The organism is Haladaptatus sp. AB618 (assembly GCF_024136965.1).
Taxonomy (GTDB): Archaea; Halobacteriota; Halobacteria; order Halobacteriales; family Haladaptataceae; genus Haladaptatus.
In genome coordinates this window covers 112,192-167,711 of sequence record NZ_JAMYJX010000003.1, presented here as the reverse complement: position 1 = coordinate 167,711, position 55,520 = coordinate 112,192, and the positions used below count along the sequence as shown (strand labels likewise).

The window sequence follows — 55,520 nt, the reverse complement described above, 5'->3', positions numbered from 1 at the left end:
TCGAACGGTACCCCGAGGCGTCCGTCATGCTCGACCGCCAGTACCGGATGGCACAGCGGATTCAGGCGTTCTCCTCGCGGGAGTTCTACGACGGCGCGCTCCGTCCGGCCAACGGCGAGGTTGCGGCCCAACGGATCGAGAACCTCCCGACGGTCGATCCGGACGCCCTTTCACCGAAACTCCGGACGGGGGTCAGCTTCTTCGACCCGGACGGAACCACGGCGGGGAACACGAACCCCGTCGAGGCCGAGCGCGTGACCGAACTCGTCTCGGAGTTCGTGGAGGCGGGCGTCGCCCGCGAGGACATCGGCGTCATCGCGCCGTTCCGGGCGCAGGTCGCCGAGATTTCTCGAAGGGTTCCGGATTCGGTCGCGGTCGATACGGTGGATCGGTTCCAGGGGTCGAGCAAGGAGGTCATCATCGTTTCGTTCGTCGCCACGGGCGACTTGGACAGTCCCATCTTCGACGATTATCGCCGGGTGAACGTCGCGCTGACCCGGGCCAAGAAATCCCTCGTCCTCGTCGGCGACGAGCGCGCCCTGCGCTCGTCGCCCCTCTACGACCGAATGGTCGAGTGGGCGACCTGAGGACTTTCCCCCCCGGCGTTCGTACCGCAACCCATGGACGACTCGCTTCCGGACTACTCCCTGCCCGACTGCGACGTGACCGTTCTTTCTCCGCCGGGTGGTACCGCGGTTTCCCCTCGGACCGCCGCCGAGCGAGCGGTCGCGGACCCGCACGGCCCGAATCTCCACGACCTCGTGTCCCCCGACGAGACGGTCGCGGTCGTCGTGACGGACGTGACGCGGGCCACGCCGGACGACGTGCTGTTGGACGTGTTGCTCGCGGAATTGGCGGAGGCGGACGTGCCGCGCGGAAACGTCTCGGTCGTCCTCGGCCTCGGTCTCCACCGCCCGATGACCGACGAGGAGATCGAAAATGCCCTCGGCGAGCACGCGGACCTCGCGGAGAACCACGACGCGGAGGCGGTGATGGAGGTCGGAACGGTCGAGGCACCTGACGGGGTAGCGGTCCCCATCGAGCTCAATCCGACCGTCGCGGACGCGGACCGTGTCCTTGCGACCGGGATGGTCGAACCGCACCAGTACGCGGGCTTTTCCGGCGGGGCGAAAACCGTCGCCATCGGCGCGGGCGGCGAGTCGCTCATCCGGTACACGCACGGGCCGGACATGCTCTCCCGGTCCGGCGTCAGACTCGGCCGAGTCGAGGACAACCCGTTCCGGGAACTGCTGAACGACGCGGGCGACGTGATCGGTCTCGATTTCTGTCTGAACGTCACGCACGGGCCGCAGGGGATTCTCGGGGCCAGTGCCGGATACCACCGCGACGTGGTCGCCGACCTCGCCGAAGTCGCAAAAGAGGCGCTGTCGGTTCCGGTCGCGGACGACTACGACGCCGTCATCGCGGGCGTTCCCGAAGCGAAGGCCGCGAACCTCTATCAGGCGACCCGCGCCGCCACCTACGTCGTCCTCGGCGACCGAAACCCGCTCCGTGCGGGCGGACGGGTCGTCGTCCCCGCCGACATGCCCGAAGGCGCTGGCGAGGGAAAAGGCGAACAGCGATTTTACGACCGACTCGACGGCGCGAGCGACCCTGAGAGCCTCTACGACGAGATGCGAACCGGCTACGAACCGGGCGCACAACGAGCCTTCATCGTGGCCCACGTCTTGCGGGATCACGACGTGTACGTGACCGGGAGCGAGCATCCCGAAATCGTCGAGGACTGTCTGATGCACGCCCGGGACTCCGTCGAGGACGCCGTCGAACCCGGCAGCGAGGTGCTCGTCGTCCCGAACGCGCTCGATACGCTGTTGGTTCGAGCGGAGTGAAAACAGGTTCCCTCACCAGAGGACGTGCGGCCAGACGAACTGGAACAGCACCCAGATGAGTCCGGTGAGGATGACCGTCATTATCAGGTTCAACACGACCCCGGCGCGCATCATCTGTTCCTGCTTGAGATAGCCGCTCCCGAAGACGATGGCGTTCGGCGGGGTCGCGACGGGGAGCGCGAACGCGAAACTCGCCGCGATGGCCCCCGAAACGGAGAGGAAGACGGCGGCGGCGACGTCCGTCAGTCCGAGCGTGGCCGCGAAGACGCTCCCGATGCTGATGAGGATGGGAATGATGATGGTCGCCGTGGCGGTGTTCGAGGTCATCTCCGTCAGGAAGATGACGAGGAGGACGACCACGCCGACGACGAGGACGATGGGCGCGCCGGTGAGCGATTTGAAGACCGAGTTCGATATCCACTTCGTCGCGCCCGTCGTCGCCAGCGCGTCGGCAAGCGCGATGCCGCCGCCGAACAGGAGGATGGTCCCCCAGTCGATGTCCACGAGGTCGTCCCACTCCATCGTGTCCGCCAGCACGAGCGCCGGAACCGAGGCGAGGCCGACGACGACGTAGTACAGCATGCCCTGGTGGCCGTCGATGCCGAAGACGCTCGTACCGTCGCCGCCGAACAGCGTGACCGCCCACGAGGACGGCAAGTACCCGCCGATGAAGTCGCCCAATCCTCCGACGACCCACAGAAGGGCGGTTGCGGTGAAGATGAGCGCGACGCGTTTACCGCGCGGACTCAACTCGCCTTCCTCTTCGAGGTACTGACGCGCCATCCGTTGTGCATCGCTCACGTCGTCTATCTGCGGCGGATAGAGGAGATACGTCAGGACGTACCAGACGATGGGGAGCGTGATGACGACGACCGGAACGCCGATGATCAGCCATTGGGCGAAGCCGATCTCGTAGCCCAGAATCTCGTTCAGTTGCGAGGCCAGCACCGCGTTGGGCGGCGTCCCGATGAGCGTCCCGACGCCGCCGACGCTGGCCGCGTAGGCGGTTCCGAGAAGCATCGAGACGTGGAGGTTGGTGAACGGTTCGTCTCCGCCTTCGACCGTGACGGTCCCGCCGTCGGGGGCGGGCGACGAGTCGGACGACCCTCCTGGGACTGCCGAACCCGCCGCTTCGACCGTCTCGCGGCCCAGTACCTGCGAGAGGACGCCAAGCGCGATGGGCGTCATCATCGCCGCCGTCGCCGTGTTCGACACCCACATCGAGAGGAACGCCGTCGCCAGCATTACGGAGAGGACGAGTCGGCGCGGCGAGGACCCCATCACGGACATTATCCAGAGGGCGATCCGGCGGTCGATGTCGTATTTCTGGAGCGCGTTCGCCAGCATGAACCCGGCGATGAACAGGAAGATGAGGTGGTTCGCGAAACCCGCCAGCGCGTCGTCGAGATCGGCGTACACGCCGAACATCGTGAGCACGACGGGGATCGATAGCGCCGTCACCGCCAGCGGAAGCGTCCCTGTCACCCAGAGAAAGCCCGCGAAGAACATCGTTGCGAACGCGAACTGCCCGCGGACCGAAAGCCCGGCGGGCGTCGGGGCGGCGGCGATTACCGCCGTCCCGATAAGCGCGATAACGAAGAGAACGAGTCGCCTGCGTGGATCCGCCTGTGTCATTGGCAAGCAGACGCATGGATTCGGCACGATTAATTCTTTCTCAGATTTGTGAGAATTATAACTGAATCGGAACTTACGGTTGTACTTTTAGATTATATCGTATGGATCCGAAGATTTCCGTCGATGTCTGAAGTTATCTCAGTAATCGTGTTCCGCGACGTCTCCACCGAACTGAATATCGAAGTTATTCCGATTGGCCGAGGTTTATGTCCGGCGTGGGAGAAGCCCCAACATGGAAGAAGCACAGAGGCCTAACGTTCACGGCGAACTATGGAGGGGCATCGGCGTCGGCCTGCCGCTCGGGACCGGCGTCGGAATCGTCACTGGGGAGTTGGCCGTGTGGATGGCCATCGGTTCGGCAGCGGGTATCGCGCTCGGTACTATCCTGACCCGAAGACAGGGATAGGAAGAAGTCACTCCTCCGCAATCGAGTCCATGACGCGGTCGTGGAACTCCTGTAGCACGGCGCTCTCGTCCTCCGCGAGCACCACGTCGCTGGCCATGAGCGTCGCCAATCCGAACGCACGCGGGGTCGGCGATTCGACGCGGTGTTGAACGACGTCGATGTCGCCGTCCTGTACCTTCCCCAGAATCTCCTCGACGGATTCGAGTGCGAGTTTGTCCTCCACGATTTCGCGGTACGTTTCCTCCATGACGGCGAACTCGTCCAACTCGTCGGCGAACCCGAGCAGCATCTCGCTCGACACCTGCTGTTCGCTGGCGGACTTCTCGTAGCCCTTGTAGCGCTTGAGGATCATCAGCGAGCGCGTCGCGTTGATGCGGAAGTAACGCTGGAGTAGGTCGGTGCCCGAGAGCGCGGCGCGCAAATCCCCGCGCACCTCGTCGGGGTCGATGTCCGCGAGAATCCCCGGCACGTCCACCTTCCGATTCAGCGGCATCGAGACCGTGAAGCCGTTGTCCGCGACGGCGACCCCGACGTTCGTGTTGGCGGCCTGCGCACAGCGGTAGGCGACCACGCGCGAGAGGCCGTCGTTGAACTTCCTGCCGTAGTTCGAGTGGACGTAGTAGTGGCGTTCGTACTCCTCCCTGTCCATCACGATTTCGACCGTCAACCGCGTATCCGTGCTCACGCTTTCCGGTCCGGCGTACCGCACCTGCTCGTCGAACATCCGGGCGAGCGCCCGGACGCTGTTCTCGTCCAGCGGGAACTCCCGGAGCCACACCCGAACCGCTGGTTTTCCGCGGTCGGTCAACCGCGAGAGCAGTTCGCCCTGAAACGCGGCGATTTCCCGTCCCAAATCGTACGAGAGCGGCAGGCGCTCGGAGAACCACGACGGTACCGTCGGGCGGGCGCTGGTGCGGTCGGCGTACACCTTCGACCCGCGACGGTACTTGTACTCGAAGTGCTGGCCGCCGAGGACGAACACGTCGCCCTTCTCCAGCGTGTCGAGGTACCCCTCGTCCAAATCACCGACCCACTCGTTGTCCGCGCGGGTGAACACGTCGCAGGTGAACGAGTCCGGAATCGTCCCGATGTTGGTCATGTAGATGACGCGAGCGAGTCGGCCGCGTTTCCCCATCAACGGTTCGTCGACCGGATACTCGGGGTAATGGTACTCGCCGTCCGGCGGGTCGTTCCCGTCGCGCCAGACTTTCGCGTACACGTTCCTGTCCTCCATCCCCTCGTAGCCAGCCGTGAGATACTGCAAAAGCGACTCCCACTTTTCGTCCGAGTAATCCCGGTACGGATACGCTCGCCGAAGGGTGGCCTTCACCTCCGACTCCGGGCGCACCTCGTTGATGGCCATCCCGTACACCTGTTGGGCCGCCACGTCCTGTGCGTTCTCGGGGATGAACACGCGGTCTACGAACCCCTCCTCGGCCTTCTTCAGCATGACCGCACACTCGACTAGTTCGTCCCGGTCCAGCGCGATGACGCGTCCGATGACGGTCTGCCCGAGGCGGTGACCCGCCCGTCCGACCCGCTGGAGCAGGGAGGCCACGCTCTTCGGCGAACCGACCTGCACCACCAAATCGATGTGCGGCATGTCGATGCCGAGTTCGAGGCTGGTCGAGGTCGTCACCACGTCCAGTTCGCCGTCCTTCAGTTGTCCCTCTATCCGTTGACGCGACTCCTTCGAGAGGCTACCGTGGTGACAACCCGAGTTCTCCTCGTCGTACACGGGGAACTTCTCGCGCAGGTTCTGCAAGACGCGCTCGGCCCCGGAGCGCGTGTTCGTGAAGACGAGCGTGTTGGTGTGCGACCGAATGAGGTCGTGCAGTTGGTCGTAAAACCGCTCCTGCACGACGGCCCGCGGCGTGTGCACGAGGTCGTCGGTCGGACACTGGAGTTCGAGGTCGAACTCGCGGACGAATCGGGTGTCCACGATTTCGCACTTCCGACTCTCACCGCCGGGTTCCGCCCTCCCGACGAGGAACTCCGCGATGTCCGACAGCGGTTCGACCGTCGCGGAACAACCGATTCTCGTCGGCGAGTGAGCGATGTTCTCCAGGCGTTCGAGGCTGACGGAGAGATGCGTGCCGCGTTTGCCGTCCGCGAGGCTGTGGATTTCGTCCACGATGACGTACTCGACGGTTCTGAGCTTGTCGCGGAACTTCGGCGAGTTGAGCAGGATGGCGAGCGTTTCCGGGGTGGTGTTGAGGATGTGCGGCGTCTCGTCGAGCATCTTCTGTCGCGCCGCCGAATCGGTGTCCCCGTGTCGGATGGCGTGGCGGACCTCGCTCACGTCGTCCATCTTGTCCTCGATTCCCGACAGCGGCAGTTCGAGGTTGCGGTGAATGTCGTTCGCCAGCGATTTCAGCGGCGAAACGTACAGACAGTAGACCGAATTGTCCAGTCCGGAATCCTGCTCGCGGCGAAACAGTTCGTTCACGATGGCGGTGAACGACGCGAGCGTCTTCCCGCTCCCCGTCGGCGACGCGATGAGGGCGTTCTCGTGGGAGTGAATCAGCGGAATCGCCTCGCGCTGTGGCGGCGTGAAGAACCCACCGTTCCCGGGGACGAACTCGCCGAACTGTTCGACCCACCACTCCCGCACTGCCGGTTCGAGGAGGTCGAGGGTTCCCTCGTCGGCGATTTCGACCGTCTCGGGGTCGAAATCCAACTCCTCGCGGGCCAACAGCCCTCTCGCATCCATTTGTTCCACGTTGGTAGCGGGCGGCAAAGAGGGTTATGCCAGCGGGGTGAAAGTGAAATCGTTACTCGAACTCCACGACGCCCTCACGATACCGCTTTACCGTCTTATCCGTGTCCGGAGTCGAGAGCGACGACGCGTTGGTCGTCTCGTTCGTTCCGACGCTCGTGTTGTTCGTCCCGCCGGATCCGCCGGAACTCCCGTCGTTCGTCCGTTCCACGATGGTCCCGCCAGCACCGACCGCGAACGGCCCCTCGACCGTCTCGACCGCACCGTGGAGCGTCTTCGTCGTCGGCGACTCGACTTCCAACCAACCGTTCTCCGCCGATTCGGCACGCGCCGCACCGAGAACCGTACCGCCGACCACCGTCACCGTCACCGTCACTGCCGATACCTGCACGAACTTCCGCCAGGAGAGTCGTTGGACATAGCCGAGTAAACGATCGGTGCGAATGGTAATAGGTATGATAAAAACTATGGGAAAAGAGAGTGACCTATTGACAATCCAGGATCATGTCGGCGACGGGACGGGGTTCGGGAATCGGATGGGAGTCATTCGTCCTCCTACTTCCCGTCGTCAGTCACCCTTCGGCGAGTCGTTCGATTTCACCGAGCGCGCGCTGACAGATGGGCGCGTACGCCGCCGCCAGAACCGGAACCTCGAAGACGACACGGCACCCGTCATCGAGCGCTTCGACGCGATGGCCGGTCGCGGAGACGTTCGCCACGTCCCACGTCCAACGAAAGTCCTCACAGGACGTGATTTCGAACGGAAGCGGCATGCCGAACGCGGTTTCGATTCTTCCCCTCGAACCCGCTCGAATCACCCGGTCGGCACAATCGACGCCGGTGACGGACGGTCCCCATGCCGGCCAGTAGGTCGTGTCGGTCAGAATCTCCCACGCCGCATCCGGGGATGCGGCGATGTCCCGCGAGACGGCGAGATGACGACCGTCGGGGCCGCGTTCGAAACAAACCTCGCTGTGCGTGTCGGTGAACATGATCGAATCTCGGAAACTACCACACCACCGCACCGCGCCCCACACCTACAGTGGTGGGGTACAGTGGCGGGGTGTCCCGAATCATCGTACAGTTCGTCATCGAGACGCATAAAAAATACGTTCGGAATCGTACGGAAGTCGGTCGGAAATCGGTCGGTCGGAACAGTTCGAGGGGAGAGTTACGGCTGTTCCATGTGAATACGTGACTATTAACCATCCTCACTGCTACCGTTTTTCACTGCTGAAGCTTTTTCACCCTCCCGACGAGAGGGTACGTATGCGAATCACGTTTCTCGGCACGGGAAGCGCGATGCCGACCGGGAGTCGGTTTCAATCGGGCATCGTCGTCGAAGAGGACGGGCGTCGCGTCCTCGTGGACTGTGGCAGTGGTGTCCTCCACCGCCTCCAGCAGTCCGGCGTCGGCTACGAAAACATCTCGACCGTCCTCCTGACTCACCACCACGTCGACCACGTTTCGGACCTCATGCCCCTCCTGAAGGCCCGATGGCTTGCCGGGGAGGAACACCTCGAAGTCGTCGGCCCCACCGGAACGAAACGCCTCCTCGACGGGTTGCTCTCCGTCCACGACTATCTCGACGGGAAAATCGACCTGCAGGTGCGTGAAATCACTCCTGACGAGGAGTTCGACGTCGCGGGGTTCAGCGTCGAAGGGTTCGAAACGCGCCACTCGATGGACTGTCTGGCGTACAAGTTCGAGGACGAGTTCACGTTCAGCGGCGACAGCGAGGCGTTTTCCGGGTTGGCGAACTTCGCCGACGGCAGCGCCGTCCTCGTCCACGACTGTTCGTTCCCCGACGAGGTGGACGTGTCGAACCACCCGACGCCGTCGCAACTCGGCGAGGCGCTCTCCGGGACGGACATCGGACGCGTGTATCTCACCCACCTCTACCCGCACACGGACGGCAAGCACGAAGCGATGTTGAAGTCGGTCGCGGCGGAGTACGACGGCGACGTCGGGTTCGCGGAAGACCTGCTGTCCGTCGAAATCTAACCTTCGACCGCCGACTGCTCCGCGGTATCGTGTGATTCGACCGAAACCGATTTTTCCGGCAGCGAAAAGTTGGCGACCCCGAGCGGCATCTCCCGTCCCCGAACCGTGAACACCCGGCGCAACCGAAGTTCGCCGTCCATCCACACGTCGTCGCTATCGACGCAGTGTTCGAGACGAAGCGTCCCGCTTCCCTTGCCGTCGATCTTCGTGGCTTCGACGTTCTTCGGCAGCGTATCGAAATGCTCGGTCCAGACGAACGAACAGACCGTCTCGCCCTCCTGTTCGTTGCCCCATCGAACGGACCCGCCGACGATGTGTGCGTCGAGCGTGCTGTCGTTGTCGAGTTCGAGTTCGACGGAAACCGAACCGTTCGACCGCTCGGCGGTTATCTCGGTGACGGAGACGTCGTTGACGAGCGGACCGAACATCTGGTCTTCGTACCGGTCGGAGAGTTTCAGCCCGACGACTGGAATCAGCCTGACGAAGTAGTAAACCGCGACGATAGCCAGTTTCCCCGCCAGATACAGAAACATCTGCGCGAAAATTCACGCGGACGATGGTTAAGCGTTCTTGCCGGAACCCAAAAACCAGCGTCGGTCAGTTCAGCCGATAGCGGAGAAGCGCCGCGATTCCGCCGAGGTTCGAAAGCTGTTCGCCCGGCGCGAATTCGTGGGAGAAGACGGTTACCTCGCCGCCCTTCCGCTCCACGTCCGTGATGATCTCGTTCACGTCGATCTCCCACTCGCCACCCGCTTCGTCCTCGCCGAGCGCGCCGCGTTCCTTCCGAAGTCGTTCGTCGAGGATGAGCAGTTGCTCGACCGCCCCGAAATCGGCCGCCTGTTTGACCTCCTCGATCCCGTAGGCGGCTTTCGCACCCTCGCCGATCTGTTTCATCAGTTGGTCGATGAGTTCCGCCTCCTCGGCGATTCGCGTCTCCGCCTGCACCTCGTCCACGGCACCGCGTTTCAGCACCTCGTGGACGCCCCGGTCGCCCACCGAACTCACGTCCACCATCGATATCATCTCGGTCAGTTCGGGGTAGTTCTCCTCGATGTGGTCGTAGGCGTCCTGTTTGGTAAAGCCCGGTCCGGCGAGAATGATGGCGTCCACGTCGAGATGCGACAGCGCCGACGCCAACTGCTCGAACAGTTCGGTCCGGCCACCCGCGTACTCGCCCTTCCCGGTCGTCCCCGAGAAGGAAGTGTACTCGTCGGCACCGTACTGGGCGACGGTGTGGATGTACGCTTCGCCCTCCTCGACGGTTGCGATGGCGATGTCGGGGTTATCGGTCGCTTCGACGGCGTCGTCGAGGCGGTCCAACTGGTCGCGTTTCCACTCCTTGACGATGGTAAGCTTCTCCCGTTCCTCGACGTTGAGCGTGTGGTGGAGGCCCAACTGGTCCTCCCGCGAGCAGTCGGTGATGACCCCGCCGACGCGAACGCGGTTGGCGAAGCGGTGGAACTCCACGTCCTCCACCTTCAGCGTGATGTGCATGTGTTCGCGCTCGCCGCCCGTATCCCGCATCTGGTCGTCGGCGCGCTGGATACGGCGGGTCGTATCACCCGCCACTTCGTCGCCCGGTTCGAGGAGATACGTCAGATGCCAGAGATCGTCCAGACTCTCGGGAACGAGCGTGATTCGCTCGCGGTTCCCGTCGAGGGACGTTCGGTCGTGTATCTGCATGGGTAGGAGTGTGTTTTCCGGCGGTAAGTGCCCTGCTATTCGGGCGTTCGTTCGTCGGCGAAATTATCAGATAGGATTAAAACCCTGCCATCTGATATCCGACCACGATGCTCGAAGAAGCGATAGGATACCCGACGAAGGGAGACAGCGGAATTGCACGGATCATCATTGGCGGAACGTTGGCGTTCTTCTCCTTCCTCCTCATTCCCGGTATCTTCGTCGGAGGATACATGATGCAGGTGTTGGCGGCGACGTCGCGAGACGAGGAACTACCGCCCGACTTCACGGATTGGGGGGTGATGTTCGTGGACGGGATCAAAGGATTCGTCGTCGGGTTCGTGTACGCGCTCGTTCCCATCGTCATCATGATCGTGATGTTCACCCTCATCGGTCTCGGTAACTCGGGCGATTCTACCGGAGTGCTTAGCGGCATCGGTGTGCTCGGCCTCCTCGTCACTTTCGTTCTCGCGTTCGCGATTCAGTATCTCCTCCCCGCTGCGTTAACGAACCTCGCCCGAACGGGGAGTATCGGCGCGGCGTTCGATTTCGAAACCCTCGGTCCGGTACTGAAGAGCACGGAGTACATCACCGCCGTCGTGCTGACGCTGCTCGTGGCGATCGCTGGAGGCATGTTTTTCGCGGTCTTCGTCGCGGTCACGCTCGGGTTCGGAGTCATACTGGCACCGTTCTTCTACTTCTGGCTCTATCTCGCTGGATGCTACATGTTCGGAACGGCGTTCGGTAAGGAGGTCACTCCCCGACAGGAATCGACCGAACGGACCGCGACGTCGATGGATTGATCGGCTAAAAACAGTCCGGTCGATTAAATAGTGGAGAATTAGACCGCCGGTCGTCCCTCTTCGACTTCCGGTCCTTCGCGCAGTCGGTGTTCGTCGGCTTCCGCGTAGGCGGTGCCGTAGATGAACGCCACCATCACGTGGGCGTAGAAGGCGACGAACGCGCCGACCACCCATCCGATGATCGGAACCGCGGCGATGGCGCTCACGACGACAACGGTGACGACCACGACGGCCAGCGCGATGAGCCATCCCGTGGCGTAGTCGCGGTCACGGAGGATGGGCAGGTACGATTCGTACTCGAACGCCGACCCCATCGTGTTCTTCTCGGCGAACCGGACGAGCGCGGCGGGCAGCGTGTACCACACGGCGATTCCGGCCAGGAACGTCAACACGCTTCCGACGACTGCCACGAATCCCCCCACGAACGTGGAGTTGTTCGCGAGCGCCGCACCGCCGCCGATGAAGACGAAGGCGATCACCGTCGGGACGAGGAGATAGATGAACGTGATGACCAGCGCCTTCAGTCCATCCACGAACAGTTTCGTCCATTCGTCGAACATCGGTGCCTCCGTGTCGCCCTCCGAAACCTCACGGAGGACGCGGATCATGTACCCCTCCAACAGGATAGCCGGGATGATCAGGAAGCCGAAGATGACGAGTAGCCCCCCGATGAGCACTTTCGTTACCGCGTCGTCACTGTCTTTCAGATACTGAACGCTTTCGTTGAACATTGTTTTCCCCCTCGGGTCGAGCCCCCCGGCTCACCCGATACAGGGTTCTAGACGCCGTCTGAGAGCTTAATCGTTTGCTCTGAAAAGAGGACATGTCCGGAGCATTGGAACGATCAGTCCGGACCGTTGGAACGATCACCGATTCGATTTCCCGGGAGCAGAACTACGGACGATGAAACCGTGGTATCGTGACATGCTCCCCGAGTCCGGAACCGTGAAGCGGACGATTCCGTGGATCGTCCCGAGTACGCTCGTCGCCGTCCTCGCCGTTATCGTCGGTCGGCGTCGGTTCGACCGCGAAATCCAACGCCATCTCGACGAGTTACGCTCGGATGCGAACGCCCCCGAGCGGCAGGTGTTCACCGAAGCGGACATCGACGGACTTCCGGACCCAGTCAGGCGATATTTCGAATCGGTGCTCGCGGAGGGTCAGCCATACGTCCGGACGGTTCGTCTCGACCAACGCGGCCAGTTTCGCCTCGGCGGGAGGGATGCACAGTGGCGGCCGCTCGACGCGACACAGAACTTCTCGGTCCGTCCGCCCGCGTTCATCTGGGACGCCGAGATAGGGATGCTTCCGCTACTCTCGGTCCACGTTCTGGATCTGTACAAACGCCATCAGGGGGTCTTGCGCGCTCGACTCCTCTCCGCGATTCCCGTCGCCAGCGCCGGTCCGAGTCCCGACATGAACGCGGGCGAGTTGGTCCGATACCTCGCCGAGGCCGTCTGGTTCCCGACCGCGCTATTGCCCGCGAGCGGGGTCGAATGGGAGGCAATCGACGAACGCTCCGCGAGGGCGACGCTCGAACACGACGGTGTATCGGCGTCGCTGGTCTTTCATTTCAACGAGCGGGACGAAGTGGAACGCGTCACGACCGAGCGCTATCGACAGGAGGACGATTCGTTCGTCCCGTGGACCGGACGGTTCTCCGACTACGAGGTTCGAAACGGGCTCCGCATTCCGACCGACGCAACCGTCGAGTGGAACCTGCCCGAGGGGGACCTGAGATACTGGCGAGCCAGCATCGAACGGATCGAACATCACACGGAACCGATGGGGTGAGTTCGCGTCGCTGTTCGTTCATCGAGACCGTAAAACTACGCGACAGACCACATCCCGCCTAAACCGATTCCATCGATATCCGGTCGAAAACGTTTTCGAACAAAAACTGAATCAGTCTCTCATCCGACTGCCGCCCGCCGGGAGGAACTCCTGAATCAGGTCCGGACTCGCCACCTTGCGGACGAACGACGTGTCCTCGAACCGCTCGCGGAACTCCCGGTAGAGTCGCTTTGCCGCGTCGTTTTGGGCGTACTGGCCCGGTTCGACCTCGATGACGGTCTCGGCCTGCTTCTCGATGGCCGACGGCGGGCCGCCGATGACCCGCGTGTTCGGTTCGACGGTGATGCCGACCGCCACGCCGACCGCTGTGTCGTCGAAGTACGTCCGGTCGCCGCGAATCGTGAACGCACCTTTTTCGAGGTATTCGCCGCTCTCGGGCGTCTTCGACACCTGATCGGGGTTGACCATGTAGGCGTCACCCGCGAAGCGGCCGTCCTTCCAAACGGACGAGTAGGAGACCGCGAACTGGGCGGCCTCCCGTTTACTTTGGTCCGGAACGTCGACGTCCTTCGATGGCTCGCTCGGGTCGGACGTTTTCAGGATGGTGATGGGGCCGCCGTGTGCCTGCGAGTGGAAGAACAGGTCGTTTCGGTCCATGTACTTCTTGACGAGTTCCTCGTTCTCGTCGGCGTTGCGTCCGCCGAGGACGAGAAACCCGTCCGAAGTGCGGAACCAGCGGAACCGCTCGTACCACTGCTCCTGCTTTCGAACCGGAATCGACGCCCGCGAGAGCCAGTCGATGTTCTCCGGTTCCGTCCGCTCCTCCTCGGGTTCGGCTTCCCACTCCTCGGCGCGCTGTTTGACCTCCTCCAACTCCTCGCGGGTGTCCTCGATGGCGGCCAGTGCGCCCTCCTTTTTGGACTCGATTCGCTTGGCCTCCTGATAGAGGCGGTTGGCGTTCTTCTCGACGCCGTCGTCCGGGAACAGCGTGACGTCGGTGTCGTCGATTCGAACCGTGACGGTTCCCTCGCTCGGGTCGATTCCCTGCACGGCCTCGGCCTGTTCGATGCCGCGCTCGGCACCTTCCTCGAACCGCGCTTCGATGTCGGCCCACGGCGTGTCCTCGGCGCGGGCGCTCCGCACCGTCGAGAGGATTTCGTCCACGAAGCCGTAGTTGGCGTACAGCAGTTCGGCCTTCTCGCGCTCGGCGTCCGCCTGCTGTTCGAAGCCCTCGATCGCACCCTCCTGTTGGTCGATGATGCGCTGTTGTTTCTCTATCTGGGCTTGGAAATCCGGCTTCTGCGGTTCGCCCGCGTCCTCGTTCTCGGATAGATCGAGGTTGGTGAAGTAGTCGTCGACGGCCGCGTTGAACGAGTCGAACGCCTCCGAGTCCCTGTCCTCGTACTCTTCGAGCGGGAACGGCGTCACGTCGGTGCGCACGTCGTCCTCGTAGTAGACGCGCGGGTCGAAGTCGCCGGTCTCCAGCGGTTCTTTGACTCGTTCGATAGCGGCGAAGATGCGTTCGTACTCCTCCTCCGTCGCGTCCGCGATGTCCTTCGCCTTCTCGACGCCCGCACGGGTGCAGACTTCCTCGGCGTACAGGCCGCCGAAGTTGAGTTGCGTCGCCAGCGTCCGCACGATGTCGGTGTCCGAGTCGTTCATCCGGAACTCGAACTCCTCGTAGTCGATATCGAGCGGGTTCACCCGCGAACTGGGGAACTCGTACTGTGACCCCGGCGCGACGGTACGGGATTTGAGCCGTACGGTGTCGAGACAGTCGATGACCTCGTTGTTCTCGTCCAGCACCGCGACGTTGCCCTGTCCGAACAGTTCCGCAACGATGGTCGTGTCGCCGTCCTCGCGTTTGAAGTGGAACTGGAGGATGCGGTCGAACTCGAACTGTTCGACGCCCGCGAAGTCCGCCCCCGAGAGGCGATTTCGCAGCATCATGGCGAAGTTCGGCGGCCTGCCCGGCGCGGGCGGGACGTGTTCCGGTGCGACTGTGTGAGCGCGTTTTATCTCGCCCACTTCCACGAGCAGTTCGAGGCGACCGCGGTCGAAATCGCGCATCTTCAGGCGCAACAGGTCGTCGCCGTAGAGATACGCTTTATCGACCTTCGCACCCTCGAAGGAGTTCAACTCCCGCGAGACCGCGGCGAGGTCGATGCTCGAAAGCTCCCGCTTTCTGTCCATGCCCGTGGATTTCTCGGGCGGCAGGAAAGGCGTGTCGTTCGACGGCACAGTACTACTCCTCGACCGACCCCATCACGTCCTCGAAATCCCTGTCCGTCTCGGCCCGCTCCGAGAAGACGAGTTCGTAGCCGTCCGGGTCGTGAACCGTCGTTTCGCGCGTGTTCCAGTTCGTCTCGTGCGGCGGGACGGAAATCTCGATACCGTTCTCCTCGGCCCGCTCCGCCACGTCGTCGACAGACTCGTCCTCGACGGTGATGTACGTGGCGACGCCGTTCCCGCGAGCGGGTGTTTGCGGGGAATCCGCGTCTCCGGACGCGGATTCCTCGTCCCCGTCGTCCCGCTCCGCGACGAGCATGATGTCGGCGTACTTGCGGTACCGAACGTGGGACATCACGGGCATCGAGTAGATGACCTCGAATCCCAGCGTCTCGTACCACGCCGTGGATTCCTCGACGTTCGAGACGGTCAACTGCGGAAACAGCGGCATCGGATAGATATCGTGATCGGAATTCGACATGGTGACCCGAGGTTTTCCGGGATGGAGGATAAGGATTGTCCGACCGAGAGAAGGGGTAGCACGCTCGAATCCACCACTTCGACGCGGGTTCGTTACTCCCCGGGCACGGCGTAGGGATGCCCTCGCCGTGGCTTCCGTTTCCGGAGGTAGAAGGCGTAGACGATGATGGCACCGATGATGGGCGGAATGAAAAAGGCGAGGAACATGCCCACGGCCCACATGTCGGCTGTCTTCATACCGCGGCCTTTCGCGTCCCGATAGATCCACACGGCACAGATAACGGCGAGCGGAATCGCGAGGAACCACGGGATGACGATGTGAATTCCGGCCATGAGAGACGGTCGAAACGATTGGCTATATGTCTTGTCGTCTCCTTGCGAGTTACGATTCCGTTGCGTATTCGTCACGATTCCGTCTCGTACTCGTCCCCGGAGAACGCGCCCCGTTCGATCGACTCTTCGGCATTTTCGACGGTGCTCGTCGCTCGCAGTCGGTCGTACTTCCGGTCGAACTGTTCGTCGGTGAGTTCGCCGCGAGCGTACCGGTTCCGGAGCGCGACGACCGCCTCGTCCTCCGTCTCCGTCGTCAACAGTCGTTCGATGCCGCGTTCGAACTGGGCCTCGCTAACCGCTCCGTCGGCGTACTGACGGCGGAGATGGGCGAGTGCCTCGTCCGTCGCGTGTGTGGGACGCGACGACTTTGGAAAAGACGATTCCGGTGAACCCGTTACAGACGATTCCGATTCTGGTGAAACCGATTCCGGGGAATTTCGTTTCGACTCGTCGTATCGAGTATCCGTGAAACGAGCGGATCGTTCGTCACCTCCCAAATCTCTTGCTACAATAGACAGCGTGACTGGGAGAACCATGAGAATCCAAAACACCACAGCAAGCGTCAGATTCCCGGCGAGAAACGTCACGACTCCGAGACCGAAGACGAAGAGCGTGGTGAGCCCAAAGGATTGGAATCCACTCTTGGTTGCCGAATCGGTCATTACCGAACCGTCAATGTGATTGGATAAAAACGAATCGGCGCGATCACTCCTCCCCCGAATCGCGCACGGTGAGCACGGGAATCGTCGCCCGTCGGAGCACCGTCTCGGCCACGCTCCCCATCACGAACCGGTCGATGCCGGTTCGACCGTGGGTTCCCATGACGATGCAGTCTACGTCGTGGTCGTCTACGTAGTCGAGGATTTGCTCGGCAGGGCGTCCGTGACGGGTTTCCTGTCTGGCCTGCGCACCCCCGCTCGTGACCCGCGAGACGGCGTCACCGCACGCGCGCTTGCTCTCGCTCTCCATGAGTTCCATGAGCGACCCTGATCGGGCGACCCGCGAATCGATGACGTAGAGGACGTGGACGAACGCGTCGTACTCGGCGGCGAACTCGGCACACTCGTCGATCGCTCGCTCCGATCCTTGGGTTCCGTCGATCGGGAGGAGGACGTTCTCGTACTCCGTCGTCGTCGGTTCGTCGGTCGTCCGAACCGTCAAGACGGGGCACTCCGAGAGTCGACTCACTTTGCGCGCCGTGCTCCCGACGACGTAGGATTCGAGGCGACCGTGTTTACCGGTCCCCATCGAAATCAGGCCGACGTCGTGGTCGTCGGCGTAGTCGAGGATTTCCCGGAAGGGAACGCCCGCCTCCATCGCTTCCGTCACCGGGACGTCGTACTCGCGCGCGCGCTCGGCGACTGCGGCCGTCGCCTCTTTCCCTTCCTCTTCGAGCAGATCGACGAGGCCGGAAAGCCCCTCGTCGGCGTTCGCCACTCCCAGTTGCGGCATGTCGATGACGTACAACGCGTAGACCGTCGCGCCGGTTTTCGCCGCGAGTCGTAACCCGTGCTCGATGGCCGCGTCCGTCGCCTCCGCGCCGTCGGTCGGTATGAGAATCGAATCGTCCATCGTCGTGGGATTCTACGGCGATGGACTTCAATCGATTTCCCCCGGTATGCGGGCGGCACGATACACCAACGAGCCTGTTCGATGGATTTTGTCGTCACACCGTGAACGATTGAGGTAGGGATTTGTCCGGTTCCGTCGAATGAACAGTGGGGTGGCACGTGAGCAGTGCGACGCGTCCACGGGGGTGTATGAATGTTGGTTCCGCTTCAAACAGGTGTCCAAATCCCACCGATAACGAACAGTATGCTCGTCGTCTTGGGAATCATCCTCCTCGCGTTCGTCCTCTTCGTCACCGAGTTGTTTCCCGTGGACGTGACGTCGCTCATCATCCTCGTCGTTCTGATGGTGTTCGGCCACTGGACCCACGTGTCGCCGACGGAGGGACTCTCCGGGTTTTCCAACGAGGCGACGATCACGGTCCTCGCCATGCTCATCCTCAGCGAGAGCGTGCGCCAAACGGGTGCGGTACAACTGCTCGGCCATCGCGTCGCGGGTGTCGTCGGCGACAGCCAGTTCAGACAGGTGTTCGCGACGGTCGGCATCGCCGGGTCCGTGTCGGGGTTCATCAACGATACGCCGGTCGTCGCCCTGCTCGTGCCCTTCGCCTCGGACCTGGCCCATCGGGGCAACACGTCGCCGTCGAAATTGATGATTCCGCTCTCCTACGCGGCCATGCTCGGCGGCACACTCACCCTTATCGGTACCTCCACGAACCTGTTGGCGAGCGGCCTCGCACAGCAACTGTTGGGGCGCTCGCTCGGCATTTTCCAGTTCACACCGGTGGGCGTCGTCGTCCTCATCACCGGGGCGCTCTACCTCGTCTTCATCGCGCCACGTTTGCTTCCGGAGCGTGTTCGGCCCCGCGAGACGCTCCTGGAGGAGTACGAAGTCGAGGAGTATCTGGCCGAACTCGTCGCGCCGGAAAACTCGCCGCTCGTCGGGACGCCCATCGCGGACGTGCCGACGGAAGCCGGGTTCGGCGGCGAAGTGAAGGAGGTCGTCCGGGAGGATACCGTCCTCTCGCCGTTTTCCAGCAAGCCTGTGGAACCGGACGACCTCTTTCTCATCACGGCGAGTCGGCCCGATCTCACATCGCTCATCGAAGCCGAGGCGTTGAACCCGTTGCCGACGGTGGGACGCGAACCCGCAGTCACCGAAGAGATGCCGGACGACGGTGCGGAAAGCGTCCTCATCGAGGTCGTCGTCCCGACCGATTCCGCGCTCATCGGCGAGACCATCGCGACGAGCACGACGCTCCGGCGTTACGACGCGACGCTCGTCGCCCTCCAGCGCGGTGACGTTCGCCTGCCGCGCGTCCGCGAAGCCGAGTTCACCGTCGGGGACCTGCTGTTGCTCCAACTGCCCGCCGACGAACTGGAGCGCGTGGCCGAAACGCGCGACCTCATCGTCGCCCGCGAACTCCCGCGGGAGGACTACCGCTACGACAAGATACCCGTCGCCATCGCCATTCTCGCGGCCGTCGTCGGGTTGGCGGCGCTCGGATTCCTCGAGATTCAGGTCGCCGCGCTGGCGGGCGTCGTGGCGATGGTCCTCTCCGGGACGCTCTCGCCGACCGAACTGTACGAGGGCGTGGACTGGACCGTCATCTTCCTGCTCGCGGGCGTAATCCCGCTCGGCATCGCCATGGAGAACACCGGCACCGCCGCGTTCCTCGGAGCACTGGTCGCCACCTCCAGTCGATTTCTCCCGACCATCGCCGTTCTCGGGGTGTTCTACGTGACGACTGTCGTCCTGACCAACATCATCAGCAACAACGCCACCGTCGCGCTCATGGTCCCCGTCGCCATCAACGCCGCCAGGGAGATCGGGGTGAATCCGCTCGCGTTCCTCCTCTCCGTGATGTTCGCCGCCAGCGCCGCGTTCATGAGCCCCGTCGGCTACCAGACCAACCTGTTCGTCTACGGCCCCGGCGGGTACCGATTCACCGACTTCGCCCGCGTCGGCGTGTGGTTGCAGATCATTTTGGCGATCGTGACGCCGATAACGATCGCGCTCTATTTCGGGCTGTGACGGCGAGTTGGGCTGTGACGGCGAGTTGGGCTGTGACGACGGGGTGGGTTCGGTTTTCTCGTGAGCGTCGCTGCCGGGAGAAACGGATCGAAGAGTCACAGCGGTTCGCTACGAACCGGTGATTTTGATCGGTTCACGGTTGCAATCACCGAGAATACTACCCCGAAAGCCCCCGTCCGTCTCCGAATCCGAAAAAACGACACGTTAATCTCCTCGGCGTGACACGGTGTACCTATGCGGGTTCGAGAATGGCAGGATGTCTTACAGGACGTTGTTGACCGCCGAGTCGACCCTGAAGGGTGGCGAGCCGCGGGGGGAAAGCGGGCAGGTGGTGTCGGCGAGGATCTGTATCTCGGCCATCCGAAGGCAGGCCTCTACCATTTGAAGACGTACGCGAAAAACCCCTACCAGGTCCGAGGCGTCGGCACGCAGGTCGCCCGGAAGCTGGATGACGAAATCGGAAACTTCCTTCCGGAAAAGGAGTACCGTGGCGGACGGTTCGCGGTCCAGAATCCAGAGGAGAAACGTCCGGAGAAAGACGAGATGGAGGCACGGGCAAAGCGCGTCGAAGAGACCATCAAGGCACACGCGGACGCGCCGACGTCCGGTGCTGACCTCTTCGACGACGTGATGGAGGCTCTGGAGAGCCCGGCGTTCGGACCGATGGAGTTCGACGGGTACGACCGTCCGGAGACCGTCTCGGATCTGGAGGAGACGTTCGAGGAGTCCGAAAAGCTCCTGAACGAGGAACTGGACGACCTCATCGACGAGGACGAGGTCGGACGCGGGTTCCAGTAGTTCGGCGGGCCGAATGGTATTTCACTCGCGCGAAACAGGTTGGATTTCTCATGGGTGGCGAAACCGATAGTAGTGTCGAGCGAGTACGACACTCAGTGACCTTCGGATGCGCGTGACTCCCCCCGACATCGCAGTGCCCGATGGAAGAAACGGCGGCCGAGTGATCGCACTCATCGGCATTCTGTTGTCCATCGTCGTCGTCATCGACCCACTCGTTCGTTCCGGGTCGGTGTGGTTCCCGGAGTTTATCATCGAGATGACGCTCTCAGCGATGCTGATCTACGTGGGCTATCGACTCACGCGAAGCGACATCGACGCGAAAACGCTCCAAAAAGTGGACGTTTCCTGTTTCAAGGGAATGCTCGCACTCGGCGGGTTCGCGGCGGGCGTCATCGTCACCGCGAAAGTCTCGGGGTGGCACATCTCGAACCCCTATTTCCTCGTCCAAACGATGGTAACGAGCGGCGCGCTGTTGGGACTCGTTATCGGCGTCGCCGGGATGGTCGCACCGCTTCGCACCGGGTCGAAAGGTGGGGCGTCGAACGAGTCGAACGACGATTCGAACACCTCGGGTACTGGGACCGGTTCGACGAACCCGAGCGGTTCGACCGATTTGCCGAACGCGACCGGTTCGGCCGGTTCGAACGATTCGAGGCCCCCCCTCGCCGCCGACACGGACAGTGACGAACTTCCTGCCATTCCCGAGAGAGCTATCGCTACCGACGGGATCCAAGCACCTTCCGGCGTGGTCGATGATTGGCTCGAAGTTCTCGCTGACAGGAACTGTCGGTACGTGCTTCGAATGGCGATGAACGCACCGGACGGTGTCCTCACGATCGAGGAGCTAACCGCTACCGACAAACTACGAAAGCGCTCGCTCGAAACCAACCTCCGGCACATAACCCTGCCGAAACTGTGGGACCTTCACCTCATCGACTACGACGAACGGACGGGAACGATTCGCTACGATAGCCACCCCGCGTTCGAGGAACTGTTCGAGACCGTCGAACGGTATCGACAGTAGTCCAGTCCGCACCATCTCGCCAGGATTTAAGCATCTCGCTCGCTCCGTTCCTTTCATGCGGGCAGTACATTCGAGTGACGACATACCAGTAGTGCCGACGGATCGGGTGCGATAATGGTCGGACCGACTTCGAAGGAGGAACGCTCGTCCGCGATGTTACGCCTGAAGATCGCCATCGTCCTGCTGGTCGGCGTGTCCGGCGGTCTCATCGCCTTTCACGGCGGGGCGACGCCGGTCGTTCTCGTCGGTGCGATCGTCGGCGGTCTCATCCTCGGCGTTCTACTGACGTGGTATCTGAGCAGAATCACACGCTGATTTCGACGGACGAACCACCCGCCACCAATCCATAGATGTTTAAAACAAAACGCCCAACGATCGGACATGAACCGGCTCGCAAAGGTTGCGGCGGTCGTCATCGCCGTCGCCGCGATTCCGTATTTTTGCTTCCTCGCGCTGTACGGGTTCCTTCGCCCGGACGGCTCACCCGCCTGGAAACGGCAGGCTGAACCGACCGTAAGCATCATTCTTCCGACATACAACGAGGCGGACATCATCGAGAAGAAACTAGACGACCTGCTCGAACTCGACTACCCGATGGAGAAGGTCGAACTCGTCGTCGTGGATTCGAGCGACGACGAGACGCCCGCGTTGATCCGCGAATATTTCGCCGACCGCGAACACCCGTCGCTGAACCTCATCGAAGAGAACGAGCGGCGCGGACTCGCACCCGCGCTCAACGACGCTTACGCCGCCGCCGAGAACGAGATGGTGGTCAAGACCGACTGTGACTCATACACCGCGAACGACGTGCTTCGCGTCGCGGCCGCGAACCTCGCCGACCCGGAGGTTGCCGCGGTGACCGGGCAGAACGCGGACGTGCTCGGCGGGAGCGAAGTCGAGGCGGGCTATCGTGGCGTCCAAGCACACATCCAGACGCTCGAATCGCATCTCGACTCGACGCTGATATTCCACGGGCCGTTCTCGGCGTTCGAGAACGACGCCATCGTTCCCATCGACCCGGAGTCGCTCGCCGACGACACGGAACTCGCGTTGAAGATTCGTCGCAACGGCAAGCGCGTGATCTTCGACCCGGAGATCCGCTACAGTGAAGCGTCACATTCGGACTTCCGAAAACGACGTCTCCAGAAGGATCGCCGCGGTATGGGATTGATTCGGCTGCTCGTCCAACACCGCGATGCGCTCGGGAAACACGGAAAATACGGCGGCGTCGTGCTTCCTTTCAACTGGTGGTTCATGATCGTCTCGCCGTGGCTACTCGCGCTCGGAATCGGACTGCTGACCGGGGCCGCACTGGTCGCGGCGGGACCGTTCGGTCTCGTCGTCCCCGGTGTGCTCGGTGCGTTCGTCAAACTCGGCGGGAGCGATCGACTCGGCCCGTTTCAGCCGATATACGCCATCTTCGACACGCAAGTCTCGCTGTTCCGCGCGAGTTTGGAGTTGTTACGTGGCGAAGGCGACGGAACGTGGGAAATAGACGAAGAATTGCGGGAGGCGTTCGAGTGAGACGACAACTGAGGACGTAATTATCCGAAAGTAATCGTTAAGAGAGCGAGTAAGAAGGCTTATATATTCTAAGATGACTGGAAAATCGTAAGGAATGTCGGACAAATTACCCTCGGTTGCTATTCTTCACGACCGATTCCCCCAAATCGGTGGTGGGGAAAAATTCGCTATCGAGGCAGCTCGGACGCTCGATGCGCCGATTTATACGATGTACGTCTACCCCGGTACCGAAATTCCGAACGACGTTCGGGTGGTTCCTATCAAACAGAAAAAATACACGCGTGGGCTATCGGGCCGCCTACTCGCGTGGAAAAACGAGGGATCGAACCCCCTCGAAACGCTTTCGGTGGCGATGGACATGACCGATGCGCATCCCGATCTCACGGAGTACGATGTTATTCTGGAGAGCGCTCCGCTGTCGAAACATTACGTCCCGACTGTCGACCAGCGGATAGTCCACTATCCGCACAGCCCGCCACGGTGGTTGTACGACCTCTACCGGGACCGAATGGAATCGTTCGACTACCCTGGTGTCCGGTTCGCGCTGAAGACCTACGCGAAGTGGTGGCGCGCGCTCGACAAGGAGGCGAACGATTACGTCGATACGTTCGTCGCCAACAGTGAACTGATTCGGGACCGCATCGAGCGGTACTACGACCGTGAGGCGGAAGTCGTCTATCCCCCCGTGACCGGCGATTGGCGCAACGAAGGGGACGACGGCTACTTCGTGACGTGGTCACGACTTGCGCCGGAAAAACGGATGCCGCTGCTCGCAGATGCGTTCACCGAGCTGGACGAACGTCTCGTCATCGCCGGAGACGGTGCGGACCGGACGAAGCTTGAACGCATCGCACGAGGTCACGACAACATTGAAATCAGAGGATTCGTCGAGGACATTGAATCGCTCGTAGCACGTTCAACGGCAGTCATCTACGCGCCGGTGCAGGAGGACTTTGGACTCGTCGGTGCCGAAGCACTGATGGCAGGAAAGCCGCTTCTCGGCGTGAACGAAGGGTTCACGAAATATCAGGTCGAGGAAGGCGTGACCGGCGAGTTGTTCGAGCCGAACGTGGACTCGATACGGAAGATCGTTCGAGGGTTCGATTCGATGGAGTATGATGGCGATACGATTCGAGACCAAGCGAAAAAATATCAGTACGAGGTTTTTCAGCAACGGTTAAGAGATGTGATCAAAAATCTAAAGGAAGACGATTCATAATGGGAGACCCTGTCTTACGACCGATTACTGCGGAAAACCCTACCGTGAGCGTGATCATCCCGACGATACCATCGAACGATCATTCGAATGTGATCGCCCATCTCGAATCCTCGGAGTACTCGAATTTCGAGATAATAGTGGTGGAAGACAAGACGATTAGTGTTTGTAAGGCGAGAAACGTTGGACTCCGTCGGGCCAATGGAAATATCGTGGCGTTCACCGACGACGACTGCGAGCCGCCGTCCGACTGGCTCAAAAATATCGTTGCACATTTCTCAGACAACGAAACATTAGTGTGTCTTGAGGGACCCGTTGGAGGAGGATTGACGTACAACGGGCGGCAAATGTATCCGACCTGTAACCTCGCCGTTCGTCGCGATGCCGCGCTTCGTGTTGGTGGTTTTCGGGAAGAATTCGAGTACTGGAGGGAAGATACCGAATTCGGATGGAGATTGGAGGAAGTTGGTGATTTTTTGTTCTCAGAAAACGTTCGAATGAGACATCCACCACAGTCGCGCTCAACGATTGTCAGATCAAATGAACAACGATTGAAACGGGAATACCCACGAAAATATGAGCGAGTCATCGTTCCAGACACCATTCATGGTCGAGTCAACGATTGGCTCTGGCGCAGGGGATTTTGGAACGCCGTTGACCGAGTTCGATATGGGTGGTTTGCATGACTATATCTGAGTGGATCAAAGCTAGCGTCAAGCAAACCCGGGAAGATGGAATTCGAAGAGGTGTTTCTGAGGCGATGTACCAATTCTACGTCGGAGGATGGCGGCGACTTGGCCGATTTTCATCGACGGGTGAGTCAATATTTGAGCGGGATTGGGACTTATTGATTGTTCTCGATGCGTGTCGATGTGATCTCATCGAGGAAATCGATGACGAGTACGATTTCTTGTGTGAAAATGAAGGATTTGTTTCTCTTGGGAGCGGCTCAGAAGAATGGATGAATAAAAACTTTTGTGACGACTTCCACGAAGAAGTGAGTCGGACTACATATGTCTCTGGTAACGTGTTCACACGTCGGTACGCGGAGCCAAACGAATTCGCCATGTTAGATGAAGTGTGGAAATACGGTTGGGACGACGAACATGGAACGGTTCTGGCAGAGACGATAACGGACAGAGCAATCGAGATAAATAGAAGCAGAGAGGTTGATCGGTTGATCGTTCATTATATGCAACCACACACGCCGTCAGTGCCAGATCCGCTAGGCGAAGGAATGACGGGGAATCCAGATACGACTCTTGCGTCTCCAGAATCGTCGTTAGATAGGCTAAGATCCGGAGAATTAGCGAGGAAACGCGTGTGGAAATCGTACAAAGAAAATCTAAGATATGTTCTCAACAGCGTTGCAGTACTTCTCAACAATATTGATGCCAAAAAAGTAGTGATATCCGCAGATCACGGGGAGTTGATGGGTGAATGGGGATTATATGGACATCCGTGGCCCGTTCCGATACCATCTCTGAGACGCGTTCCTTGGTATGTTTCCAGTGCATCAGATAACGAAACGTATGAACCGACCATCGAACCAGACGATGAAATGGGGAATGTAACCGAAAAACTCGAATCACTTGGCTACAAGTGACCACTATGTCGAACATTGCACTTGTTGTTCTAGACACATTACGAAAGGATAGATTTGATGACTATTTCGATTGGCTACCGGGCCATCGATTCGAGCGTGCATTTAGCACCTCCCATTGGACAGTACCAGCACATACATCAATGTTCACTGGAAAATATGCTAGCGAGGTAGGAGTGTACGCCAACGCAGAATCGTTGGACTGTGAGGAAACGGTGCTTGCTGAACGGTTATCTGAGAACGGGTACTCAACGCGAGCATTCTCAGGGAACGTGAATATTTCAAAGGCGTTTAAATATCATCGAGGTTTTGATGAATTCATTGGAAGCTGGCGTCTGAAAGCAATGTCCGAGAACGTCTTCGACTGGGATGGTTTTATCGCCGAAACACAGCATGAAGGCCCACAACGCTACGTGAAGGCACTTTATCGTTGTCTCGTTGATGACTGTGATACGATATCGTCGTTAAAACGTGGTGCTCTGTTGAAACTTCGTGACATAGGAATCGGCGAGAAAACCCGTGATGACGGTGCGACAGCAGCGTTGGATTTCGTTCGAAAAACGAATTTCCACGATCAAGAGTTTCTTTTTATGAACCTAGTGGAGGCACACACACCGTACCATCCCCCTGCCGAATTTCAAACCGTTGAACCCCCATCGTTGAACGGTCTGTTCGCAACATTGAACGGTGGACCAAAGGACGATCCACATCGAATCAAGCAAGGGTATTCAGATGCTTCCCGATATCTCTCTGTAATGTACGAAAAAATATTTGAAGAACTTCAGAGCCATTTTGACTTGATCATAACCGTGAGTGACCATGGTGAATTGCTTGGGGAGCACAACGCATGGGAACACGCGTTCGGAGTATACCCTGAACTCACACACGTCCCGTTCTCAATATATGATGGATCTAATGGCCACGTATATGACGAATCCGTTAGCCTCCTTGATGTACACGCAACGATTCTATCAGAGGCGGGTATCGATGCACCGTCAAGAGGGCGTGATTTACGGAATGTCGTTGAGGACGGAGAATTCATAAGCGAGTATCATGGTATCAGCGATCGTCACTACGAATCCATGGCCGCGCATGGTTTTTCCGACATTGACTTCCTTCAAGAGGAGCTAAGCGGGCTCATAGATGGTAGCTACTACGGATACGAAACACCTGACGGATTTCAGAGCTACGGATCTGGCACTCATGAGCGACCGCAAGGACGGCTCAAAGAAGTCGTCGAATCGCTGAATAAGAGATCAGCCAAGCAAGAAAAGGGGATTGACGATAGTGTTCTTCGGCAACTACAAGATCTCGGGTACGCATAAAAGACGTGGTACATTCCAATTAAAGACGATAATGACGGATATATCCGAGGTCAATCTTGGCGGAGAAACCGTGAAGGCGACTGTCGCGAAGTTCGCAATGGCGGCAAGCGGTTTTGTCGGGATGATATTGTTTGCACGGTTGTTAGGCCCTACTTCGCTCGGAGGATTCTATCTCTTACTGGGCGTCGTAAAAATCGCCGATAGACCGATACACGGATGGTCGATCGCCGCTAAAAAGCGGTTCTCCGAATACGAATCCTCCGAGAGCTCGGTTGTTGGTGCACTGGTAGTATTCGTTGCAGTTTGGCTCATTGTTGTTGCGACTGTATCGTTCGCTCTCTCGTTCCAGCTTCGAAAGTACACGGGACTGAAAAACGCACCGATGTTATTCTTCATTCTACTTGCTTCAGAACCACTGTACGAACCGTTCGAAAAGTTACTTCAGGCGAGAGGTCAAATCGGGTTGGCAGCTTGGTTAGATGCCGTTCGTTCCTATCTTACACTTCCGTTACAGATATTTTTCATACTCTCCGGGTTCGGTGCGGCAGGTATGGTTTTTGGACTGGCAGGAGGAACACTGATTACGATCCCTGTCGTGGTTTATTTCCTCGCAGTATCGCCTACTTTCCCTTCCCTTTCCATCCTTCGGAGTTTAGCAATATATGCAAGGTATAGTATCCCATCTAGCTTTTTCAGCACAATTTACGACCGATTCGACGTTCTTCTGCTTGGAATTCTCTTAACATCATCTATTTCAGTCGGTTACTACGAAGTAGCCGCAAAGTTAACGCTTCCATCTCTTTTTGTTAGTACTGCTGCCGCAAGCGGTTTAATGACGCGTGTGAGCTTCTATCGAAGCAAACGGCAGGATATTACTGAGGATATTGAAAATACGTTAGCGTTTGCAAGCGTACTTGCAGTCCCGATCTTCTTCGGAACTCTTGTGCTTCCCAAGGAACTCGTTGTGACTCTGTATGGACCGGAATATGCACCGGCAGCACCATTTTTAATTGGAATTTCAGCTTATAATGTATTCAAATCTCAGAACGCACCACTGACACAAGTTATCAATGGTTTAGATATGCCGGAAAGAGCGATGTATGTATCCGGTACCACACTTGCGATAAATATCGCCATTGGCGTCCTATTGGTTCTCCGTCTTGGTCCAATCGGTGTCGTCATAGCGACACTCATCGCAGAGCTTGCTCGATACATCCTCTTATCGCTCATCATTCGAAAATACATCCCTGGAATGAATCTTATCCCTCGAACGATATGGCAACAATTCGGTTCGGGAGTAATTATGTCTATGGCTGTTTTGGTAATCCATCAGATGGTACCAATTCGATCATGGTTTGGTCTCACTATCCATCTTGTAACTGGATCAGGAATATATGCAATATCTCTGATCATAATGAGCGATCTGTTCCGTTCTACTATCGGGAGCGTCCTCCGAGGCTCCCAAATAGAGCAATTCGTCCCGAATCCCGTACTAGAGTGGTAATCCGATAACTCGTTGTACTATCATAAGGCTTATGCGCGTTTTGCCAAATTCTCCACCAGATGAGCCAAGGCACCGAACAGGTCGAGGACACCTCCACGTCGGCTACTTCAGTCCTCGACTATATCGAACACTGGTACCACATCCCTGTACTCGTACTGTTACTGGGATTCATGTTGTGGGTACGCCTCCAATCGTACGACAACTTCCTTATCAATGGGAAGGTGTACCTCTCCGGTAACGACGCGTGGTATCATCTCAGACAAGTACAGTATACAGTCAATCATTGGCCCGCGACGATGCCGTTCGATCCCTGGACGTACTATCCGTTCGGGACGAGCGTCGGTCAGTTCGGAACGTTTTACGACCAACTCGTCGCCACGGCGGCGCTGATCATTGGGCTGGGGGACCCGTCCCACCACACGGTTGCACTGACGCTCCTCGTCGCGCCAGCGGTCTTCGGCACGCTCGTCGCCGTCCCGACGTATCTCATTGGGAAGCGACTGGGCGGCCGACTGGGCGGCCTCTTCGGCGTTCTCGTGTTGGCGCTCATTCCGGGAGTCTTCTTGAACCGTGGTTTGGTCGGATTCTCGGACCACAACATCGTCGAACCGTTCTTCCAGACGTTCGCCGTGCTGGCGATGATGATCGCGATTTCGGCCGCGGAACGGGAACGGCCCGTCTACGAACTCCTCTTGGACCGTGATTTCGCGTCGGTACGCCGACCGCTCGGCTACAGCATCCTCGCGGGGATTGCAACCGCGATGTATCTCTGGGTGTGGCCGCCGGGCGTCCTCCTCATCGGTATCATCGGCGTCTTCTTCCTGCTGAAACTGACGGCGGACTACGTGCGTGGTGTTAGTCCCGACCACCTCGCATTCGTCGCCTCGATCAGCATGGGTGTGGCCGGGTTCCTCTTGCTCGTCCCGCTCGGAACGATTGCGTTCAGCGCGACGAAGTTCTCCCTGCTCCAACCGTTCATGGCGTTCGCTATCGCCATCGGCGCGGGATTCATGACGTGGTTGGCGCGCGAATGGGACGACCGGAACCTCATGACCGCGGGCTACCCGCTGGCGATCTTCGGTATTATCGCCGTCGGTGCCCTCGTCGTCTCAGTCGTTCTTCCGCACCTATTCAACCTGATTCAGACCAACCTCGTTCGCTTCGTCGGGTTCAACGCGGGCGCGGCACAGCGCACCATCGGTGAGGCGAAACCGTTCCTGAGTAGCGGCGACTCGCTGACGTCGGCGGTCGTCCCCCAGTACGGTTTGATGTTCTTCACGGCCATCATCGGCGCGTTGGTGATGGTGTGGCGGTCGGTGTCGTCGAACGAGAACGACGCCGAAAAGATGCTCGTGCTCGTGTGGTCGGCTTTCATCCTCGCCGCCGCGTTCACGCAGGTGCGCTTCAACTACTACCTCGCGGTTCCGGTCGCGGTGTTGAACGCCTACCTCTTCGGGTGGGTGCTCGGCCTCGTCGGCTTCGGAAAATCGACCGGCCAAACGATCCGAAACGCCGAGCTGTATCAAGTGCTTGCCATCTGTTTCGTCTTCCTGCTGGTCGTCCCCGGACTCGTCATGCCGATGTCGGTCGGGGGGTCACAGACCTACACGGCACAGACGGTCGGTAACAACACCGGACCCGGTGCGATCACGCAGTGGGAAGGCAGCCTGCAGTGGATGCAGGGCAACACGCCACAGGAAGGCAACTACGGTGCCGGAAACAACAGCTCGATGGCCTATTACGGCACGTACACGCAAGGTGACGGCGACTACGACTATCCGAACGGGTCGTACGGCGTCATGTCGTGGTGGGACTACGGCCACTGGATCACCACCAACGGGGAACGGATTCCGGACGCCAATCCGTTCCAGGAAGGTGCGACCACCGCTGCGAACTATCTGCTCGCCCAGAACGAGTCACAGGCCAACGCCATCCTCGACAACATGGGCGATTCGAACGAACAGACCCGCTACGTGATGGTCGATTGGAAGATGGTCGAGACGAAGGGACAGAGTGGGAACGTCAAGTTCTTCGCGCCGACCGTCTTCGACGACAACGTCTCGTCGAGTGACTTTGTCGACTACATCTACACCAACAGCAGTTACATCACCCAACACAAGCAGGCGTACTACAACAGCACGATGGTTCGCCTGTACAAGTACGACGGGAGTTCCGTCGATGCGCAACCCGTCGTGTTGGACTGGGATCTGACCACGTACCAGGGTCAGACGTACAAGATCAATCCGCAGGTGAAGAAGTTCGACACGATGAAGGAAGCCCGTCAGTACGTCAAACAGGACGGCTCCTCGCAGATAGGCGGTATCGGACCATATGCGAGCGAGGACATCCCGGCGCTTCAGCACTACCGTGTCGTCCACGAGAGCCAATCCACCGCGCTGCGCTACGGATCGACGCACTACCAGGTGTTCGCACAGCGGGCACAACTCCTGCAACAGGCTAACGTCTCCGTTCAGGATTACTTCCGCACGTCACCCTCGTGGGTGAAGACGTACGAGCGCGTTCCCGGCGCGACGGTGCAGGGAACCGGTCCGGCGAACACCGAAATCACCGCGTCGGTGCAGATGAAATCCGCCACCGGCGGCACGTTCACCTACACCCAGAAGGCGACGACGGACGCGAACGGGAAGTTCACCATGACGCTCCCGTACTCCACGACCGGCTACGACAAGTGGGGAACGGACGAGGGGTACACGAACACCAGCGTTCGTGCCAACGGTTCGTACGAGTTCTCGACGCCGAAAACGCTCGGTGACGGCGGGGTCACGTTCAAGAACGCGACCGCGCAGGTCTCGGAGGGCAAGGTCATCGGCGAGGATAACTCGCCGGTGACGGTGTCGGTCACGAACCAGCAGACGGTTCCGGTCGAGGGCGCGAACAACTCGTCCAGCAACAACTCTTCGGCCGGTTCCGCACCGAGCAACGCGACGGGCGGCAACTCCTCGGCCGGAAACGGTTCGGTCGGCGCGAACAACTCGACTAACAGTTCGACCAACAGCAGTTCGCTCCCGAGTCCCGCGGCACCATCGACGCGCGCCGGTCTCGTCGGCACCTTCGCGGCCGCGATGGTCGTCTCGCGTCGGGACTGAATCGGATTTCGCGTTTTTCGTTCGTCTCGATTTTCGTTCGGTTTCCCGTTCGTTTTCCCGTCGTTTTCCCTTGTCTCTCGGCTCACACGTTCCAGCCCACATCCTCATATCAGTGCCTGCCGTAGACACCGCCGTGACTGGAGACGAACGCGAGTCCGGTAGCGTCGAGCGCGGATGGGAATCGTTTTTTGATTCGACCGGAAACCCCGGGGCAATGCGTGGCTTGCTGACTATCTACCTGAAAGGAGTCTGCATGGGGTCCGCCGACGCGGTCCCCGGCGTCTCCGGCGGAACGATCGCCCTCATCACGGGAATCTACGAACGGCTCATCTCCGCCGTCGCGTCCTTCGATCCACGAATCGTGCCGAGCATCCTTCGAGCGTACGACCCGGACGAGCGCGCGGCCGTCCGCGGGATGCTTTCGGAGATGGATCTCCCGTTTCTCCTCGCACTGGGTGCGGGAATCGCAACGGCGGTCGTGGCGGTGACGGGTGCCGTCACGTGGGGAAGCAAGCATCATCCCGTGATCCTCTACGGCTTCTTCTTCGGACTCATCGCCGCGTCGGCCATCGTCCTCTACAGCGAGGTGTCGATAAACACGCCGGGGCAAGTCGGTGCCGCAATCGCGGGCTTCGCCATCGCGTTCCTCATCGCCGGTGCGACCGAATCGGCGACCGGCGCGACGCCGCTTCCGTTCGTCTTCGTGACCGGGATGGTCGCCATCAGCGCGATGATCCTCCCCGGCGTCTCCGGGGCGCTCATCCTCATGCTCCTCGGGCAGTACAACTACCTCTCCGAGAGCCTGCACGGGTTCAAGGACGCGCTCGTCGGCCTCCTCGACGGCGGATCGATCGCGTCCGTCGTCACGCCCGGCGCGGTCGTGGTGACGTTCATGGTCGGTGCGCTCGTCGGGTTGTTGACTATTTCCCGAATCGTGTCGTGGGCGCTCGAACACTACCGGGCGGCGACGCTGACGTTCCTCGTCAGCCTGATGGTCGGGGCGCTTCGCTACCCCGTCGAAAAGACGTTCTCGTCGTCGTCGTTCGCGTGGACGCCGACGGTACTCGGCGCTGCGATCGTCGCCGCGCTCGTGGGTGGGGGTGCCGTCCTCCTGCTCGATTACACCACCGACGACCTCGACTACTGAGTGGGACAAACGTTAACTTACTGCATGGCATAGGACGCTCGATGACCGCGACATACGAATGTGAACAGTGTGGTAACCGCGTGAGCGCGCTCCGGCACCCGGGCGAATGCCCGGACTGCGGTTCCGAGTTGCGAAACGTCAGCGTTCCGCGCGAGTAACTTCCTTCGAGAGGGTAGGTAGTGAATCGAGGCTATCCGTCACGGCGTCGATGTCGTCGTCCACCTCGATCAGATAATTCCCGGCATCGGCGGTCGTGACCGCGCCGTCCGGCGTCGATTCGATGTATCCCTCCTCCTCCAGAAGCCGAAGGGACGCACGAATCTCGTGGTGTTCCCGTTCGGCGGTCCGCGATAGCCGTCGAATCCCTATCGGACCATGTTCCCCCACGAGAAGGAGAACCCGATGGGTCCGCTCGATTATCTCGATTTCGTGGTAGAGGGAGTCAAACATGTCTGAACACTACCGTCGCTCCACAAAAGCGTTCCTCCGAAGCGACACTGTGTGAAACAGTACCGTTCGTAGTCGCGTGGCTACCCCGACGGTCGCATCCCATCATCGGTCCCGACCCGCATCAACAACAGCGCGAAGAGCAGCGGCGAGAAGACCGCGAGGATGATCGCGGCGGCGAAGACGTACGCGTCGGCCGGGATGTTCGCGTTCGAACTCGTCGCTTCCTTTTTCGCACCCGGAATCTGCACCTTCCCGACCATCGTCGTCGGATGTACTTGACAGCGGTACTTCACCATCTCGGGAGTGGCGGTGAACGTCAGCGACTGCGTCGCTCCTTTTTGCGACATTCTATCCGTCCCTTTGATGACGTTCCCCGAGGAGTCCAGCAGTTGGAAGTTGTGCGGTTGGCCGTCGAGGTTCGTCCAGATGACCTCGTACTTCTGTCCGGCCTTGAGCTTCAACGTCGGGTTCTTCTTCCCGGAAATGCTGGACGGTTGCTGTCCCTGCCAGCCCATGACTTCGCCGCCGAGTTTGATGGTCTTCGTCCCCTGTGCATCGGCGGTTCCGCTGCTCGCGGCGGCGACGGTCCCCGCCGCCATCGTCGTGAGAAAGGCTCGCCTCGTCTGGGTCCTCGTTTGCTGTCGTGACATCGTACCCCCTACTTCGTTCACGACGGGAACCGGCAAGAAGGTTCAGGGTCCCGAATCCTGGCTCGAATGTCCGTACAAAAAACTATTCAGCGGTGAGGAGTGTACTCGTCACGATGAGCGAGGATACGGTGGGAGAGGTGAGCACGTTCCTGTGGTGGCTCGGCTGGCGACCCTTCGCCGGGGTTTTGCTCGGCGTCATCCTCGCGGGCCTCTTCGTCGTTGCGAAACCGACCCTCGTCAGTCTGGCCGTCGGTGCACTGATCGGACTCGGCCTGTGGTACACTGGGACGAAGGAGGTAGACCGGACGTACTGGACCCTCCTCGACGACCACGCGGAGTACACGAAACAGGTCGTCGAGGGCCTACGGAACGACCGCCCCCACGGGACCTGCTACACGCTGAACTACAGTTCAGGTACGTCGCTGTGGGTGAAACCGGACGAGCGATACTTCACGACCCACGCCCTCGTCGGCGACGAGTCGGTCACGTTTCACGAGGGCGTCGGCGTCGATATGAAACGTCGGATTCCGTACGTCAGGAACGACTTCACCGAAATCCGTTACGAGTGGCTCTCCTCGATACAGTACGAACGGCCGTACGTGCGACTCGAACTGACGAGCGGGAAGTCGATCCGCTACCGTGCGAACGACGCGCCCGACGCCCTGTTCGACGACGTGCGCGCACACATGCAACGCCGTCCGCAGGATACCGCCGAGGAAAAGGGAGAAACGATTCAGCGCGAGTTCAACTGACCAGCGCCGCGTCCAGCACTTCCAGCGGGTGGCGAATATCGTAGCCCGTCCCGTGTTCCATCTGCATCGCGCAGGTCGGACACTCGGTCATTCCCGTCTCGCCGTCGGCGTCCTCCATGTGCTCGAACATCTCCTCGCCGATTTTCATGGACTTGTCGTACTTCTCCTCCTTCCAACCGTACGTGCCGCTGATGCCGGAACAGGAGTCGCCAACGTCCACCGGGTCGGTGCCGTCTAGCGCCGACAGCAGTTCGACGGCCTGTCCGGCGAGTCCCTGATTCCTGGCGTGACACGGCGCGTGATAGGACAGCGTTCCGAACTCGGACTCCGGAACCGACGACTCCGCGAGCGCGCCGTCCAGGTCCTCGTTGACACGGAGGTATTCGAGCGCCTCGTAGGTGTTCGACGAGACTTTCTCCGTGCCGTCGAACGAGTAGAGTTCCGGATACTCCTGCCGAAGCGACATCGAACAGGACGTACACGAACAGATGACGTCGTACCCCTGCTCGACCAGCGCGGCGAACGTCTCGATGTTGAACTTCGCCGCACGCTCGGCATCGTCCAGCATCCCGTTCGCGTACATCGGCGTGCCCGAACAGCGTTGGTCGGGCACGACGACCTCGTAGCCGAACTCCTCGAACACCCGGATCATCGATTTTGCGACCTCGGGCGTGTTGAAGTTCGAGTAGTCGCCGTGGAAGTAGGCGACTTTTTTGTCGGCGTCCTCGCCGTCGTCCCGATTTCGCTCGGCTCGTCGCTTCGAGGCGGCGTCACCACCTCGTTCGTCCCACCAACTGGTGAACGTCTGCTCGGCGAAGGCGGGGAACTCGCGTTCTCCCGCGATGCCGAGCAGTTTCTCGTAGACGGTCTTCGTCACGTCGAGGCCCATCACGAAGTTGGTGATGCGGGGGAACATCGCGCCGAGCGGCGCGAGTCGGCCGTAGTTCGCCAGGATGCGGTTGCGGATGTACTCCCGCGAGAACTTCGACATCTGCTTGTCCACGTAGTCGCCGCGCGCGGTATTGTGCATGCCCGAGAGGGGCACGTTCGACGGGCAGGCGCTGTCACAGCGCATGCAGTTCGAACACGACATGATCGAATCGTCGATGTCGTGGTCGTCCTTGCGCTTGAGTCGCCACTGTTCCGGCCCCTGAAACTTCGGCCCCGGGAAGTCGTCGTCCACTTCCGCGACGGGACACTCCGTGTCGCATGTCGAGCACTTGTAGCAGTCGTCGGACCCCGGTCTGAGGTCGAGCGGTTCGCCTGTAAACACGTCGCGTAGTTCGGCCGCCTCTCGGCTGCCCGTTTCCTTCTCACTCATGGATTCACATTCACCTGTTCGCCCGCAAGTCGTCCGGCAACGACGCCCGTCGAAAGCGAGACGCCGCTGCCCGATTTCTCCGCCGCGAAGTCGTAGCCGCCGAGAACCCCGCCGGCCGCGCGGAGGTTCCCGAACTCCGGTTCGCCCGCCGAATCGAGTGGGCGCAGTTCGTCGTCCACGTCCACCCCGAACCGCGGGAAGGCGTGGTCGCCGAACGCCTCCTCGTCCGACCAGTCGTAGCGGTCGTCCGGTGCGGGGATGTAGCAGTCGAAAATCGGTTCGGAGACGCGTTCCCGCGTCGAGTCGATACCCTTCCCGACCAAGCCGCCGGTCGCCAGCACGAACTGGTCGCCGTGGAACGGGATTGCCGCGCCGTTTCGCTCCACGACGACGGCTTCGATGTCGTCGTCATCGTCCGTCTCGAAATCCACGACCGGATTTCCGGACGTGGTTCGAACATCTGCCTCGACGAGAGCCTCGTGAAACGCCGTTTCCAGGCGCATACCCGGAATGCTCGGCGGCCCCATCGGCACCTCGAACACGGCCGCGTCGAGTTCGGATTCGAGGCTGGCGATCACTTCTTCGGTCCGCTCCTCGCCGAGCAACGCCGGGAAGCCGACGCGCTCCGCGCCGTCGAGGTGCGGTTCGACCGCATCGGCGAGCGCGGTTCGGATCGGGAGGGATGCGGACACGCCGTCTCTCGATTCCTCGATTCGCTCGTTTTCGTCCAGCGCGTGGGCGAGCCGCGTGATTCGAGCGTCGGTCCTGAAATCGCCCGGAAACGCGACCGTCGCGCCGTGGACGTCGAACGGAACGTCGGCCGAGAGAGCCTCGGAGGCCAGTGGTGCGTCGAAGTCCACCACCGTCTCGAAGCCGACGAGCAGGGTGTCCCGGCCGTCGCTGGCGAGTCCGGCCGCGGTCGCGGGCGGGTATCTCGCGGTCGGTTTGATTTTCCCCCCGAAGGTGGGAACGAGGGCGTTTCGGTCGGTGTGTGCCCCCTCGTAATCGGCCACCGAATCGAAGAGGTCGAGGCCGTCGCGGACGCCGTCCTCGCCGACGATTCGGTAGGGATGCTCGTCCGGAAGCCCCGAAATCGCGTCGAACGGGTTCGGGACGAGTCCGTCGGCGTCCGTGTACCCCAGCACGTCCACGAGGCCGCTCGCGTGCCGGAGCGTGCTCTCCTTGTGCGAGAGCAGCCTGACTTGGGCACCTTCGCGGGCCGCCGAAAGCGCGGCGCTCATCCCGGCGATGCCGCCGCCGATGACCACCACGTCGTCCTCAATCGCCACGCTGGCCTCCGTCGAACGCCGCGAAGTCGATGTCTTCGGTAGTTTCGTCGCGGTTCATCGTCGTCGCGTGAAGGGCGTAGTTCAGCGCCCCCTGTGAGAGCTGTTCGCCCCACAGGCCGTGGCGCTCGCCCTTCCAGCGCTCCTGAAACAGTTCGTCGAGGGCTTTTCGAGATGTGGGTTCGTCGTACTCCGGATGGAGTTCGTTCGCCATCCGGTGACAGCAAATCCCGCCCTGACAGTTGCCCATCGAGGACCGGGTGCGGATGCGAACCGAGTTCAGGTCGGACCCGGCCCCCTCGATGGCGTCGTGAATCTCCGCGCGAGTGACGGCCTCGCATTCGCAGATGGTCGGGTTCGGATCACAGCTTTCGAGCACGCCCTCGGCGCGACTGCCGAGTCGCTGGACGCTTCTGCGGCCGATGGGCGAGCGCAGACCGAACTCCTCCATGTAGTCGTGAAGCAGGGTAAAATCGTGACTGCCGGGGAGCGGTTCGTCGGCGGTGTGGCAGGTCGCCCTGACGCCGAGTCGGTCACAGACGTGGTCGGAAATCTTCTCGGCCATCATCCGGTAGGTGGTGAACTTGCCGCCGACGATGCTCGCCATCCCCGACAGGTCGTCGCGCTCCTCGTGGTCCAACAGGAAGAAGTCGCGGGTGATGTCGGTCGGGTCGGTCGTTCCGGTCCCCGGCGGTTCGTACAGTGGGCGAACCCCCCAGAACGTCCGGATGGTCCGAGAATCGCGGAGAATGGGGACGAGTTTCGATAACTCGTCGATCATCATATCCACTTCCCAGCCTTCCTCGGGGTAGTTTTCCGGGTCCTCGACCTCCTCGTCCGTGGTGCCGAGAATCGCCGTCGTCTCGTGCGGGACGATGATGTCGGCGTCGCCCTTGGGTCGGCAGTGGTTGATGACCGTGTCCACCTGTCGGCAGTTCATGACCACCATCGCACCCTTGGACGGACGGACTTCGACGTCCACGCCCGCCATCTCGCCGAGTTGTCCGGCCCACGCGCCCGTCGCGTTGACGACGTACTCGGCGCGGATTTTCTCGGTCGTTCCGGGACGGGAATGGTTCCGTTTGCCCGGCCCGCTCGCATGGCGGACTTCGACGCCCGTCACGTCGCTTCCCTCGACCAGCACGTCGGTCACTTCCGCGTGCGTTTCGATTCGCGCGCCGTGCATCTCCGCGTCGGCGGCGTTGGCCACGCAGAGTCGGAACGGGTCGATGGCCCCGTCGGGGACGGAAATCGACCGTTTCACGTCCCCGGTCAGGTAGGGTTCCTGTTCGCGCGCTTCCCTGGCGGTCAGTTCCTCGGCAGGGATGCCACAATCGCGACAGCCCTGTAGCTTCTCCTCGAAATAGTCGTCGTCGTCGCCCTCCAGTTGTACGAACTGGCCGCCGGTCATCTCAACGCAGTGACTGGCGATGTCCCGGAGGACGCGATTTTCCTCGATACACTCCTCGGCGCTGGCTTGGTCGGAGACGGCGTACCGACCGCCGCTGTGGAGCAGACCGTGCATCCGCCCCGTGGTCCCGTGGGTGAGGTTGCCCTTCTCGACCAGTGTCACGTCGAGGCCTCGCATGGCGAGGTCTCGGGCGATTCCAGTGCCCGTGGAGCCACCCCCAATCACGAGCACATCGGCGTCAGTTGCCATGTATGACGGTTCGTTGGAATCCACTTTAGTTTACCGACAGTAGCGGTGGTATAGATAAAATACGGTCCGGCGGCTCGAATTCCGGCGGAACGCGACGGGCGAGAGACAACTATTATCTATATTCGAACGGTTAGACGGCGGTAATGGACATCGGAGAGCGCATCGAGCGTCGCCGGGCGACACCCCCGGTCGCCAATTTCGTCGTCGAGTGTGGTGTCCTCAGCCCGATGACACACATCTCGAACCCCGTCGGGCGAGGATCCACTTTGGAACGACTGCTCGACGCGCTCGACCCCCTGTTCGACGGCCAACTCCCGTCGAACCTGCATCTGTACGGCCCGCCCGGTGCCGGAAAATCGGCCATCGTCACCGCACTGTTCGACCAGTTCGCGGAACGGTTGTCCTCCGGCAACGGGCAGATACTGACGACGACCCGCGCCGAGAGCGAGGGCGGGTTCGATTTCGTCTACATCGACGCCAGGCGGGCGGGCACGGCGTTCAAACTGTATCGATCGGTGCTCGATTCGTTGACCGACGAGCACGTGCCGAAACGCGGTGTCGGCACGGGAACCCTCCGCCGAAAGTTGGCGACCGCCGTGGAGGACTCGAACCGTGGCGTCGTCATCGCGGTGGACCACGTCGACGAGGACGAAACGCTCACCGCCGCGGAGACGGAGTCGCTCTTCGACGAGACGGGCGACTCGCTGGCCGTGATGACGGTCGGTAGAACGCGCGGGGAGGCGGCGAATGCGCTCGAAATCCCTGCGTACAGTACTCACGAACTCACGGATATAATCACGGAACGGGCCTCACGCGGGTTGCGGCAGGGCGTCCTCGATCACACGCAGGTGAAGACGCTCGCGGAGTGGGCCGAGGGGGACGCCCACGACGCGCTCGCGGCGTTGTTCGGCGCGGTAACACTCGCCGTCGGGGCGGACGCGGACCGAATCCACGACGAGCATCTGACGGCGGGAATGGACGCGGTACCGCGCGACGGCGTTCCGCTCGGTATCGTCCTCTCGCTGCCGAAAAACCGCCGCCACGTCCTCGCCGAACTGCTCGAACTCGACGCGAGCGTTCGCGTGTCGGTCGAAACCAGCGCGACCACCATCGCGGCGGAGACGGACCTTTCGGCCGGAACGGTCACGCGCTATCTCTACGAACTCGCCGAGGCCGGGGTACTCGAACGGGTAACCTCCGAGAACGGGACCCGGAGCGGACGGCAACCGAGCAGGCTCGAACCGCGGTTTCCGACGCTCGTGTTCGAGGCGCTCAACGAAAATTGATCCCAGTCACACGCTCCTTGAAGGGGCAACATTTATAATGAAAGTGTTTGATGTTTACAGCCAATGGCCTATTGCCAGTAAAAATGGCTGGGCCACCCGATGGATACGGTCATTCAGGCATCGGACACAGGAGGTTATCCAATGGAAACGAACGATACCTACGTCGGCTCGATAGACCAAGGAACGACAGGCACCCGGTTCATGGTGTTCGACCACGCGGGAACGGTGGTCGCGAACGCCTACGAGAAACACGAACAGATCTACCCGGAGCCGGGGTGGGTCGAACACGATCCGCTCGAAATCTGGGAGAACACGCAGTCGGTCATCGAATCGGCGCTCACGGAAGCGGGTATCGACGCCGGGCAGTTGGCGGCCATCGGCGTGACGAACCAGCGCGAAACGACGCTACTGTGGGACGCCGACACCGGAAAACCCGTTCACAACGCCATCGTCTGGCAGGACCGACGGACGACCGACCGCATCGAGGAACTGGAGGCGGACGGGAAGGCGGACGACGTCCGGGCGAAGACGGGACTGCAACCGGACGCGTACTTCGCGGCGACGAAGGCCGAGTGGTTGCTCGATAATTCTGAACCGATCAAGACCCAGCGCGCTCGTCCGGCGAGTCTACGCGATCGGGCTGAAAGCGGCGAAATCCTGTTCGGGACCATCGACTCGTGGTTGATCTACAACCTGACGGGCGAGCACATCACGGACGTGACGAACGCGTCGCGGACGATGCTGTTCGACATCCACGAGATGGACTGGGACGACGAGTTGTGCGAGGAGTTCGACGTGCCGCGCGCGATGCTACCCGAGGTTCGTCCGTCGAGTGACGACGAGACCTACGGTTCGACGAACCCCGACGGCTTTTTGGGTGCGGCGGTTCCCGTCGCAGGTGCACTCGGCGATCAGCAGGCCGCCCTGTTCGGTCAGACCTGCTTCGACGCTGGTGACGCGAAGAACACCTACGGGACGGGCAGTTTCTTCCTGCTGAACACGGGTAACGAAGCCGTCGAGAGCGAGCACGGCCTGCTCACGACGGTCGGCTTCCAGCGCTCCGGGGAACCCGTCCAGTACGCGCTCGAAGGCTCCATCTTCGTCACCGGCGCGGCCATCGAATGGCTCGTCGACATGGACCTCATCGAGGACGCCGGGAAGACCGAGAACCTCGCCCGAAGCGTCGATTCGACGGACGGCGTCTACATGGTCCCCGCGTTCACCGGACTCGGCGCGCCGCACTGGAACCAGCGCGCCCGCGGGACGCTCGTCGGCATGACGCGCGGCACCCGGAAGGAACACGTCGTCCGTGCCACGCTCGAATCCATCGCCTACCAGACCCGCGACGTCGCCGAAGCGATGGAGGCCGACAGCGGCATCGAGGTCGAAACGCTCCGCGTGGACGGCGGCGCGGTGAAGAACAACTTCCTCTGCCAGCTACAGGCCGACATCCTCGGGACGGATATCGCCCGACCAGTCGTGGACGAGACGACGGCGCTCGGGTCGGCCTACGCCGCCGGACTGGCCGTCGGCTACTGGGAGACCGCCGACGAACTCCGGAACAACTGGCAGGTGGATCGCGAGTTCGAGGTGGCGATGTCGAGCGACGAGGCCGACGAGAAGTACGGTCGCTGGGAGGACGCGGTCGAACGGTCGCTCGACTGGGCGAACGACGGAGGGTCGTAGATGGCTGAGCTCTCCTCGCTCTGGGCCATCGAGATGCTCATCGCCGCGTTCGCGGGCGGCGCGTTCGGCGCGGCCGTCGGCGCGCTCCCGGCGTTCATCTTCACCGGCTTCATGGTCATCGCCGGGGAGGCAGCGAACGTCGTGGGACGCTACGTCGCCGCGACCGGTCCCGGCAAGGCGGGCGAACTCGGCGCGCTGGGAATCACGGGAGCCATCGCGTTCGGTCCGGTGTTCTCCCCCGCAATCAGTTTCGCGGCGGGGACGGCAGCGGCCGCCTACGCCGCGAAACGCGGCTACATGGAAACCGGCTTCGACTTCCACGAGGCGAAGAACATCGCCTTCGCACAGGGGACGAAACCCGACGTGCTCGTCGTCGGCGGCCTGTTCGGTATCCTCGGTTACTGGTTCGTCCAGCTTTCGACGATTTACAGCATGCCCTACGACCCCATCGCGATGGGCGTCGTCCTCTCCGCCGTGGCCCACCGACTCGTGTTCGGCTACAGCATCATCGGCAACGCCAAGAAGGGCCTCCTGAACATGTCCCCGTTCGAGTCGGAGGACCGTCGCATCATCGGCGAACCGGCAGTGGACGGCGGGGAATCAGACGCCGGCGGTTCGCCCGAAACCGACGGTGGAACGGTCGAAAACCGCTTCCTCGTCGAACCGTGGTTGCCCCACCAGTACAAGTGGGCGAACGTGGCGACGCTCGGCCTCGTCGTCGGGATTCTGGGCGCGTACACGGCTTACGTGACAGGGAGCCCGTTCCTCGCCTTCGGCATCAGCGCGGCCAGCCTCGTCTTCCTGAACTGCGGTGTCGAGCGAATGCCCGTCACCCACCACATGGCTCTCCCGGCGAGCACCGCCGCGCTGGCGCTCGCTCCGGCAAGCATGGACATCACGACGGCGTCCCCGGCCGCGATTCAGGCGCAGATTCCGCTCCTCACCGCACTCGTCGTGGGTGCGGTGTTCGGCGTCGTCTGCGGCCTGTTCGGCGAGGCGTTCCAGCGTGTGTTCTACTCCCACGCCGACACGCACATGGACCCGCCCGCCGCGAGCATCGTCTTCGGCACGTTCGTCATCGCGATTCTCGCCGCACTCGGCGTCTTCCCGCAGAGCGCGTGGGTCGCGTCGCTCGGGATGTAACGCGGAACTGCTCATCGGAACGTCCTTTTTTACGAACGCGAACGCGGACGCGGACGAGTAATCGAGTAAGCCGGTAAACAGCCTCGAACGCCGAACCTAAGTGCGGAACCGACGAACCCCCCGGCATGGTTCCACCGCTCGTTCTCGATATCGACGGTACGATGACCCGGCCGGACGACTCCATCGACCCGCGATTCTTCGATCTGCTCCCCGACTGGGAGGCCCCCGTCGTCATCGCCACCGGAAAGGCGTTTCCCTACCCCGTCTCGCTCTGTCACTTCCTCCAGATTCCGGAACTCGTCATCGCCGAGAACGGCGGCATCGTCCTCGCGAACGACGAGATCACGCGCAACGGCGACGGCGACGCCGCGCGGCGCGTCGCCGAGGAGTACCGCGAGGCAGGTCACGAGTTGGGGTGGGGCGAAGTGGACCTGACCAACCGCTGGCGCGAGACCGAAATCGCCGTCCAGCGCGACCAACCGCTCGGCCCGCTCTCGGAACTCGCCAGCGAGTACGGGCAGGAAGTCGTGGACACCGGCTTCGCCTATCACGTCAAATCCTCCGGCGTGAGCAAGGGTATGGGCATCAAAGCCGTCGCCGAACTGCTCGGACGCGATTTGGAGGAGTTCGTTGCCATCGGCGACTCGGAAAACGACGTCTCCACCTTCGGCGTCGTCGGCGAGAGCTATGCGGTGGCGAACGCCGACGAGAAGGCCAAACGTGCGGCCGGAACGGTCATCGATGAGTCCTACTCGGAGGGGACGATATCGGTTTTGGAGGAAGTTCGAGAGTGGTCGTGAACGAGTAGGAGTGTGCCGAGTTCGCTAGTTTTGGACGCCGTTTCGATTCGACGTAATCGCGACGAGTAGCAGGCAAAGGCCAACGAACAGCGCGTTCACGAACCACGGCGCACCGATTTGTTCGAACGCAAGCGAGGCAACGAATACTGAGAGGGCCACCAGTGCCGCCTTCGCGATTGGACGCATAGACATGACGGTTGATTGAATTCTATTGGGAGATATTTGTTGGGGTATTGGAGCATCGAATTATCGAATTTCAGGTCTCGAGAACACTCCTGTCCACTACGAACGGAGGCGCTTGATGTTTCGTAGGAAACCAAAGTACCGTCAAAAGCGGATTTCATCGAAAACGTGTCCGAGAGAACTCAAACGGGAAAAATTCGAACCTCAGTCCAACATCTGCGCCGCAATCGTGTTCCGCAGGACTTCGCTGGTGCCCTCGTAGATTTCGTTCAGTTTGGCGTCGCGGTAGTAGCGCTCGGCGTCGAAGTCAGTGGTGTAGCCGTAGCCGCCGTGAATCTGGATGCCTTCATTGGCGACTTCACGGCTGATTTCGCTGGCGAACAGTTTGGCCTGTGCGGCGTGTTTGATGAAGTCCTCGCCGCGCATCTTGCGGTCGGCGGCGCGGTGCATGAGCATCTTCGCGGCCTGAATCTTCGTGTCCATGTCGGCCAACTTGTGCTGGATGGTCTGGAAGTCGCTGATGGGCTGGTCGAACTGCTCGCGCTGCTGAGCGTATTCGAGCGCGTCGTCCCGTGCCGCGCGGGCGAGACCGATACTGCGTGCCGCAATCGTGATGCGCCCGCCGTTGAGCGTCTTCAGCGCGTGGACGAACCCGTCGCCCTCCTCGCCGAGCAGGCGGTCCTCGGGAATCCGGAGGTCGCTGAACCGGAGTTCGGCGGTCGGACAGCCCTTGTCGCCGAGTTTGTGTTCCGTGCCCTCGACGTGGAAGCCGTCGTCCTCCTCGGGACGGACGACGAACGAGGAGATGCCCTTGTTCCCCGCGTCCTCGTCCGTCTTGGCGAAGACGGTGACGGTGTCGGCGACGGAACCGTTCGAGATCCAAAGCTTGCCGCCGTTGAGGACGTACTTGTCGCCGTCCTTGTCGGCCGTGGTGTCCATCGCCGGAACGTCGCTGCCCGCGCCGGGTTCCGAGAGCGCGAACGCGCCGATGTCGGTGCCCTCGTTGACCGGGGTGAGGAACTCCTGCTTTTGCTCCTCGTTCCCGAACGCGTAGAGCATGTTGCCCGCGAGGCTGGTGTGGGCGGCGACGACGGTTCCGAGGCCGCCGCTCCCGCGTGCGATCTCTTCGAGGCCGATGGCGTAGGAGTGGTAGTCGAGTCCGGCCCCGCCGTACTCCTCCGGGAAGGGCATTCCCATCAGGCCGAGGTCGGCCATCTCCGAGACGAGGTCACTGGGGAATTCGTCGGTTTCGTCGATTTCCGCGGCGCGAGGCTTGATCTCCTCGTCCACGAACTCCGCGACCATGTCCCGGATCTGTTTCTGCTCTGCGGAGAGACTGAAGTCCATAACGGAAAATGCGTGCAGTCAATCCTTTACTTTTCCCATCGCGGTCCGTCCGGGTCCATTGCTGGCGTACGACATCTGCTCGCGGTACGACAGGTCGTTTCTCGTCGGCTTACGATAGCCGCTTGCGGATGGAGTCGAGCGTGACGACGCCCTGCACGAGATACGACGCCTCCTTGCTCTTCGGCGCGATGGTGGCCGCACCGAGCAACAGCGCGCCGCGCTTCGCGTTGCCCTTCTGGAAGGCGTACCCCGCCTGCGCGAGCAGGGAGAGGATGTTGAGTTTGTCGAACGAGATTTCCTGCAGGTCGTCCACTCCCTGCAATCCGTCCAGTCCGTTCAGCGGGCCGTTCTCGCCGGGTGCGGCGGACGTGAGCGCTCCGACGCTGGCACATGCGACGCCGAGTATGGTTCGGATCATGTACTAGAGTAGTATGTTCCCGGCGGGGAAGGTCTGCGGGGCGAACTTGAAAGCCGTTCAAAGGGGAAGGTGTGGGAAGTCGGGGCGGAGCGGAAGCGAGGGACACGGGGTTCGAAACCGATTACCGACCGGAACCCGAACGGCGTACCATGTACGGCGTGGTGACGCGAAACCCCGAAGAACTCGACTGGCCCGAGTTCGAGCGGGGATTCTACGAGATGAAGGACGTGACGGGGCGTGCAACCGAGCCTGTCGAGATGGGCGTAAACATGATCTCCTGTTTCGGCGACAGCACCGCCGCCGAGAACGACCCCTCGTTGGTGCCGGTGAGCGACGAGGGCGAACTCGCGACCCGCGAGCAACCGTACTTCGACTGGGGATACATCTGCCCGACGCGCGAGGCCTATCGGGAGGGACTTCTCGAAATGGTGTCCGACGCCGCCGAGGCCTACCCCGACGTGCGACTGGACGACATCGGCTTTCCGCGGGCGGAGTACTGCCACTGCGAGCAGTGCGAGGCGGAGTTCGAAGCGAGCGACCACGACGACTGGTATGCGTGGCGCGCCGACGTCATCACGGAGTTCGTCGCGGAAGCGACCGACCGAATCCCCGGCAAAACCTATCTGACGCTGTATCCCGACCCGTATCCGGGCCACCTCTACGAGCGCGCCGGACTCGACCTGGACGCGCTGTCGGAACACGTGGACGAGTTCGTCGTCCCGCTGTACGACATGGCCTACTCGACGACCTACTGGCTCGAAATCATCGCCAGCGGGTTCGCCGACGCCCTCGACATCCCGTTCAGCATCGAACTGTACGCGGTCGATATCGACATCGACGACCTCATTCACGCCACCGAAGTCGCCGACGCCTACGCGAACGACGTGTTCTTCGGCTACGAATCGGGCAACGCCCGCGGCGCGATTCGGCGGATGGACGCCGACTCACGCGACGGCGTCACGCACGGCAACTAATCGAACTCGTTCTCCTGCCACGCGACCAACTGCTCGCGGTCGCGGGTATTTTCGGGTAACTTCCCGAACCACTTCGCATCCGTAATCTCGCCGTCCGGGTCGCGGACCGTCGGCGTCGTCGTCTTCGCACACGCCTGAAAGACGGGGAGGATACCCCACGTCGAGTACTCGCCGCACCGAATCGCGGTACGGGTTGCGATACCGAGTCCTTCGTAGTTCGCCTCCACGCCCGCCTCCTCGCAGAGTTCCCGCTCCGCGGTCTCGCGGTAGGACTCTTCTTCCTGAATACCGCCACCGGGGAGCACCCACGTGTCCAGCCCTCCGTGCCAGACGAGGAGGATTTCGCCGGACGACCGATAGACGATGGTGTGTGCGCCGTACGGCGCGCCGGTGTCCGAGACGCGCCGGGCGAGCGTCCGAAATCGCCGCCGGGAGACCTCGTACGTTCGGGTGAACTCCAGAAACCCCGAGTGTCGCTCCGTCAGCCGATGATAGGCCTGCTCGGCCCGCTGGTCCGCCTCGGTAGCGAGAAACCAGAGGTCATCGAGTGTCATCGTGTGACTGACCGCGATGTGACTCGGATGGCGAACGAGAGGGAGAATCCGACCGCGCGGAGAGTACAATCATGTGCCACGATATTCGAGCGGGCGAGATAAGCCTTCGGTCGGGGACACTCCGGAATCGGACGGTTTTTACGACCGGATGGGCTATCCGGCGGTATGAGCTTTGAGGAAGACGACGCGGTCATTCTGCACGACCAGCACAGCGAATACGACGGCGACGAGGGGACGGTCACGCAAGTGATCGAGAACATGTTCGGCGACGCCACCTACACCGTTAGCTTCGAGGACGGACAGGAGACCGGCGTTCCGGAGGACTCCCTCGAAGCGGCCGAGGGTGACGCCGACGAAGACGCGGACGACGAAGCGTAACTTTTCTTTCCCCCACTCGTACGTACCATCATGGCCAGCGTTCCGTTTCATTACATCGACCTGCGTGCATTCTGCTATGCGACCGAAGACGACCAGCGCGTGGAGGACGCCCTCGACGCATACCTCCCCGAGGAGGCCGAAATCGAGCGCATGAAGAGCGAGGGGCATCTCGGCGACCGCATCCTCATCCTCTCGGCGCGGGTGGAGAACGCCGACGAAATGCGTCACATCCTCGGCAAACTCCGCGAACTGGACGACATCGAGCAAGTGCGCGGGGAACTCGACCAGCGCGTGGACGACAACTGCTCGTTTTTCATCTCGCTCGACAAGCAGGCCGCCTACCGCGACGAGGTTCGACTCGGGCAGGGAATCACCCTCCGCGCGAAAGTCGAAGCCTACCCCGCGAAGAAGGAAGCAGCGGTCGAGAACGCCAAGGAGGCGCTCTCGTAATCACGATTACGTCATCTCTCCCGGAGATAAGCCGACACAAAGTTTATCATGATCCCTCGTGTTGTGTGAATCGTTACCACGCAACGCGTGGATGAGTATCATGCTAGAATGTCCATACTGTAGTTCTGACCTAAGTCACGGCAGCAGTTCACGCACGACCCGTAACGGCAATCCGACCGGCCACAAAAGCACCGGTACCGAATACGTGTCGTGTCCGGACTGCGGCGGCGTGATAGACGGTTTCTCGGACCACTAACACCTACCGCGCAAACGCGTCTTTCGAATTTTTTGCGGCCGACCGTATTTCCGCGGGACGACTCGAACGGTGCCTAGTCTACCCGCACAGCGAGGAAAGGAACGGCGTTCGACATCGAAGTCGGTGAGCGAGCGGTCCGACCGGCACGGGGAAATCCGAGAGTAACCGAAGGACTTCACAGATACCCAGCGCACCCGTCAGGAACGCACAGGAGAGGAAGATGACGAGTCCGAGCGGGGGAACGATGACAAGGGAGAGCGGTAGGGCGATCCCCGAGATGGTGATGGAGTACGTGATGAAGTGCGCCAAAGCGAATATGGGCGGTGCCGCGAGAAGCATCGTCGCGGCGATGCGGCCGAGACGAGCGTTCGAGAGGGGATCGAAACCGACCTTCCGCGCGCTCCAAACGTGGAAGAGAAACATCGAACCGTAGCCGATGCTCGTCGAAACTGCCGCTCCGGACATCCCGTAGCGGGGAATGAGTATCGCGTTGAGTCCGATATTTATCGCCGCGGCGGCACCGGTCGCCCGGATCGGGAACCCGAGCGTTCCCTCGCCCTGACTTATCGCGAGAATCGGCCGCGCGACGGCGAACCCGAGCGCACCCGGCAACAACAGGAGGAGCGGTTTCACCGTCGGTTGAAAGTCGGAACCGAGGTATACCGGAACGACGTCTGGCGCTAACGCGGCGAGTCCCACCGCCATCACGCCGGTCATGAGTAACGTGTATCGCGTGGTGCGTGCGGCGAGGGTCGATATCTTGTCGGTTCGTCCCGCCGCCCAGAGTTCGGACGTGGAGTGGACGAAGACCGTCTGGAGCGCCAGCGGAACGAACCAAAGGAACTCCGCCAGTTCGAGCGCTCCCCGGTAGTATCCGACTTGTTTGGAAGTGGTCAGCAGGGTAAGCATCATGAGATCGACCTGATAGAGCGACGTGAGACAGAGGATGAGGACGATCGATTGGACGTTGAACGTGAGCAACTCCTTGCGTGGAAACTCCGAGGACGGAACCCTGAAAACGCTCCTCAGCGACACTTTGCGGTTGACCAGCGCGAGGCCGAGGAGGGCGACGGCTGTGCTCGCCGCGATGTTCCCGACGAACATCCCGGTGACGCCGTATCCCGCACTGATGAGCGTGAGGGCGATCCCGACGAACGTCACCTTCTGCACGATCTGCAGCGGTTCGGAGTAGCGTTCGAGACCGAATCCCATCAGCGTCCGGCGGGCGTACGACTGAAACTGACTCACGACGACGAGGACGGCGAGCAGGTACCCGTATATCTCGTATCCGGGAGGGAGGAGGGAATCGAGGACGCCGCTCCACGTGACGAGCGCGACGAGTCCCGCGCCGACGAGCGCCAACCCGGACGCCAGTCGAAAGTAGAACCCGACGACGTGGGACGTCCAGTCCGGGAACGCCCTGTTCTCCGCGAGAAACTTCCGGACGCCATCGCTCACCCCGGAACTGACGAAGATCATGAACAGCGAGAACGGGGCGAGGAGACCGTAGTAGATACCGATCCTCTCGGCACCGAGCCATCGATACAGGATCGGTGTGGTGAGGAGTCCGATGAAGAGCGTGAGCACCTTCGCTCCGGCAACGGACAGAACTCCATCCGAGATGCTTCGGTCCATTACTGTATGCTACGGTCGCGTTGGTCGTCCAAATACTTTCTCGCTCGGAACGGAATGATTTTCCCGACCGGATTGCGGATACCGTCGGCAAGCGGGGTGAGCCTTCGCTTTGCGAAGGCTCACCGGGTAATCGTGATGAAAATGTGCGGGACCGGATTCGAACCGGCGGACCCCTACGGGACAGCGTCCTAAGCGCTGCGCCGTTGGCCTAGCTTGGCTACCCGCACGCAGTATGGCTTTTTCATGTGCCGGATAAGTACCTATCGTTCTCGTCGGACGAGCGTTTATATCGGATGGCGAGCAACGTTTCTCCGTGTATCGGGCACGTGACCAAGTCGAAAACGAAGCCTGGCTCGCCGAAATCCAGCAGGCCGCGGACCGTCTCGAACTCGAAACCAGCGCTCGCTCGCGGGCGGCAGACCTCTTCCTCTCGACCGTCTCCGACGCAGATGATCCCGAGGACCGCTCGAAACGCGCGGTCGCGGCCGCCAGCCTGTACGCCGGGTCGCTCATCGAGGGTGACCAGCGTTCACAGCAGGTCGTGGCCGACGCGATGGACGTCTCTCGGCTGACCATTCAACAGCGCTGGAAGTCTATCTTGAAAGAAGCCGGACTACAACCGCCGTCGTGGTAGTTGCGTTCGGAAAATTCAGTCGCGTCCGTCGTTGTCCGGGGTCAGATTCCCGTGTTCGTCGATCTCGCCGACGACGATTCGCGTGCTGGAGATGATGTCGCCGTCCTCGGCCTCGACGTGCGGAACGACGACGATTTCGAGCGGGTCGTGTCCCTTCTCCGCCCGGAGTTCGTTGATTCGCTCGCCGCCGTCCTTCGTTTCTGGGGAGACGATGAGCACGTCGAACTGCTCCTCGGTGGCGATCCCCGTCGGTTCGGTGAGTTTTCGAACCTCGAAGTCGCGGTCGTGTTCCCCTGCAAAGTCACGCAGTTCGGCTTCGAGGTCGGCTTTTCGTTCCTCGAACGAGCGGACATGTCGGTCCACGTTTCGAGTCGCGGGAGCGAGATCATCGCTCGTCAACCCGACGGTGACATCACCCAACTCGAACGCTCGCTCGAACAACGCCCGGTGTCCATCGTGAACCGGGTCAAACGTCCCACCCAACGCAACGTCCATACCCCGGCGAATGGTTCCGCGTGGTTTATCACCTTCGGAACGTCGCGACACCACCGGACGCGGGGTATCCACCCCTTTGTCGGCGAGAGAACATATCGGCTAACTTCGGGAGGGGTTCACCGCGAGGCGACGGTTTCGCTGAATTTCGGTGTTTCATCCACTGAAATGCTCGTATGGGAGGAACGAAGGTTCCGACACGGCTAAATTCCTCCTCGAAGGCGAAACGTGATTCTTAAGGGCAGAACGGGTGTCGTTTCGGATATGAGTGACGAACAAGAAGCAGATGTAAACGAGGAAGAAGAAACTCAGACAGAGGAGGGGCTGCAGGAAGGAAACTTCATCAGTCTCGATTACACGGCACGAACTATCGAGGACGAGGACCTCGTCGACACGACCAGCGAAGAGGTCGCCGAAGAGGAAGGCATCGAGGCGGAAGACCGCGAGTTCGGCCCGCGCACCATCGTTCTCGGTGCTGGCCACATCTTCGAGGACGTCGAAGAGGACATCTACGGGAAGGAAGCCGGTGACGAGGGAACCGTCTCCGTCGAGCAAGCGTTCGGCGAGTACGACAACGAGCAAGTCCGCACGATCAGCGCCGACAAGATCGGCGAGGACGACCGCTACCCCGGCGCTCGTGTCAACGTCGACGGCCAGCAGGGCTACGTCGAGACCATCATCGGCGGCCGCGCACGCGTGGACTTCAACCACCCGCTCGCCGGTGAGGACCTCGAATACGACTACGAGATCGTCGAAGAAGTCGAGGACGCGGAGGAGAAAGCCAAGGGCCTCTTCTCGATGTACATCGACGCCGACCTCGACATGTGGATCGAGACGGACGAGGTCGAAGAGGAAGTCGAGGACGAGGACGGCGAAACCGAGACCGAGACGGTCGAGAAGGAAACCCTCTACATCGAGGCGACGCCGCAGTTGTCGATGAACCAGCAGTGGATGTTCCAGAAACAGCAGATCGCACAGGACGTCATCGACCGACTCGACCTCGACCGAGTCATCGTCCAGGAGACCATCGACGGTGCCGGTGCCGGTATGATGGGCATGGGCGGAATGGGTGGCATGGGCGGAGCCGACCTCGAAGAAGCCCTCGAAGACGCCGACATCGACGAGGACGAACTCGTCGAGGAACTCGAAGCCGACGACGAAGCCGAAGAAGTCGAAGAGTAATCGAGTCCCTCGATTCGTATCGAACCGAATCGAACCGCATCGAACCGAACCGATTTTTTCGAACGGACGTGAGCGTCGGATATGCAATCCCCGACCAGACTCTTTCATCTCCACTTCAACACGCCCGACGTGAGCCGTGCGGAGACTGAACTCGACGCGAACGGACTGCCACCTTACCGACGATTCGGGCAGGTCGATGGCGAGTTCCACGCGCTCGACGCGACGGACCCGATTCCGGACGACTTTCGCCTCCGCCTCCAGAACGCCCAGCGGGGCTACGTGAACGTCACGATAGCACCGGGACGAAAGCCGCATTTCGACCATCTCGGTCTGTGTACGACCGCGTTCGACGCGATTTGTGACCGTGCGGCGGAGGCGGACTGGTCGGTTCGGGACCGCGATGGACGACGGACGTTCGTTATGACCCCGTGGGGGTTCCGGGTCGAACTCCACCCGGACGGGAGCGACGTGGAAACGGACCTCGGGTCGTGGGACGACGGCCATTTCGAGCGGGTCGAACTCACCGTTCCGGACGCAAACGCGGACGAGCAGTTTCGGCGCGTCTTCGGCGGCGTTCCGGGGCTCGCGTTTCGGGAGGGCGACGAGGTACGAGTCCCGGCGTTCGAACTCGGCGGGGCGGCGTTTTTGGGTGGAAAAACCGTGGAGACCGCTTCGTTTCTCTGACTATCCCGTCGCGTTCTCGGAGCTGATGCTCCGGGCAGACCAACTTCCGGCGTTCGCATGTCGAACGACACCCGAGTCGACGCTCGCGTTCTCGATGACGATGTCCGGTCGTGGCTTCGAATCCGGATTCGTCACGGCCGGATCGACTTGCGGGTCCGTCGACTGCTCCGGCACCGTGACGTTGGCCGTGGACAGCGTCGTCACGTTCAGCGTGTCGAGGGATGCACCTTCGACGGTGAGGTTCTCCAGCACGTGGCGCTCGATGACGCGGTTTTTCACGCCGGGGTCGAACAGATCACCGCCCGGAACGTTCCAGATCGAGCGGTTTCGGATGACGATCCGATCGGCGCTGACGTTTTTCAGCGTTCCATTCCGGATGTGGACCGTCGAAACCGAGACGTTGTGGAGGGTGACGTTCCGCTTCGCTCCGCCCTTCGTCCGCAACGTCCCGACGTGAACCGTATCGATGGTCGCGTTGTCCACCGTCGTGTTCCGGAGCGCCCACGTCCTGACGGTCACGTTCTTGATGGAAACTTTGTAGTTGCCGACTTGGACCGCCGACAGCGCGCTCGGAGACGGAGACGTGTTGGTCGCGGCCGACGTGCTGGTTGACGTACTGGCCGCGATGGCTGCACCGCCCGAGACGACGAGGAGAAGCGAGAAGACGAGTGCGAGATGTCTGCCGATTCGGGTTCCCATACCGGGAAGCATTTCGAGTGACAGCATAAACCGGACCGACCGTTCGTTCCAGTTCGCCTCGTTAAGCGTTCCAGTTCGGCCCGTTAAGCCGTCGTTTCCTACTTTACGCTGATGTGTGCGGCGAGGTCGTCGCGGAGTATCGTCTCACAGTACTCACACCGAACGCCGTCGGGGAGCACTTCGAACTTCGAGTCCACCGGTTCGTCCTCCGTCGAGATACAGTTGCTGTTCGGGCAGGAGAGGATGCCGGTGACGTACTCGGGTCGCTCCAAGCGGTGCTTTTCCGCGACTTCGTACTCCCGGATGATGTTGATGCTCGCGTCGGGTGCGATGAGCGAAAGTACGTCCACCTCGTTCTGGCTCAACTCCATCCCCTCGACTTTCACGATGTCCTTTCTCCCGACCCGGTCGCTGGGAACGTTCATCCCGACGCTCACTTCCTCGCCGTCGGCCCCGTCGATGCCGAGGATGGCGAGGACGTTGAGCGCCTGTCCGGCGCGAATGTGGTCGATAACGGTGCCGTTTCGAATCTTACTGACGCGGAGTTCGTGGTCGCTCATTGGTCCTCCAGCATGGAATCCAGCAGTGCCATCCGCACCGGGATGCCGTTGTGTGCCTGTTCGAAGTATTTCGCGTGTTCCGTCTCGTCCACCTCGGGCGCGATTTCGTCCACGCGCGGAAGTGGGTGCATGATGGTCAAATCGTCCGGCGCGGCTTCGAGCGTTTCGAGGTCGATTTGGTAGTCGCCCGCGACAGCGCGGTACTCGTTCTCGTCGGGGAAGCGCTCGCGCTGAATCCTGGTCACGTAGAGTACGTCCAAGTTCGGAAGGATTGCCTCGATATCCGTGTGCTCGCGGACGCTTGCTCCAGCCTCGTGCAGGTCGTAGCGGACGCTTCGTGGCAGTTTCAGACTGCCCGGACTGATGAAGTGTTGGTGGGCGTCGAAGTTCGTCAGCGCGTAGGCGAGCGAGTGGACCGTTCGGCCGTACTTCAGGTCGCCCATGATGCCGATGGTGAGGTCGTCCAGCCCCGCGTTCTCCCGAATCGTGTACAGGTCGAGCAGGGTCTGGGTCGGGTGGTGTCCCGCGCCGTCGCCCGCGTTCAGGAGCGGAACGTCTACGAACTCGCCCACCATCTTCGCCGCACCCTGACTCGGGTGGCGCAACACGAGCGCGTCGGCGTATCCCTCGATGACGCGGGCCGTATCGGCGAGGCTTTCTCCCTTCTTCACGCTCGACGATTCGACGGGCCCCATGTCGACGATGTCGCCGCCGAGGCGCTTGATGGACGTCTCGAAACTCATCTTCGTGCGGGTGCTCGGCTCGTAAAACATCAGTCCGAGCAGTTTTCCCGCGTGTCGATCAGCGAACGCCGACGGGTCGGCGTCGATTTCCGCGGCGTGGTCGAGGACGTTCTCTATGTCCTGCCGCGTTAGTTGTTTTGTGTCGATAAGGTGGTCGTGCCGCATCATTCGAACAGGGGTTGTCACGCGTCTTGAAAGGTACGGGTCTCACCCCGAAGTTTAAATAAAATGATGGAACCACTCCCAGCATGCTCGCTATCGCCGGTGGCAAGGGTGGCTGTGGGAAGACGACGACAACGCTCGGTCTCGCGGGTGCACTCGGGAGGACGCGCCGGTCCGTCCTCGCGGCGGATGCCGACGTGGACATGCCGGATCTACATCTGCTCGCGGCCGTCGAACCGACGCCGAATCTCGCCGCGGTTGCGGCGGGCGAAGACGTCGAGACCGCCACCCATCCGCCGCCGAATCTCTCCGGCGTCGGAATCGTCCCCGCACCACGAACCATGGGAGAAC

57 protein-coding genes and 1 tRNA gene (2 of these 58 only partly in view) are annotated in these 55,520 nt (G+C 61.1%); 31 read left to right on the top strand and 27 right to left on the bottom strand.

What is annotated here, in order from left to right:
* Window positions 1-587 carry the 3' end of an AAA domain-containing protein gene (locus tag NKF26_RS11190; RefSeq protein ID WP_253234326.1) on the top strand. The gene continues 2,068 nt to the left of window position 1, outside the view, so 587 of the gene's 2,655 nt are visible here — the last part of the coding sequence; the start codon falls outside the window, past its left edge; its stop codon occupies window positions 585-587.
* Between the two features lie 33 nt (window positions 588-620).
* Window positions 621-1,850, top strand: a complete 1,230-nt coding sequence (locus NKF26_RS11185) for a lactate racemase domain-containing protein (protein ID WP_253234325.1) — start codon at window positions 621-623, stop codon at window positions 1,848-1,850.
* A gap of 12 nt (window positions 1,851-1,862) precedes the next feature.
* Here NKF26_RS11185 and NKF26_RS11180 read toward each other — a convergent pair whose 3' ends face one another.
* Complete coding sequence (locus NKF26_RS11180) at window positions 1,863-3,485, bottom strand: SLC13 family permease (RefSeq protein ID WP_253228083.1); 1,623 nt, start codon at window positions 3,483-3,485, stop codon at window positions 1,863-1,865.
* Window positions 3,486-3,717: 232 nt separating this feature from the next.
* Between NKF26_RS11180 and NKF26_RS11175 the strand changes: the two genes are divergently transcribed.
* A complete protein-coding gene (locus tag NKF26_RS11175; protein WP_190303737.1) occupies window positions 3,718-3,891 on the top strand; it encodes a hypothetical protein in 174 nt (57 codons plus the stop codon).
* Between the two features lie 7 nt (window positions 3,892-3,898).
* Here NKF26_RS11175 and NKF26_RS11170 read toward each other — a convergent pair whose 3' ends face one another.
* The 3 genes from NKF26_RS11170 to NKF26_RS11160 form a co-directional block, all read right to left on the bottom strand.
* Entirely contained in the window at window positions 3,899-6,604 is a 2,706-nt protein-coding gene (locus NKF26_RS11170) for an ATP-dependent helicase (protein WP_253234324.1), read from the bottom strand.
* A gap of 61 nt (window positions 6,605-6,665) precedes the next feature.
* Window positions 6,666-7,001: a hypothetical protein gene (locus NKF26_RS11165; RefSeq protein WP_253228085.1), complete on the bottom strand. Its 336-nt coding sequence runs from the start codon at window positions 6,999-7,001 to the stop codon at window positions 6,666-6,668.
* A 181-nt stretch (window positions 7,002-7,182) separates the two neighbouring features.
* The gene (locus NKF26_RS11160; RefSeq protein WP_253234323.1) at window positions 7,183-7,602 is read right to left on the bottom strand and encodes an SRPBCC family protein; all 420 of its coding nucleotides are present in this window, start codon (window positions 7,600-7,602) and stop codon (window positions 7,183-7,185) included.
* A 277-nt stretch (window positions 7,603-7,879) separates the two neighbouring features.
* Between NKF26_RS11160 and NKF26_RS11155 the strand changes: the two genes are divergently transcribed.
* Complete coding sequence (locus NKF26_RS11155; RefSeq protein WP_253234322.1) at window positions 7,880-8,614, top strand: MBL fold metallo-hydrolase; 735 nt, start codon at window positions 7,880-7,882, stop codon at window positions 8,612-8,614.
* Here the strand turns inward: NKF26_RS11155 and NKF26_RS11150 are convergent.
* Window positions 8,611-9,147, bottom strand: coding sequence for a hypothetical protein (locus tag NKF26_RS11150; RefSeq protein ID WP_253228088.1), 537 nt, complete (start codon window positions 9,145-9,147; stop codon window positions 8,611-8,613). The genes NKF26_RS11155 and NKF26_RS11150 overlap by 4 nt on opposite strands.
* A gap of 64 nt (window positions 9,148-9,211) precedes the next feature.
* Window positions 9,212-10,297: an mRNA surveillance protein pelota gene (locus tag NKF26_RS11145; protein ID WP_253228089.1), complete on the bottom strand. Its 1,086-nt coding sequence runs from the start codon at window positions 10,295-10,297 to the stop codon at window positions 9,212-9,214.
* 107 nt (window positions 10,298-10,404) lie between these two features.
* Between NKF26_RS11145 and NKF26_RS11140 the strand changes: the two genes are divergently transcribed.
* Window positions 10,405-11,097: a DUF4013 domain-containing protein gene (locus NKF26_RS11140; RefSeq protein WP_253228090.1), complete on the top strand. Its 693-nt coding sequence runs from the start codon at window positions 10,405-10,407 to the stop codon at window positions 11,095-11,097.
* A 38-nt stretch (window positions 11,098-11,135) separates the two neighbouring features.
* On the opposite strand, the gene NKF26_RS11135 is transcribed toward NKF26_RS11140, so the two are convergent.
* A complete protein-coding gene (locus NKF26_RS11135; protein ID WP_253228091.1) occupies window positions 11,136-11,828 on the bottom strand; it encodes a DUF4013 domain-containing protein in 693 nt (230 codons plus the stop codon).
* A gap of 172 nt (window positions 11,829-12,000) precedes the next feature.
* Here NKF26_RS11135 and NKF26_RS11130 point away from each other — a divergent pair, with 172 nt between their 5' ends.
* Window positions 12,001-12,891, top strand: a complete 891-nt coding sequence (locus tag NKF26_RS11130) for a DUF6544 family protein (protein WP_253228092.1) — start codon at window positions 12,001-12,003, stop codon at window positions 12,889-12,891.
* A 111-nt stretch (window positions 12,892-13,002) separates the two neighbouring features.
* Here NKF26_RS11130 and rqcH read toward each other — a convergent pair whose 3' ends face one another.
* The 5 genes from rqcH to NKF26_RS11105 form a co-directional block, all read right to left on the bottom strand.
* The gene (gene rqcH, locus NKF26_RS11125; protein WP_253228127.1) at window positions 13,003-15,084 is read right to left on the bottom strand and encodes a ribosome rescue protein RqcH; all 2,082 of its coding nucleotides are present in this window, start codon (window positions 15,082-15,084) and stop codon (window positions 13,003-13,005) included.
* Between the two features lie 52 nt (window positions 15,085-15,136).
* Window positions 15,137-15,601: a VOC family protein gene (locus NKF26_RS11120; protein ID WP_253234321.1), complete on the bottom strand. Its 465-nt coding sequence runs from the start codon at window positions 15,599-15,601 to the stop codon at window positions 15,137-15,139.
* A 92-nt stretch (window positions 15,602-15,693) separates the two neighbouring features.
* Window positions 15,694-15,933: a hypothetical protein gene (locus tag NKF26_RS11115; protein WP_253234320.1), complete on the bottom strand. Its 240-nt coding sequence runs from the start codon at window positions 15,931-15,933 to the stop codon at window positions 15,694-15,696.
* A gap of 71 nt (window positions 15,934-16,004) precedes the next feature.
* A complete protein-coding gene (locus tag NKF26_RS11110; RefSeq protein ID WP_253234319.1) occupies window positions 16,005-16,595 on the bottom strand; it encodes an SHOCT domain-containing protein in 591 nt (196 codons plus the stop codon).
* A 43-nt stretch (window positions 16,596-16,638) separates the two neighbouring features.
* Window positions 16,639-17,505 carry a universal stress protein gene (locus tag NKF26_RS11105; protein WP_253234318.1) on the bottom strand — a complete coding sequence of 289 codons (867 nt, stop codon included), beginning with the start codon at window positions 17,503-17,505 and terminating at the stop codon, window positions 16,639-16,641.
* Window positions 17,506-17,748: 243 nt separating this feature from the next.
* On the opposite strand from NKF26_RS11105, the gene NKF26_RS11100 reads away from it, so the two are divergent.
* The 13 genes from NKF26_RS11100 (at window position 17,749) to NKF26_RS11040 (ending at window position 32,942) form a co-directional block, all read left to right on the top strand.
* Complete coding sequence (locus tag NKF26_RS11100) at window positions 17,749-19,536, top strand: SLC13 family permease (protein WP_253228128.1); 1,788 nt, start codon at window positions 17,749-17,751, stop codon at window positions 19,534-19,536.
* Between the two features lie 234 nt (window positions 19,537-19,770).
* The gene (locus tag NKF26_RS11095) at window positions 19,771-20,334 is read left to right on the top strand and encodes a hypothetical protein (protein WP_253234317.1); all 564 of its coding nucleotides are present in this window, start codon (window positions 19,771-19,773) and stop codon (window positions 20,332-20,334) included.
* Window positions 20,335-20,440: 106 nt separating this feature from the next.
* The gene (locus NKF26_RS11090; RefSeq protein WP_253234316.1) at window positions 20,441-21,358 is read left to right on the top strand and encodes a hypothetical protein; all 918 of its coding nucleotides are present in this window, start codon (window positions 20,441-20,443) and stop codon (window positions 21,356-21,358) included.
* 114 nt (window positions 21,359-21,472) lie between these two features.
* Entirely contained in the window at window positions 21,473-21,673 is a 201-nt protein-coding gene (locus tag NKF26_RS11085) for a hypothetical protein (RefSeq protein ID WP_253228099.1), read from the top strand.
* A 66-nt stretch (window positions 21,674-21,739) separates the two neighbouring features.
* Entirely contained in the window at window positions 21,740-22,882 is a 1,143-nt protein-coding gene (locus NKF26_RS11080) for a glycosyltransferase (RefSeq protein WP_253234315.1), read from the top strand.
* Between the two features lie 94 nt (window positions 22,883-22,976).
* Complete coding sequence (locus NKF26_RS11075; RefSeq protein ID WP_253228101.1) at window positions 22,977-24,101, top strand: glycosyltransferase; 1,125 nt, start codon at window positions 22,977-22,979, stop codon at window positions 24,099-24,101.
* The gene (locus NKF26_RS11070) at window positions 24,101-24,784 is read left to right on the top strand and encodes a glycosyltransferase family 2 protein (RefSeq protein ID WP_253228102.1); all 684 of its coding nucleotides are present in this window, start codon (window positions 24,101-24,103) and stop codon (window positions 24,782-24,784) included. Before NKF26_RS11075 ends, NKF26_RS11070 begins: the two co-directional genes overlap by 1 nt.
* Window positions 24,781-25,704, top strand: a complete 924-nt coding sequence (locus NKF26_RS11065; RefSeq protein WP_253234314.1) for a hypothetical protein — start codon at window positions 24,781-24,783, stop codon at window positions 25,702-25,704. Before NKF26_RS11070 ends, NKF26_RS11065 begins: the two co-directional genes overlap by 4 nt.
* 5 nt (window positions 25,705-25,709) lie before the next feature.
* Entirely contained in the window at window positions 25,710-27,026 is a 1,317-nt protein-coding gene (locus tag NKF26_RS11060) for a sulfatase-like hydrolase/transferase (protein WP_253228104.1), read from the top strand.
* Between the two features lie 31 nt (window positions 27,027-27,057).
* Window positions 27,058-28,530, top strand: coding sequence for a polysaccharide biosynthesis C-terminal domain-containing protein (locus NKF26_RS11055; RefSeq protein WP_253228105.1), 1,473 nt, complete (start codon window positions 27,058-27,060; stop codon window positions 28,528-28,530).
* Window positions 28,531-28,589: 59 nt separating this feature from the next.
* Window positions 28,590-31,637 carry an oligosaccharyl transferase, archaeosortase A system-associated gene (locus NKF26_RS11050; protein ID WP_253234313.1) on the top strand — a complete coding sequence of 1,016 codons (3,048 nt, stop codon included), beginning with the start codon at window positions 28,590-28,592 and terminating at the stop codon, window positions 31,635-31,637.
* A 214-nt stretch (window positions 31,638-31,851) separates the two neighbouring features.
* Entirely contained in the window at window positions 31,852-32,784 is a 933-nt protein-coding gene (locus NKF26_RS11045; protein ID WP_253228129.1) for a DUF368 domain-containing protein, read from the top strand.
* Window positions 32,785-32,825: 41 nt separating this feature from the next.
* Window positions 32,826-32,942 carry a rubrerythrin-like domain-containing protein gene (locus NKF26_RS11040; RefSeq protein WP_253228107.1) on the top strand — a complete coding sequence of 39 codons (117 nt, stop codon included), beginning with the start codon at window positions 32,826-32,828 and terminating at the stop codon, window positions 32,940-32,942.
* Here the strand turns inward: NKF26_RS11040 and NKF26_RS11035 are convergent.
* Both NKF26_RS11035 and NKF26_RS11030 read right to left on the bottom strand, forming a co-directional pair.
* The gene (locus tag NKF26_RS11035; RefSeq protein ID WP_253234312.1) at window positions 32,923-33,234 is read right to left on the bottom strand and encodes a hypothetical protein; all 312 of its coding nucleotides are present in this window, start codon (window positions 33,232-33,234) and stop codon (window positions 32,923-32,925) included. The genes NKF26_RS11040 and NKF26_RS11035 overlap by 20 nt on opposite strands.
* Before the next feature lie 80 nt (window positions 33,235-33,314).
* On the bottom strand, window positions 33,315-33,884 hold the full coding sequence (locus tag NKF26_RS11030; RefSeq protein WP_253234311.1) for a plastocyanin/azurin family copper-binding protein: 570 nt from the start codon (window positions 33,882-33,884) through the stop codon (window positions 33,315-33,317).
* A gap of 113 nt (window positions 33,885-33,997) precedes the next feature.
* Between NKF26_RS11030 and NKF26_RS11025 the strand changes: the two genes are divergently transcribed.
* Complete coding sequence (locus NKF26_RS11025) at window positions 33,998-34,636, top strand: hypothetical protein (RefSeq protein ID WP_253234310.1); 639 nt, start codon at window positions 33,998-34,000, stop codon at window positions 34,634-34,636.
* On the opposite strand, the gene NKF26_RS11020 is transcribed toward NKF26_RS11025, so the two are convergent.
* Genes NKF26_RS11020 through glpA form a run of 3 tightly spaced genes read right to left on the bottom strand, consistent with a single transcriptional unit; the run spans window position 34,629 to window position 38,903 of the window.
* Window positions 34,629-35,957 carry an anaerobic glycerol-3-phosphate dehydrogenase subunit C gene (locus NKF26_RS11020; protein WP_066143069.1) on the bottom strand — a complete coding sequence of 443 codons (1,329 nt, stop codon included), beginning with the start codon at window positions 35,955-35,957 and terminating at the stop codon, window positions 34,629-34,631. The two genes, NKF26_RS11025 and NKF26_RS11020, sit on opposite strands and share 8 nt — an antisense overlap.
* Complete coding sequence (glpB, locus tag NKF26_RS11015) at window positions 35,954-37,246, bottom strand: glycerol-3-phosphate dehydrogenase subunit GlpB (RefSeq protein WP_253234309.1); 1,293 nt, start codon at window positions 37,244-37,246, stop codon at window positions 35,954-35,956. The genes NKF26_RS11020 and glpB overlap by 4 nt, the downstream gene beginning before the upstream one ends.
* The gene (gene glpA / locus NKF26_RS11010) at window positions 37,236-38,903 is read right to left on the bottom strand and encodes an anaerobic glycerol-3-phosphate dehydrogenase subunit GlpA (protein WP_253228113.1); all 1,668 of its coding nucleotides are present in this window, start codon (window positions 38,901-38,903) and stop codon (window positions 37,236-37,238) included. Before glpA ends, glpB begins: the two co-directional genes overlap by 11 nt.
* A gap of 143 nt (window positions 38,904-39,046) precedes the next feature.
* Between glpA and NKF26_RS11005 the strand changes: the two genes are divergently transcribed.
* The 4 genes from NKF26_RS11005 to NKF26_RS10990 all read left to right on the top strand — a co-directional run bounded on the left by NKF26_RS11005 (window position 39,047) and on the right by NKF26_RS10990 (window position 43,818).
* The gene (locus tag NKF26_RS11005) at window positions 39,047-40,189 is read left to right on the top strand and encodes a Cdc6/Cdc18 family protein (RefSeq protein WP_253228114.1); all 1,143 of its coding nucleotides are present in this window, start codon (window positions 39,047-39,049) and stop codon (window positions 40,187-40,189) included.
* Window positions 40,190-40,330: 141 nt separating this feature from the next.
* The gene (gene glpK, locus NKF26_RS11000; protein WP_253228115.1) at window positions 40,331-41,875 is read left to right on the top strand and encodes a glycerol kinase GlpK; all 1,545 of its coding nucleotides are present in this window, start codon (window positions 40,331-40,333) and stop codon (window positions 41,873-41,875) included.
* A complete protein-coding gene (locus NKF26_RS10995; protein WP_253234308.1) occupies window positions 41,876-43,018 on the top strand; it encodes a hypothetical protein in 1,143 nt (380 codons plus the stop codon).
* A gap of 125 nt (window positions 43,019-43,143) precedes the next feature.
* Window positions 43,144-43,818 carry a phosphoglycolate phosphatase gene (locus NKF26_RS10990; protein ID WP_253234307.1) on the top strand — a complete coding sequence of 225 codons (675 nt, stop codon included), beginning with the start codon at window positions 43,144-43,146 and terminating at the stop codon, window positions 43,816-43,818.
* A gap of 24 nt (window positions 43,819-43,842) precedes the next feature.
* On the opposite strand, the gene NKF26_RS10985 is transcribed toward NKF26_RS10990, so the two are convergent.
* The 3 genes from NKF26_RS10985 to NKF26_RS10975 form a co-directional block, all read right to left on the bottom strand.
* The gene (locus NKF26_RS10985; RefSeq protein WP_253234306.1) at window positions 43,843-44,010 is read right to left on the bottom strand and encodes a hypothetical protein; all 168 of its coding nucleotides are present in this window, start codon (window positions 44,008-44,010) and stop codon (window positions 43,843-43,845) included.
* Window positions 44,011-44,205: 195 nt separating this feature from the next.
* The gene (locus tag NKF26_RS10980) at window positions 44,206-45,348 is read right to left on the bottom strand and encodes an acyl-CoA dehydrogenase (protein ID WP_253234305.1); all 1,143 of its coding nucleotides are present in this window, start codon (window positions 45,346-45,348) and stop codon (window positions 44,206-44,208) included.
* Between the two features lie 109 nt (window positions 45,349-45,457).
* Window positions 45,458-45,766, bottom strand: a complete 309-nt coding sequence (locus NKF26_RS10975) for a hypothetical protein (RefSeq protein WP_253234304.1) — start codon at window positions 45,764-45,766, stop codon at window positions 45,458-45,460.
* Window positions 45,767-45,915: 149 nt separating this feature from the next.
* Here NKF26_RS10975 and NKF26_RS10970 point away from each other — a divergent pair, with 149 nt between their 5' ends.
* On the top strand, window positions 45,916-46,740 hold the full coding sequence (locus NKF26_RS10970) for a hypothetical protein (RefSeq protein WP_253228130.1): 825 nt from the start codon (window positions 45,916-45,918) through the stop codon (window positions 46,738-46,740).
* On the opposite strand, the gene NKF26_RS10965 is transcribed toward NKF26_RS10970, so the two are convergent.
* Window positions 46,737-47,294: an NUDIX hydrolase gene (locus NKF26_RS10965; RefSeq protein ID WP_253228121.1), complete on the bottom strand. Its 558-nt coding sequence runs from the start codon at window positions 47,292-47,294 to the stop codon at window positions 46,737-46,739. The genes NKF26_RS10970 and NKF26_RS10965 overlap by 4 nt on opposite strands.
* A gap of 165 nt (window positions 47,295-47,459) precedes the next feature.
* Here NKF26_RS10965 and NKF26_RS10960 point away from each other — a divergent pair, with 165 nt between their 5' ends.
* Together NKF26_RS10960 and NKF26_RS10955 are read left to right on the top strand one after the other, a co-directional pair.
* Window positions 47,460-47,672, top strand: coding sequence for a hypothetical protein (locus NKF26_RS10960; protein ID WP_066143095.1), 213 nt, complete (start codon window positions 47,460-47,462; stop codon window positions 47,670-47,672).
* 30 nt (window positions 47,673-47,702) lie between these two features.
* The gene (locus tag NKF26_RS10955) at window positions 47,703-48,122 is read left to right on the top strand and encodes an RNA-binding protein (protein ID WP_066143098.1); all 420 of its coding nucleotides are present in this window, start codon (window positions 47,703-47,705) and stop codon (window positions 48,120-48,122) included.
* A gap of 334 nt (window positions 48,123-48,456) precedes the next feature.
* On the opposite strand, the gene NKF26_RS10950 is transcribed toward NKF26_RS10955, so the two are convergent.
* Window positions 48,457-50,013 (bottom strand): polysaccharide biosynthesis C-terminal domain-containing protein, encoded by a 1,557-nt coding sequence (locus NKF26_RS10950; protein WP_253228131.1) that lies wholly within the window; start codon window positions 50,011-50,013, stop codon window positions 48,457-48,459.
* A 142-nt stretch (window positions 50,014-50,155) separates the two neighbouring features.
* Window positions 50,156-50,240 (bottom strand) — tRNA-Leu (locus NKF26_RS10945).
* An 86-nt stretch (window positions 50,241-50,326) separates the two neighbouring features.
* On the opposite strand from NKF26_RS10945, the gene NKF26_RS10940 reads away from it, so the two are divergent.
* Complete coding sequence (locus NKF26_RS10940) at window positions 50,327-50,647, top strand: transcription initiation factor IIB family protein (RefSeq protein ID WP_253228132.1); 321 nt, start codon at window positions 50,327-50,329, stop codon at window positions 50,645-50,647.
* A 15-nt stretch (window positions 50,648-50,662) separates the two neighbouring features.
* On the opposite strand, the gene NKF26_RS10935 is transcribed toward NKF26_RS10940, so the two are convergent.
* Entirely contained in the window at window positions 50,663-51,142 is a 480-nt protein-coding gene (locus NKF26_RS10935) for a phosphopantetheine adenylyltransferase (protein WP_253228133.1), read from the bottom strand.
* 261 nt (window positions 51,143-51,403) lie between these two features.
* On the opposite strand from NKF26_RS10935, the gene NKF26_RS10930 reads away from it, so the two are divergent.
* Together NKF26_RS10930 and NKF26_RS10925 are read left to right on the top strand one after the other, a co-directional pair.
* Complete coding sequence (locus NKF26_RS10930) at window positions 51,404-52,321, top strand: peptidylprolyl isomerase (protein ID WP_253234303.1); 918 nt, start codon at window positions 51,404-51,406, stop codon at window positions 52,319-52,321.
* Window positions 52,322-52,402: 81 nt separating this feature from the next.
* Entirely contained in the window at window positions 52,403-53,005 is a 603-nt protein-coding gene (locus NKF26_RS10925) for a VOC family protein (protein WP_253228135.1), read from the top strand.
* Here the strand turns inward: NKF26_RS10925 and NKF26_RS10920 are convergent, their stop codons facing one another.
* From NKF26_RS10920 to pyrB, 3 genes are all read right to left on the bottom strand, one after another.
* The gene (locus tag NKF26_RS10920) at window positions 53,006-53,704 is read right to left on the bottom strand and encodes a hypothetical protein (RefSeq protein WP_253228136.1); all 699 of its coding nucleotides are present in this window, start codon (window positions 53,702-53,704) and stop codon (window positions 53,006-53,008) included.
* Between the two features lie 98 nt (window positions 53,705-53,802).
* Window positions 53,803-54,264, bottom strand: coding sequence for an aspartate carbamoyltransferase regulatory subunit (pyrI, locus tag NKF26_RS10915; RefSeq protein WP_066143121.1), 462 nt, complete (start codon window positions 54,262-54,264; stop codon window positions 53,803-53,805).
* Complete coding sequence (gene pyrB / locus NKF26_RS10910; RefSeq protein WP_253228297.1) at window positions 54,261-55,172, bottom strand: aspartate carbamoyltransferase; 912 nt, start codon at window positions 55,170-55,172, stop codon at window positions 54,261-54,263. The genes pyrI and pyrB overlap by 4 nt, the downstream gene beginning before the upstream one ends.
* An 83-nt stretch (window positions 55,173-55,255) precedes the next feature.
* Here pyrB and NKF26_RS10905 point away from each other — a divergent pair, with 83 nt between their 5' ends.
* Window positions 55,256-55,520, top strand: partial view of a division plane positioning ATPase MipZ gene (locus NKF26_RS10905; protein ID WP_253228137.1) — the 5' end (the start) only. It continues 374 nt past the right edge of the window; only the first 265 of its 639 coding nucleotides appear in the window; it begins with the start codon at window positions 55,256-55,258; its stop codon lies off the right edge, out of view.

What these genes read in the sequence shown, in the direction of transcription:
- NKF26_RS11185 (WP_253234325.1), top strand. Translation starts at nt 621, where the DNA reads ATGGACGACTCGCTTCCGGACTACTCCCTGCCCGACTGCGACGTGACC.
- NKF26_RS11180 (WP_253228083.1), bottom strand. Translation starts at nt 3,485, where the DNA reads ATGACACAGGCGGATCCACGCAGGCGACTCGTTCTCTTCGTTATCGCG.
- NKF26_RS11175 (WP_190303737.1), top strand. Translation starts at nt 3,718, where the DNA reads ATGGAAGAAGCACAGAGGCCTAACGTTCACGGCGAACTATGGAGGGGC.
- NKF26_RS11170 (WP_253234324.1), bottom strand. Translation starts at nt 6,604, where the DNA reads ATGGATGCGAGAGGGCTGTTGGCCCGCGAGGAGTTGGATTTCGACCCC.
- NKF26_RS11160 (WP_253234323.1), bottom strand. Translation starts at nt 7,602, where the DNA reads ATGTTCACCGACACGCACAGCGAGGTTTGTTTCGAACGCGGCCCCGAC.
- NKF26_RS11155 (WP_253234322.1), top strand. Translation starts at nt 7,880, where the DNA reads ATGCGAATCACGTTTCTCGGCACGGGAAGCGCGATGCCGACCGGGAGT.
- NKF26_RS11150 (WP_253228088.1), bottom strand. Translation starts at nt 9,147, where the DNA reads ATGTTTCTGTATCTGGCGGGGAAACTGGCTATCGTCGCGGTTTACTAC.
- NKF26_RS11145 (WP_253228089.1), bottom strand. Translation starts at nt 10,297, where the DNA reads ATGCAGATACACGACCGAACGTCCCTCGACGGGAACCGCGAGCGAATC.
- NKF26_RS11140 (WP_253228090.1), top strand. Translation starts at nt 10,405, where the DNA reads ATGCTCGAAGAAGCGATAGGATACCCGACGAAGGGAGACAGCGGAATT.
- NKF26_RS11135 (WP_253228091.1), bottom strand. Translation starts at nt 11,828, where the DNA reads ATGTTCAACGAAAGCGTTCAGTATCTGAAAGACAGTGACGACGCGGTA.
- NKF26_RS11130 (WP_253228092.1), top strand. Translation starts at nt 12,001, where the DNA reads ATGAAACCGTGGTATCGTGACATGCTCCCCGAGTCCGGAACCGTGAAG.
- rqcH (WP_253228127.1), bottom strand. Translation starts at nt 15,084, where the DNA reads ATGGACAGAAAGCGGGAGCTTTCGAGCATCGACCTCGCCGCGGTCTCG.
- NKF26_RS11120 (WP_253234321.1), bottom strand. Translation starts at nt 15,601, where the DNA reads ATGTCGAATTCCGATCACGATATCTATCCGATGCCGCTGTTTCCGCAG.
- NKF26_RS11115 (WP_253234320.1), bottom strand. Translation starts at nt 15,933, where the DNA reads ATGGCCGGAATTCACATCGTCATCCCGTGGTTCCTCGCGATTCCGCTC.
- NKF26_RS11110 (WP_253234319.1), bottom strand. Translation starts at nt 16,595, where the DNA reads ATGACCGATTCGGCAACCAAGAGTGGATTCCAATCCTTTGGGCTCACC.
- NKF26_RS11105 (WP_253234318.1), bottom strand. Translation starts at nt 17,505, where the DNA reads ATGGACGATTCGATTCTCATACCGACCGACGGCGCGGAGGCGACGGAC.
- NKF26_RS11100 (WP_253228128.1), top strand. Translation starts at nt 17,749, where the DNA reads ATGCTCGTCGTCTTGGGAATCATCCTCCTCGCGTTCGTCCTCTTCGTC.
- NKF26_RS11095 (WP_253234317.1), top strand. Translation starts at nt 19,771, where the DNA reads ATGCGGGTTCGAGAATGGCAGGATGTCTTACAGGACGTTGTTGACCGC.
- NKF26_RS11090 (WP_253234316.1), top strand. Translation starts at nt 20,441, where the DNA reads ATGCGCGTGACTCCCCCCGACATCGCAGTGCCCGATGGAAGAAACGGC.
- NKF26_RS11085 (WP_253228099.1), top strand. Translation starts at nt 21,473, where the DNA reads ATGGTCGGACCGACTTCGAAGGAGGAACGCTCGTCCGCGATGTTACGC.
- NKF26_RS11080 (WP_253234315.1), top strand. Translation starts at nt 21,740, where the DNA reads ATGAACCGGCTCGCAAAGGTTGCGGCGGTCGTCATCGCCGTCGCCGCG.
- NKF26_RS11075 (WP_253228101.1), top strand. Translation starts at nt 22,977, where the DNA reads ATGTCGGACAAATTACCCTCGGTTGCTATTCTTCACGACCGATTCCCC.
- NKF26_RS11070 (WP_253228102.1), top strand. Translation starts at nt 24,101, where the DNA reads ATGGGAGACCCTGTCTTACGACCGATTACTGCGGAAAACCCTACCGTG.
- NKF26_RS11065 (WP_253234314.1), top strand. Translation starts at nt 24,781, where the DNA reads ATGACTATATCTGAGTGGATCAAAGCTAGCGTCAAGCAAACCCGGGAA.
- NKF26_RS11060 (WP_253228104.1), top strand. Translation starts at nt 25,710, where the DNA reads ATGTCGAACATTGCACTTGTTGTTCTAGACACATTACGAAAGGATAGA.
- NKF26_RS11055 (WP_253228105.1), top strand. Translation starts at nt 27,058, where the DNA reads ATGACGGATATATCCGAGGTCAATCTTGGCGGAGAAACCGTGAAGGCG.
- NKF26_RS11050 (WP_253234313.1), top strand. Translation starts at nt 28,590, where the DNA reads ATGAGCCAAGGCACCGAACAGGTCGAGGACACCTCCACGTCGGCTACT.
- NKF26_RS11045 (WP_253228129.1), top strand. Translation starts at nt 31,852, where the DNA reads ATGCGTGGCTTGCTGACTATCTACCTGAAAGGAGTCTGCATGGGGTCC.
- NKF26_RS11040 (WP_253228107.1), top strand. Translation starts at nt 32,826, where the DNA reads ATGACCGCGACATACGAATGTGAACAGTGTGGTAACCGCGTGAGCGCG.
- NKF26_RS11035 (WP_253234312.1), bottom strand. Translation starts at nt 33,234, where the DNA reads ATGTTTGACTCCCTCTACCACGAAATCGAGATAATCGAGCGGACCCAT.
- NKF26_RS11030 (WP_253234311.1), bottom strand. Translation starts at nt 33,884, where the DNA reads ATGTCACGACAGCAAACGAGGACCCAGACGAGGCGAGCCTTTCTCACG.
- NKF26_RS11025 (WP_253234310.1), top strand. Translation starts at nt 33,998, where the DNA reads ATGAGCGAGGATACGGTGGGAGAGGTGAGCACGTTCCTGTGGTGGCTC.
- NKF26_RS11020 (WP_066143069.1), bottom strand. Translation starts at nt 35,957, where the DNA reads ATGAGTGAGAAGGAAACGGGCAGCCGAGAGGCGGCCGAACTACGCGAC.
- glpA (WP_253228113.1), bottom strand. Translation starts at nt 38,903, where the DNA reads ATGGCAACTGACGCCGATGTGCTCGTGATTGGGGGTGGCTCCACGGGC.
- NKF26_RS11005 (WP_253228114.1), top strand. Translation starts at nt 39,047, where the DNA reads ATGGACATCGGAGAGCGCATCGAGCGTCGCCGGGCGACACCCCCGGTC.
- glpK (WP_253228115.1), top strand. Translation starts at nt 40,331, where the DNA reads ATGGAAACGAACGATACCTACGTCGGCTCGATAGACCAAGGAACGACA.
- NKF26_RS10995 (WP_253234308.1), top strand. Translation starts at nt 41,876, where the DNA reads ATGGCTGAGCTCTCCTCGCTCTGGGCCATCGAGATGCTCATCGCCGCG.
- NKF26_RS10990 (WP_253234307.1), top strand. Translation starts at nt 43,144, where the DNA reads ATGGTTCCACCGCTCGTTCTCGATATCGACGGTACGATGACCCGGCCG.
- NKF26_RS10985 (WP_253234306.1), bottom strand. Translation starts at nt 44,010, where the DNA reads ATGTCTATGCGTCCAATCGCGAAGGCGGCACTGGTGGCCCTCTCAGTA.
- NKF26_RS10980 (WP_253234305.1), bottom strand. Translation starts at nt 45,348, where the DNA reads ATGGACTTCAGTCTCTCCGCAGAGCAGAAACAGATCCGGGACATGGTC.
- NKF26_RS10975 (WP_253234304.1), bottom strand. Translation starts at nt 45,766, where the DNA reads ATGATCCGAACCATACTCGGCGTCGCATGTGCCAGCGTCGGAGCGCTC.
- NKF26_RS10970 (WP_253228130.1), top strand. Translation starts at nt 45,916, where the DNA reads ATGTACGGCGTGGTGACGCGAAACCCCGAAGAACTCGACTGGCCCGAG.
- NKF26_RS10965 (WP_253228121.1), bottom strand. Translation starts at nt 47,294, where the DNA reads ATGACACTCGATGACCTCTGGTTTCTCGCTACCGAGGCGGACCAGCGG.
- NKF26_RS10960 (WP_066143095.1), top strand. Translation starts at nt 47,460, where the DNA reads ATGAGCTTTGAGGAAGACGACGCGGTCATTCTGCACGACCAGCACAGC.
- NKF26_RS10955 (WP_066143098.1), top strand. Translation starts at nt 47,703, where the DNA reads ATGGCCAGCGTTCCGTTTCATTACATCGACCTGCGTGCATTCTGCTAT.
- NKF26_RS10950 (WP_253228131.1), bottom strand. Translation starts at nt 50,013, where the DNA reads ATGGACCGAAGCATCTCGGATGGAGTTCTGTCCGTTGCCGGAGCGAAG.
- NKF26_RS10935 (WP_253228133.1), bottom strand. Translation starts at nt 51,142, where the DNA reads ATGGACGTTGCGTTGGGTGGGACGTTTGACCCGGTTCACGATGGACAC.
- NKF26_RS10930 (WP_253234303.1), top strand. Translation starts at nt 51,404, where the DNA reads ATGAGTGACGAACAAGAAGCAGATGTAAACGAGGAAGAAGAAACTCAG.
- NKF26_RS10925 (WP_253228135.1), top strand. Translation starts at nt 52,403, where the DNA reads ATGCAATCCCCGACCAGACTCTTTCATCTCCACTTCAACACGCCCGAC.
- NKF26_RS10920 (WP_253228136.1), bottom strand. Translation starts at nt 53,704, where the DNA reads ATGGGAACCCGAATCGGCAGACATCTCGCACTCGTCTTCTCGCTTCTC.
- pyrI (WP_066143121.1), bottom strand. Translation starts at nt 54,264, where the DNA reads ATGAGCGACCACGAACTCCGCGTCAGTAAGATTCGAAACGGCACCGTT.
- pyrB (WP_253228297.1), bottom strand. Translation starts at nt 55,172, where the DNA reads ATGCGGCACGACCACCTTATCGACACAAAACAACTAACGCGGCAGGAC.